48 protein-coding genes and 1 pseudogene (2 of these 49 only partly in view) are annotated in these 57671 nt (G+C 48.6%); 25 read left to right on the top strand and 24 right to left on the bottom strand.

What is annotated here, in order from left to right; all coding sequences use genetic code 11:
- The 6 genes from C2M17_RS13805 to C2M17_RS13830 form a co-directional block, all read left to right on the top strand.
- A protein-coding gene (locus C2M17_RS13805; RefSeq protein ID WP_105201307.1) for a PepSY-associated TM helix domain-containing protein crosses the window boundary here: on the top strand, positions 1–473 show its 3' end. It extends 595 nt beyond the left edge of the window; only the last 473 of its 1068 coding nucleotides appear in the window; the start codon falls outside the window, past its left edge; its stop codon occupies positions 471–473.
- Positions 470–1309 carry a DUF4198 domain-containing protein gene (locus C2M17_RS13810; RefSeq protein WP_233998004.1) on the top strand — a complete coding sequence of 280 codons (840 nt, stop codon included), beginning with the start codon at positions 470–472 and terminating at the stop codon, positions 1307–1309. The genes C2M17_RS13805 and C2M17_RS13810 overlap by 4 nt, the downstream gene beginning before the upstream one ends.
- A 173-nt stretch (positions 1310–1482) precedes the next feature.
- A complete protein-coding gene (locus C2M17_RS13815) occupies positions 1483–1950 on the top strand; it encodes a MarR family winged helix-turn-helix transcriptional regulator (protein ID WP_105201308.1) in 468 nt (155 codons plus the stop codon).
- Entirely contained in the window at positions 1947–3026 is a 1080-nt protein-coding gene (locus C2M17_RS13820) for an HlyD family secretion protein (RefSeq protein ID WP_233998005.1), read from the top strand. The genes C2M17_RS13815 and C2M17_RS13820 overlap by 4 nt, the downstream gene beginning before the upstream one ends.
- Positions 3027–3042: 16 nt before the next feature.
- Entirely contained in the window at positions 3043–4068 is a 1026-nt protein-coding gene (locus C2M17_RS13825; protein WP_105201309.1) for a DUF2955 domain-containing protein, read from the top strand.
- The gene (locus tag C2M17_RS13830; protein ID WP_158684033.1) at positions 4040–4543 is read left to right on the top strand and encodes a hypothetical protein; all 504 of its coding nucleotides are present in this window, start codon (positions 4040–4042) and stop codon (positions 4541–4543) included. The genes C2M17_RS13825 and C2M17_RS13830 overlap by 29 nt, the downstream gene beginning before the upstream one ends.
- 14 nt (positions 4544–4557) lie before the next feature.
- On the opposite strand, the gene arfB is transcribed toward C2M17_RS13830, so the two are convergent.
- Complete coding sequence (gene arfB, locus C2M17_RS13835; RefSeq protein WP_105201311.1) at positions 4558–4971, bottom strand: alternative ribosome rescue aminoacyl-tRNA hydrolase ArfB; 414 nt, start codon at positions 4969–4971, stop codon at positions 4558–4560.
- Between the two features lie 184 nt (positions 4972–5155).
- On the opposite strand from arfB, the gene C2M17_RS13840 reads away from it, so the two are divergent.
- Both C2M17_RS13840 and C2M17_RS13845 read left to right on the top strand, forming a co-directional pair.
- The gene (locus tag C2M17_RS13840; protein ID WP_105201312.1) at positions 5156–5734 is read left to right on the top strand and encodes a short-chain dehydrogenase; all 579 of its coding nucleotides are present in this window, start codon (positions 5156–5158) and stop codon (positions 5732–5734) included.
- 135 nt (positions 5735–5869) lie between these two features.
- Positions 5870–6724 (top strand): DMT family transporter, encoded by an 855-nt coding sequence (locus C2M17_RS13845; RefSeq protein ID WP_105201313.1) that lies wholly within the window; start codon positions 5870–5872, stop codon positions 6722–6724.
- 46 nt (positions 6725–6770) lie between these two features.
- Here C2M17_RS13845 and C2M17_RS13850 read toward each other — a convergent pair whose 3' ends face one another.
- Positions 6771–7223, bottom strand: coding sequence for an HPP family protein (locus tag C2M17_RS13850; protein WP_105201314.1), 453 nt, complete (start codon positions 7221–7223; stop codon positions 6771–6773).
- Positions 7224–7354: 131 nt separating this feature from the next.
- Here C2M17_RS13850 and C2M17_RS13855 point away from each other — a divergent pair, with 131 nt between their 5' ends.
- Positions 7355–7906, top strand: coding sequence for a TetR/AcrR family transcriptional regulator (locus C2M17_RS13855; protein ID WP_105201315.1), 552 nt, complete (start codon positions 7355–7357; stop codon positions 7904–7906).
- Positions 7907–7945: 39 nt separating this feature from the next.
- On the opposite strand, the gene C2M17_RS13860 is transcribed toward C2M17_RS13855, so the two are convergent.
- Positions 7946–8515 (bottom strand): uracil-DNA glycosylase family protein, encoded by a 570-nt coding sequence (locus C2M17_RS13860; RefSeq protein WP_105201316.1) that lies wholly within the window; start codon positions 8513–8515, stop codon positions 7946–7948.
- 444 nt (positions 8516–8959) lie between these two features.
- Entirely contained in the window at positions 8960–9484 is a 525-nt protein-coding gene (locus C2M17_RS13865; RefSeq protein WP_105201317.1) for a lipocalin family protein, read from the bottom strand.
- A gap of 99 nt (positions 9485–9583) precedes the next feature.
- Between C2M17_RS13865 and C2M17_RS13870 the strand changes: the two genes are divergently transcribed.
- A complete protein-coding gene (locus C2M17_RS13870) occupies positions 9584–10114 on the top strand; it encodes a DUF6942 family protein (RefSeq protein WP_105201318.1) in 531 nt (176 codons plus the stop codon).
- Positions 10115–10120: 6 nt separating this feature from the next.
- Here C2M17_RS13870 and C2M17_RS13875 read toward each other — a convergent pair whose 3' ends face one another.
- The 5 genes and pseudogenes from C2M17_RS13875 to C2M17_RS13895 form a co-directional block, all read right to left on the bottom strand.
- Positions 10121–10786 carry a class I SAM-dependent methyltransferase gene (locus C2M17_RS13875; protein WP_105201319.1) on the bottom strand — a complete coding sequence of 222 codons (666 nt, stop codon included), beginning with the start codon at positions 10784–10786 and terminating at the stop codon, positions 10121–10123.
- A 36-nt stretch (positions 10787–10822) separates the two neighbouring features.
- A pseudogene (locus C2M17_RS16220) lies at positions 10823–11290 on the bottom strand (SbcC/MukB-like Walker B domain-containing protein); the annotation flags it as partial.
- Positions 11291–11949: 659 nt separating this feature from the next.
- On the bottom strand, positions 11950–14484 hold the full coding sequence (locus C2M17_RS13885; protein ID WP_105201321.1) for an AAA family ATPase: 2535 nt from the start codon (positions 14482–14484) through the stop codon (positions 11950–11952).
- Positions 14474–15691, bottom strand: coding sequence for an exonuclease SbcCD subunit D C-terminal domain-containing protein (locus C2M17_RS13890; RefSeq protein ID WP_105201322.1), 1218 nt, complete (start codon positions 15689–15691; stop codon positions 14474–14476). The genes C2M17_RS13885 and C2M17_RS13890 overlap by 11 nt, the downstream gene beginning before the upstream one ends.
- 172 nt (positions 15692–15863) lie before the next feature.
- Complete coding sequence (locus C2M17_RS13895; RefSeq protein ID WP_105201323.1) at positions 15864–16103, bottom strand: hypothetical protein; 240 nt, start codon at positions 16101–16103, stop codon at positions 15864–15866.
- Positions 16104–16502: 399 nt separating this feature from the next.
- On the opposite strand from C2M17_RS13895, the gene C2M17_RS13900 reads away from it, so the two are divergent.
- The gene (locus C2M17_RS13900) at positions 16503–17099 is read left to right on the top strand and encodes an HAD family hydrolase (protein ID WP_105201324.1); all 597 of its coding nucleotides are present in this window, start codon (positions 16503–16505) and stop codon (positions 17097–17099) included.
- Between the two features lie 123 nt (positions 17100–17222).
- A complete protein-coding gene (locus tag C2M17_RS13905) occupies positions 17223–17948 on the top strand; it encodes a YebC/PmpR family DNA-binding transcriptional regulator (RefSeq protein ID WP_105201325.1) in 726 nt (241 codons plus the stop codon).
- Positions 17949–18020: 72 nt separating this feature from the next.
- On the opposite strand, the gene C2M17_RS13910 is transcribed toward C2M17_RS13905, so the two are convergent.
- A complete protein-coding gene (locus tag C2M17_RS13910) occupies positions 18021–20195 on the bottom strand; it encodes a malate synthase G (RefSeq protein ID WP_105201326.1) in 2175 nt (724 codons plus the stop codon).
- A 212-nt stretch (positions 20196–20407) separates the two neighbouring features.
- On the opposite strand from C2M17_RS13910, the gene C2M17_RS13915 reads away from it, so the two are divergent.
- Positions 20408–22012: an isocitrate lyase gene (locus C2M17_RS13915; RefSeq protein WP_105201327.1), complete on the top strand. Its 1605-nt coding sequence runs from the start codon at positions 20408–20410 to the stop codon at positions 22010–22012.
- Positions 22013–22316: 304 nt separating this feature from the next.
- Here C2M17_RS13915 and C2M17_RS13920 read toward each other — a convergent pair whose 3' ends face one another.
- From C2M17_RS13920 to C2M17_RS13945, 6 genes are all read right to left on the bottom strand, one after another.
- On the bottom strand, positions 22317–22913 hold the full coding sequence (locus tag C2M17_RS13920; RefSeq protein WP_105201328.1) for a hypothetical protein: 597 nt from the start codon (positions 22911–22913) through the stop codon (positions 22317–22319).
- Between the two features lie 51 nt (positions 22914–22964).
- The gene (locus tag C2M17_RS13925) at positions 22965–24650 is read right to left on the bottom strand and encodes a substrate-binding domain-containing protein (protein ID WP_105201329.1); all 1686 of its coding nucleotides are present in this window, start codon (positions 24648–24650) and stop codon (positions 22965–22967) included.
- A 261-nt stretch (positions 24651–24911) separates the two neighbouring features.
- On the bottom strand, positions 24912–26204 hold the full coding sequence (gene rmuC / locus C2M17_RS13930; RefSeq protein ID WP_442792611.1) for a DNA recombination protein RmuC: 1293 nt from the start codon (positions 26202–26204) through the stop codon (positions 24912–24914).
- A 349-nt stretch (positions 26205–26553) separates the two neighbouring features.
- Positions 26554–29595: a DEAD/DEAH box helicase gene (locus tag C2M17_RS13935; RefSeq protein WP_105201331.1), complete on the bottom strand. Its 3042-nt coding sequence runs from the start codon at positions 29593–29595 to the stop codon at positions 26554–26556.
- Between the two features lie 142 nt (positions 29596–29737).
- A complete protein-coding gene (locus C2M17_RS13940; protein WP_105201332.1) occupies positions 29738–30703 on the bottom strand; it encodes a transcriptional regulator in 966 nt (321 codons plus the stop codon).
- A gap of 9 nt (positions 30704–30712) precedes the next feature.
- Positions 30713–31951, bottom strand: coding sequence for an AAA family ATPase (locus C2M17_RS13945; protein ID WP_105201333.1), 1239 nt, complete (start codon positions 31949–31951; stop codon positions 30713–30715).
- A 786-nt stretch (positions 31952–32737) separates the two neighbouring features.
- Between C2M17_RS13945 and C2M17_RS13950 the strand changes: the two genes are divergently transcribed.
- On the top strand, positions 32738–33952 hold the full coding sequence (locus C2M17_RS13950; protein WP_105201334.1) for a replication protein A: 1215 nt from the start codon (positions 32738–32740) through the stop codon (positions 33950–33952).
- A 79-nt stretch (positions 33953–34031) separates the two neighbouring features.
- On the opposite strand, the gene C2M17_RS13955 is transcribed toward C2M17_RS13950, so the two are convergent.
- Positions 34032–34904, bottom strand: coding sequence for a DNA replication terminus site-binding protein (locus C2M17_RS13955; protein WP_105201335.1), 873 nt, complete (start codon positions 34902–34904; stop codon positions 34032–34034).
- Between the two features lie 196 nt (positions 34905–35100).
- Here C2M17_RS13955 and C2M17_RS13960 point away from each other — a divergent pair, with 196 nt between their 5' ends.
- Both C2M17_RS13960 and C2M17_RS13965 read left to right on the top strand, forming a co-directional pair.
- A complete protein-coding gene (locus C2M17_RS13960; RefSeq protein WP_105201336.1) occupies positions 35101–35562 on the top strand; it encodes a low molecular weight protein-tyrosine-phosphatase in 462 nt (153 codons plus the stop codon).
- A gap of 181 nt (positions 35563–35743) precedes the next feature.
- Positions 35744–37093, top strand: coding sequence for a class II 3-deoxy-7-phosphoheptulonate synthase (locus tag C2M17_RS13965; protein ID WP_105201337.1), 1350 nt, complete (start codon positions 35744–35746; stop codon positions 37091–37093).
- A gap of 51 nt (positions 37094–37144) precedes the next feature.
- Here C2M17_RS13965 and ppsR read toward each other — a convergent pair whose 3' ends face one another.
- Positions 37145–37954, bottom strand: a complete 810-nt coding sequence (gene ppsR, locus C2M17_RS13970) for a posphoenolpyruvate synthetase regulatory kinase/phosphorylase PpsR (RefSeq protein ID WP_105201338.1) — start codon at positions 37952–37954, stop codon at positions 37145–37147.
- A 147-nt stretch (positions 37955–38101) separates the two neighbouring features.
- On the opposite strand from ppsR, the gene ppsA reads away from it, so the two are divergent.
- Entirely contained in the window at positions 38102–40480 is a 2379-nt protein-coding gene (gene ppsA / locus C2M17_RS13975) for a phosphoenolpyruvate synthase (RefSeq protein WP_105201680.1), read from the top strand.
- 42 nt (positions 40481–40522) lie between these two features.
- Here the strand turns inward: ppsA and C2M17_RS13980 are convergent, their stop codons facing one another.
- On the bottom strand, positions 40523–40735 hold the full coding sequence (locus C2M17_RS13980; RefSeq protein ID WP_105201339.1) for a PGPGW domain-containing protein: 213 nt from the start codon (positions 40733–40735) through the stop codon (positions 40523–40525).
- A 357-nt stretch (positions 40736–41092) separates the two neighbouring features.
- On the opposite strand from C2M17_RS13980, the gene ydiJ reads away from it, so the two are divergent.
- Positions 41093–44134: a D-2-hydroxyglutarate dehydrogenase YdiJ gene (ydiJ, locus tag C2M17_RS13985; RefSeq protein WP_105201340.1), complete on the top strand. Its 3042-nt coding sequence runs from the start codon at positions 41093–41095 to the stop codon at positions 44132–44134.
- Here the strand turns inward: ydiJ and C2M17_RS16140 are convergent.
- Genes C2M17_RS16140 through C2M17_RS13995 form a run of 3 tightly spaced genes read right to left on the bottom strand, consistent with a single transcriptional unit; the run spans position 44131 to position 46586 of the window.
- On the bottom strand, positions 44131–44847 hold the full coding sequence (locus C2M17_RS16140; protein ID WP_267894418.1) for a cation:proton antiporter domain-containing protein: 717 nt from the start codon (positions 44845–44847) through the stop codon (positions 44131–44133). The two genes, ydiJ and C2M17_RS16140, sit on opposite strands and share 4 nt — an antisense overlap.
- A complete protein-coding gene (locus tag C2M17_RS16145) occupies positions 44748–45332 on the bottom strand; it encodes a cation:proton antiporter domain-containing protein (protein WP_267894419.1) in 585 nt (194 codons plus the stop codon). The genes C2M17_RS16140 and C2M17_RS16145 overlap by 100 nt, the downstream gene beginning before the upstream one ends.
- Positions 45333–45374: 42 nt before the next feature.
- The gene (locus C2M17_RS13995; protein WP_105201341.1) at positions 45375–46586 is read right to left on the bottom strand and encodes a tyrosine-type recombinase/integrase; all 1212 of its coding nucleotides are present in this window, start codon (positions 46584–46586) and stop codon (positions 45375–45377) included.
- An 86-nt stretch (positions 46587–46672) separates the two neighbouring features.
- On the opposite strand from C2M17_RS13995, the gene C2M17_RS14000 reads away from it, so the two are divergent.
- Positions 46673–47248, top strand: coding sequence for a YSC84-related protein (locus tag C2M17_RS14000; RefSeq protein ID WP_105201342.1), 576 nt, complete (start codon positions 46673–46675; stop codon positions 47246–47248).
- A 568-nt stretch (positions 47249–47816) separates the two neighbouring features.
- Positions 47817–48230 (top strand): hypothetical protein, encoded by a 414-nt coding sequence (locus C2M17_RS14005; RefSeq protein WP_105201343.1) that lies wholly within the window; start codon positions 47817–47819, stop codon positions 48228–48230.
- 351 nt (positions 48231–48581) lie between these two features.
- Here the strand turns inward: C2M17_RS14005 and C2M17_RS14010 are convergent, their stop codons facing one another.
- Entirely contained in the window at positions 48582–49358 is a 777-nt protein-coding gene (locus C2M17_RS14010) for a tetratricopeptide repeat protein (RefSeq protein WP_105201344.1), read from the bottom strand.
- Between the two features lie 333 nt (positions 49359–49691).
- Between C2M17_RS14010 and C2M17_RS14015 the strand changes: the two genes are divergently transcribed.
- The 5 genes from C2M17_RS14015 (at position 49692) to C2M17_RS14035 (ending at position 56721) form a co-directional block, all read left to right on the top strand.
- The gene (locus C2M17_RS14015; protein WP_105201345.1) at positions 49692–49985 is read left to right on the top strand and encodes a hypothetical protein; all 294 of its coding nucleotides are present in this window, start codon (positions 49692–49694) and stop codon (positions 49983–49985) included.
- Positions 49986–50217: 232 nt separating this feature from the next.
- Complete coding sequence (locus tag C2M17_RS14020; protein WP_105201346.1) at positions 50218–52233, top strand: patatin-like phospholipase family protein; 2016 nt, start codon at positions 50218–50220, stop codon at positions 52231–52233.
- Positions 52233–53276 (top strand): SMP-30/gluconolactonase/LRE family protein, encoded by a 1044-nt coding sequence (locus C2M17_RS14025; protein WP_105201347.1) that lies wholly within the window; start codon positions 52233–52235, stop codon positions 53274–53276. The genes C2M17_RS14020 and C2M17_RS14025 overlap by 1 nt, the downstream gene beginning before the upstream one ends.
- A 58-nt stretch (positions 53277–53334) precedes the next feature.
- The gene (locus C2M17_RS14030) at positions 53335–55563 is read left to right on the top strand and encodes a c-type cytochrome (protein ID WP_105201348.1); all 2229 of its coding nucleotides are present in this window, start codon (positions 53335–53337) and stop codon (positions 55561–55563) included.
- A gap of 9 nt (positions 55564–55572) precedes the next feature.
- The gene (locus C2M17_RS14035; RefSeq protein WP_105201349.1) at positions 55573–56721 is read left to right on the top strand and encodes a catalase family protein; all 1149 of its coding nucleotides are present in this window, start codon (positions 55573–55575) and stop codon (positions 56719–56721) included.
- Positions 56722–56723: 2 nt separating this feature from the next.
- On the opposite strand, the gene C2M17_RS14040 is transcribed toward C2M17_RS14035, so the two are convergent.
- Positions 56724–57671: the 3' portion of a GGDEF domain-containing protein gene (locus C2M17_RS14040; protein WP_105201350.1), read on the bottom strand. The gene runs 171 nt beyond the window's last position; 948 of the gene's 1119 nt are visible here — the last part of the coding sequence; its start codon lies beyond the right edge, outside the window; its stop codon occupies positions 56724–56726.

Consider the following 57671-nt stretch of genomic DNA (forward strand, 5'->3'; position numbering starts at 1 on the left):
CGCACGCGGCACAAAGAAGTCAGCTAGAGGTGGAGATCCCCAGACTGACGGTGGCCGAATATCACCCGCCCTATGTCGCCATTTGGCTGGCCGACGAACAAGGCAAGGCGGTGATAAACCTGGCGCATTGGTACGACACCAAAATGGCCGACCGCGAAGGCGAAAAATGGCTTAAAGATTTACGCCTATGGTGGCGTCGCAGCGGTCGCAGCCTAAGCCTACCTGTCGATGGCGTAACCGGCGCCACTCGCCGACCGGGCACGGTAACACTGGATTTAAGCCCTTTTATGACGGACATAAAAGCCCTGCCGAATGGCAATTACAGCCTGAATATTGAAGCGGCGCGTGAACTGGGTGGTCGCGAATTAGTGCAAATACCCATCGCCCTGCCCAGCGGCGAATCGATCACTCTCACCGAGCAAGGAAAGCACGAGCTCGGTACTATTACCCTAACCATGGAGCCCAAGCTGTGAAGCTAGTTAAATTATCATCCCTTATTATCTGCGCCAGCCTAAGTGCCAGCGTTTTATTCGGACACAACGCCCACGCCCACCGCGCCTGGCTAAAACCCAACACCACAGTAGTATCCGGCGATGAGGCCTGGATCACCTTCGATGCGGCCATAGCCAATGGTATTTTCAATCCGGATCACCATGCCTACCCGCTGCAACGCCTGTCCGCAGTAGGGCCAGATGGCAAAGCAGTGGCCCTGCAAAACAGCGCCAAACTGCGCTATCGCAGCGTGTTTGACCTGCACCTGACCAACGCCGGTACCTATCGGATATTCAACGCCAGCCGCTCCCTCATGGCGCGCTGGGTCGATGCTCAAGGACAAGAGCAAAGGTGGCCTGGACGCGGAAAAACGGGCACGGTGGAGCAATTCGCCGAGCAGGTGCCGAAAAACGCCAAGGATTTGCAAGTCAGTGAGGTAGCGCGCCGCATGGAAACCTTTGTCACCTTAGGAGCGCCGAATGCAGTGGCCCTTGAGCCTACGGGGCAAGGTCTGGAACTCAATGCCCTCACCCACCCCAACGATTTATACGTAGGAGAAGCGGCTGACATGCAGTTTCTAATGGATGGTGAAGCCGCACCGGGCACGACCATAACCCTGGTACGTCAGGATGAGCGATATCGCGATCAACAGGTGGCTACCGAACTCAGCACCGACCAAAACGGTAAATTCACCCTGGAGTTTAGCGAGCCGGGCATGTATTGGCTCGAAGCCGAATATGAGGACAATCAAGGCAAGGCACCGGCGACCATGCGCCGCGGCAGCTATGTGGTGGTATTCGAGGTTCTTCCTCTTTAAGCAGCAATAACTGGCTATGTAAACGGGCTTTACAGCGTTCCTGAGAGCCCTTTTTTTATTTTCCTATCAAGAAGCTAGCCTTAGCACATAGATTTAAGCAGTAAACAACATTTACTTAGCATGCTAACTAAATTAAACTAATTAGCACGCTAACTAATTTGGAATTGTTGCTCATGTCCGATACCCCTTTTCATGAAACCCTGGATCTAAGCCTGTGTGGGCAACTGGGTCGCGTTCATCGTATTTGTCGTCAGGCTATTTCGGTGGCGGTAGAGCCCTTGGGTTTTACCCAGCCAAGGTGGACGGCCATGATGTATATGCAGCACCTTGGTGAGGGCTGTACTCAGCATGAGTTAGCGACTAATTTGGGGCTCGAAATGCCAAGCCTGACGCGCACCCTTAAGCAGTTGGAGCAAAGTGAGATTATCGAACGCCGAGTCGATAGTCAGGATAAACGTTGTCGACGCCTGTATTTTACCGAGCAAGGACACCAGCAAATGGTGCTGTTGCGCGCCCGTATTGCCGAGATTAAAACTCAGCTCTATAGGAACCTCAGCGACGAGCAACTCAACGGCCTTGCCCAAGGCCTGATCCAACTTGAAGAAAATGCCCTTAATTTAATACAGGAGGAGCAGTTGTGAGCCAGCCCCGCACCCCAGATCAACAATTTGCCCGATACGTAAAAATCGCCATCGGCTTTTTTATCCTGTGTTTTGGCTATTTTATCGTCGCCGACCTTTATATGCCGATGACTCCCCAAGCGCGGGTGTACCATCAGGTAACCCAGATCACACCCCAAGTAAACGGCGATATTGTGGCGGTGGAAGTAAGTAATAACGAGCCGGTAAAAGCCGGCCAGTTACTGATGCGCATCAATCCCCGACCTTACGAGTTAGCGGTGCAGCAGGCCGAGTTAGCCCTGGCGCAGGTACAATTGCAAAATCAGCAGCTCGATGCCGACATTAGCGCCCTCAACGCCGATTTAAGCGCCGCTAAGGCCAAGCTCAATGAACAGCAACGCTTACACAAGCGAAGTGCCGCTCTACTCGTAAGCAAAGCGATTTCCGAGCAGCAAAGCGATGAAATTACCGCCGGCCTGGCCACCGCCAAGGCCCAGGTCAGTGCCATTAAAGCGAAAATCCAGGCTGCCAAAATCAAGCGTGGCGACCACGGCGACAACAATGTTGCCTTGCAACAGGCCAAAAATGCTCTGGCCCAGGCCCAATTGAACCTAAGCTATACCCAGGTACTAGCGCCCCATGATGGCGTGATCAGCAACCTGCAGGTGACCACAGGCACCTATGCCAAGGCTGGCATGGCCATGACAGGCCTGGTTGCAAACAGCCTGGATCTGGCCGCCGATTTTCGCGAAAAGTCGCTCTACCATGTGCGTGTTGGCAAAACCGCTCTGGTGAGCTTCGACGCCCTGCCCGGTCAGGTTTTTAGCGCCCATGTCAGCGAATTTTCCGCCGGCTCCAGCGATGGTCAGCTTAATGCTAACGGCGCCCTGGCTCAGGTAGAAACGTCAAATCGCTGGGTACGCGACGCACAGCGCCAGCGCATCCATTTGCAACTTGAGCCGCAATCGAGCGCTAAATTAACCTACTTACCAAGCGGCTCCCGCGCTACGGTGCAGATTATTCCCGACGGCGGTATTCGCGCCGCCCTCGCCAAGGTGCAAATTAAATTCGTCAGCCTGATGCACTACATCTATTGATGGAAGAGGTGGAATTATGACGCTGACTGCCAACGATGTTCGACAAATGCTACGTATCGCCAGTGGTGCGACCCTAGGTTTTACCCTAAGTAAGCTATTCAACTGGCCCATGGGCATCTTTTTTACCGTTTACCCCATGCTGCTGCTGGGAATGGTACCTGTGATCAATGCCCATATTGCCTGCCAGTTTGTCGCCAGCGCGCTCTTTTGTGCCTTTGCAGTTCTTATGGTGCAAGGTCTGCTGGGGTTTCACCCTGTGCTCATGTCGCTGGCGGCATTTTTGGTCTTTGCCTTTTTGTTTTACCAGATGAGTCGTGGCGTGAATTTCTTATTCGGCGCGCTCAGCGTGGTGGGGTTGTCGATTCAGTGGCATTTCGCCAGTTATAGCCCTGCGGGCATGGACCTGTATGAGCTTATTTTTAGCAATGTCCTGGCCGTAAGTGTCAGTTTGGGCAGCGCCTATTTGATGCACTGGTTGTTCCCGGACGTAGCGCCACGCACCTTGCCTCAGCGCCCAGCGAAAGACAATGCCAGCGTACGCCATGAAGTGCTTTTGTGTGCCAGCGTCACCACCATGTCTTTTATTACCTTCCAGGTTTTGGACTTACAAGACTCGGTATCGGCTCAGGCCGCCTCTATCCTGATCCTCCTGCCGCTGTGTTGGAAGGCGGCGGGCATGGCGGGCTGGCAGCGCATCATTGGCACCTTGATAGGCTGTAACCTGGCATTAGGGGCGCAAATTCTGCTGTTTAACTACAGCCAGATTCTATTATTTCCGATCTTGGTGCTATGGATCTTAACCTTTGTGTTCAGTCGCTACCATGTGCTTGGCGGTGGGCTGCCGGGTATTGGCTTTGGTGTGATCACCACCTTCGGTATTTTGTTCGGCCAATCTTTGGCACCGGATCAGGATTTAATCTACAGCGCCCTGTATCGCTTTAGCTCGGTCTGCGTGGCCATCGCCGTCAGCCTATGCCTGGTTTATTTAATACATCACTTGCTCAACCGCTTTAGTGCGACGCGCCATCATACTTATTTTTAAGGTTATTTTAGGAATTCGAGGTTACAATTACGCTAAAACAGGGACAACAAGGATGATGATGCACAGGGTCTCTTTAAAACAGGAACAGAAATCTTGGTGGGTATACCCTATTGCTGCAGTGGCCGTATGCGCTTTGATTGGAAGCTTTATCAGTGGGAGTAATCTGCTGTTCGCCCTAGCCATGCTCGCCAACTTCGCGCTAATTTTGCGCCTCAATTTATCTTCACCTCAGATAAATACCACTAACCCTTTGGCAAAAATAAAAGTTGAAGGGCAGCTTCTCAAAGTGGGTAAGGTCGCTTTGCCAATTTATGAAGTGTATAAGGTGGTGATTGAGCGCTGCGATGATAAGGGACTGTTCCAGCTTGCCTACAATGGTGGCGGGCAGTTGCAGCTGGTGTTCGACGGCAGTTATTTGGACGACTTAAAAGCCTATATTCAACAAAACATGCCGCACGTTGAGATTGTGAGTTAAGGCCGCTGAGGGCCTTAGATCTTTGGCAGTTTCCTTAATTCCTTGGTGCGCCCACGCTGCACTTTTTGGTCGACCCGCTTGCGCTGAGTACTGCGGGTAGGCTTGGTAGCATGGCGCTTTTTTTCCACCTTGGTAGCGGCCAAAATGAGCTCCTTTAAGCGCTGCAAGGCTTCTTCGCGGTTTTGCTCCTGGGTGCGGTGACTTTGCGACTTGATCACTATGACGCCGTCCTTGGTGATACGGCTGTCGCGATACGCCAAGAGCCGCTCTTTATAGAAGTCGGGTAGTTTTGAGCGCTTGATATCGAAACGCAAATGAATGGCTGTCGCCACCTTATTGACGTTCTGGCCTCCGGCGCCTTGTGAGCGGATCGCACTGAGTTCGACTTCCCATTCATCTATGGTTACGGAGTTGGAAATTTGTAGCATTACTTGTTCAACTTAGCTGTTCATCTTAGCTTAAAGGCTCTAGCCTATTATCATCGCCTTTAGAGTCTATCATAGAGTCAATGTGACCCAGTCAATGTGACCCAATCAGTGTAATCCAAATAGGCTTCCACTCTAAAATGGTGACGAGCGCGACGCAAATCAAGATTTATTAATGGAGATAACAATGAAAAAGATATTTATCGCACTTACCCTGGCCGCATCAGCGGCATTTAGCTCGGCTCAGGCCTGGGCACTGGAGCTTACCACTGCGGACGTAGAAAAATTTCTTAAAGCCGCTCCTACGGTGACCGATTGGGCGGATTACCAGGGCGGTATTGACGCTGGTGCCCTGCTTGGCGCCCAACAGGAACAACAAGGCGATGCGAGCACAACGAATAATGCCATGATGAACAGCGCCATCACCATGTTAAAAGACAACGGCATGTATCAGGAGTTTGCCACCATGCTAAGCGCTTATGGCTTTACTCCAGAGCAGCTTATCAGCGTGGGCAGTGAGATCAGCAGCGCCTACCTGGCCAATATGAAAGGCAGCCTTTCTGCCGAAAACCAGCAGCGTGTAGACCAGGTAATGGGTGGTCTGCAAAGCCTCTCCGGCAGCAAGAGCAGCGACAGCAATTCGCTCCTAGGCGCCCTGGGCAAGGCCAATGAGGCGAGCAAGGAAGAGATTAGCGATAACAACCTCGCTATTGTCAGCGAATATATGCCACAGCTGCAGCAGCTGTTTAGCGCCTACGTGCAATAGTACCCGCAAAAAAAGGCGTAGGCGCCTGTCTACGCCCTATTTTCAGCACCCTTTTAAACAAAACTCCCTCCCCTCTTCGCAGTCTCCGTCTTCCGCGTCATAATAGCGCCATGACAATGGCAATAATAACTCCTTATGACCTATCTTCTCGCCACCACCTTGCTGTGGGCATTTTCATTTAGCCTGATTGGCGTGTATCTGGCCGGTCAGGTTGATCCCTGGTTTTCCGTGCTGACACGTATCGCCCTGGCGACCTTGGTATTTCTACCCTTTTTACGCCTGCCCCAACTGACACTTGCTATGACGTGCAAGCTGATGGCCATAGGTGCGGTGCAATTAGGCCTGATGTACGCGTTTTACTATCACTCCTTTTTGTACTTAACCGTGCCGGAAGTGCTGCTATTTACTGTAATGACGCCCCTGTATGTCACCTTGCTCAACGATGCCTTGGACGGACGTTTTAACCCAGGCTTTTTTATGGTAGCGCTGCTGGCCATAGTCGGCGCCGTGGCTATTCGCTTCGATGGCATTAATCAGGGCTTTATCCTTGGTTTTGCCATAGTCCAGGCGGCAAACCTGTGTTTTGCCAGCGGTCAGGTGCTGTATAAACGCCTTATGGCTCAAAACCCAGGCCTGGCTCAGCATCAAATATTTGCCTGTTTTTATATTGGCGCTTTGGTGGTGGCCTTAAGCTGTTATGCCCTGTTTGGCGATACCACAGCGCTGCCGCAAACGACGACGCAATGGACGGTTTTGGTTTATCTCGGTTTGGTCGCCTCCGGGCTCGGGTATTTTGCCTGGAATAAGGGCGCGACCCTGGTCAATGTCGGTACCCTAGCGGTGATGAACAATCTGCTTATCCCAGCGGGGATCCTGGTAAATGTATTGATATGGAACCGCGACGCCGATATCTGGCGCCTCACCTTGGGCGGCGGCATCATTATGGCGGCGCTGGTTCTTAACGAAAAGTACTTCAACAAGCAAAGCTGAATTTGGCAAGGGGGTTTACACCCCCTTTTTATTGGTCGCTCACACCCTAATGCTGGGGTAAGGCCTCAAAACGCGCCACTACCCGGCGCTGAATTGAGGCCAGGAGCACGATTAACACGGCGCCGATCAAAACCGGCGACAACAAATACATCCAGCCTTGTTGCGCCAGCATGATCAGCACGGGATTAGCACCGGCAGGAGGATGGGTGGTATCGCTCACCAACATCAAGCTCACCGCCAGTCCCGTCGCTATGGCCATGCTTAGGGGCGTGATAGGCGCATACAAACTAAATACCACGCCAATAAATGCGGTGACAAGATGCCCCAAAATAACATTTTTTGCCCGGGCTAATGGGCTATTAGGCACACCAAATACCAGCACTGTCGTGGCGCCAAAGGGCGCCATCAACCACAGCATTTGCGTGTTTAAACTATCCAAATAGGCCAATACCCCGATTGCTATGGCCGCACCAAAGCCAGCGATAACGTGCTTTATCATTGTATTCACTTCCTTTTCCCTTTAAGTAGACAACTCGTTCTACTTTTTAAGGTAGACAACACGGTCTACCTGTGTCAAGCTATTTTCATTCGGCGCCAGATATCAGCGCCGCAAGCTGTAGGAACTGAATCATGCAAGACAAAAGGCAGGTGCTGATAGACACGGCGTTGACGCTTTTTTATCGCCACGGCATACGCGCCGTCGGCATTAACCAGGTATTAGCGGAATCCGGTGTAGCAAAAAAGACCCTCTATCATCACTTTAATAGTAAGGATGAGCTGATCCTTGCCACCCTAGACGTGCGCCATCACAATTTTATGCACTGGCTTAGCGGCGCCGTTCAAGGCCAGGAGCCAGAGCAGAAAATCGCCGCCCTATTCGACGCCTTAGCGCTATGGTTTAGCGGTGAAGTGCAGGCGTTAGGCGCCTACCGAGGCTGTTTTTTTATTAATAGCCAAGGCGAGTTTGATGCCAGCCATACCGAGATTTTGCGCCATTGCGCAGCGCATAAAGCCGAAGTGGAAGCCTTTATCGCGACGTTGCTTACCCCAGAGTTAGTAATCAAAGCCCCATTAATCGCCCTGCTCGTTGAAGGAGCCATAGTAAAAGCGACCTATGGCGAAGGCGAACGCATCGCTGCCAATGGCAAGCAAGCCGCACTAGGCTTGTTGCAACAAGCCTAGCCCTGGAGCGAATGCTAAAGATCTAGTGATTTAAGGAAACTATTGCGCCAGGACTGTAGCAACGCGGGTTTTCAGCTCCGGTAAGAGCTCTTGTTCAAACCAGGGGTTGCGCTTAAGCCAGATATTATTACGCGGGCTAGGATGGGGAAGCGCCAGCGTATCCGGCCATTGGCTACGCCAGTCCTGTACCGCAGCTGTGACGGTTTTATAGCGTTTTTGCAAATGATAACGCATGGCATACTGGCCTAACACCAAGGTCAGTTGCCGTTGTGGTAAGGCCTCAAGCACCTGCTCACGCCAGGTTGCAGCACATTCAGGACGCGGCGGCAGATCGCCTTGTTTACCTGTGCCTGGATAGCAAAATCCCATGGGCACAATGGCAAACTTGTGCGCATCGTAGAAGTCCTCCTCCGTTACCCCCAACCATTGTCTCAGCCGCACACCACTGGCATCGTCAAAAGGCCGTCCGGCATTGTGGGCATGGATCCCCGGCGCCTGTCCGGCGATCAGTATTTTTGCATCACAGTGAAGCTGCAACACGGGTTTGGGCGGCAAGGGCAGATACGCCTTACACAAGGTGCAGGCGCGTATTTTATCGAGTAAATCCATGCGTAGGCTGATCAAAGGCTTTATTACAGCCTAGCTGATAGCGCGGGACAGCGACAAGCAAAATAGGCTGGCACTACAAGGTATTGTTATTATTGGGATCATAGTTTTACTAACTTGATGACCTAGTTAGTAAAATATTGATCTCAACACAGATCAGATTTTTACCAACTGATCAGGGGCAAAGCCGCTGCTCGGCAGCTAAATAGGTAGCAAAAATGGCTATAAAACCTGTTATACGAGTGGTTGCCGGCGTATAACCCCCTTCGCTTACACGAAAGCGACTGCACCTATTGGATCTCTTTAACCGAATTTATCTAAGCAACTGCCCTTATCCTGCTTATGCCCAGGGTTAAGATCAATATTTTACTAACTCAACAAGCCTCACTTAGTAAAATAATGATCTGTAAACCCCCTTTACAACTTTATACCGATGCCCTCAACTACTTACTGCGCCACCAAAATCAGCTTATCAACAGCGAAGCCTCGCGCAGCTAATTCTCTTTTGAAGTCTTCAACACGGGCCGGATCAACGCTTGGTGTTCTCGCCAAAAGCCAGGCATAGTCTGTGTTATAGCCGCTGATATAAGCGTATTGATATGAATCCTGGTCGAGCTTAAATACCACATACGAGGAGTAGAAGGGACCAAAAAACGATACCTTTAAATGCCCAACATCGCTCGCATCGACAAATTTAGCTTTACCTTGGGCACTGGCCCACTGCCCCGTTTCGGCATTAAAACCCTTGTTTAAGACCTTTACCGAGCCATCGTCATTTATGCTGTATGTAGCCGTCACCTTGGACAAGCCTTCTTCAAAGGAATGCGGCATTCTGGCAATTTCATACCAGGTTCCGCTATAGCGGGAGAGCTCAAATGGAGTCACTGGCGTTACCTGCTCAGGCATGGAAGTACAGGCGCTCAGTAACAGGGTTAGTAAAATAATGATCTTATTAGTTATGGTGATTTTCATTGTTTTTCCTTTGCTTATAAGTCTTAGTAATCACTTTAGATGAGTACGCAGTCAGGGGTATAATTGGATCGCTATTTTACTAACAACAAGGCGAAAATTATGCCGCAGGCTATAGGATTTGGTGCCGCCGATGCTGCCATCCGCGTTTATGTGAAAAATCGCCCTCCCCTTGTCGAGTTTCAACAACTGCATACCGTGTTGCCTTTAGACAAAGAGGCCATAGAGAAGATCAATGCCGAAGCAGGCAACGGCTGGCGTAAGGTGTTTAATGTCTACGCCAAGTGGCTGTTTGCCTTGCACGGTACGCAAGGGAGATTGGGGGAATTTCAAAGCTGGCAACAACTGCGGGATCAATTGCTGCTGCGCCAGCACAGCAATACGGCTTTGTTGTTCAGTACGCCCGAGTTTAATAGCCCTGCCCTGCATGTGATCGCCGGTCGCACCTATGCTCAGGAGCTGGCTGCACAGCCCTCACTTGGTATAAATCTGATCTGGCTGGACAAAGAGTTTGCAGTGGATCAGGCAAACCGGGTTTTGGTCTGCCCTTATTTCGACTATCGTCAGCTTAGCAATGTAAAAATCGATAAGCTCTGCCAGCTGATCCGGGAACTGGTTCCGGGTTACATCTAAATCAGGCTATTGGCAACGTATCGCATAGCCAGTAAAGCCCAAGGCCTTAAAGTAACACTGAGCAGTACCAAAGCCGGTCTGATCCAACAACTCAGCAAGGCGAATACGATCAAGCGGATAAAACTCATGTTCAAAGCTATGCCGGGTGCGCTTTACACCTATATCGGTCAGTCCCAATTGTTGGCAAACGACAAACTGAGCGTCTAGCTCGAAGGGAGTTTGCGGCTTCATTAAATCCGCCAACCACAGCCAGGCACTTGGCTTTAACCTTTGGCGTACGGCGCTCAATAAGTCGGCCTTATCGCCATTGTCGGCGACAAAGTGCAGCACCAGCAAACACAAGGCCGCATCGAAGTTACCTTCGATTTCCGCCACGCTACCACAATGGCACTGCACCCTGTCGCTGATCCCCGCCTGCTCGAAGCTCTTTTGCGCCAGGCTGAGCATATCGGCAGAAATATCCTGGACGACAAAACGCATCTTAGGTTTGGCCTTGGCTAGAGCCAGAATCTCAGAGCCGGTACCGACGCCGACCACAAGCACTTCAGCGTCCTCGCTAAGCGCCGCCTGGCACTGAGCCTGAGTCAACTGCTGTAATAGATCGTAGCCAGGCACCAAGCGATGAATTCGTTGGTCGTAGTGAGTGGCTTCGTCACCTAAAAAACTGGGCATAATGGTTCCTTAATTTGGCTCTTCTTAGCTTATAGCTCATTCACAGCGTATCTGCGAATATCCGCCTGGGCGTTTTACCACCTTGATTTGCGTGGCAACCCGCTCCGTGAGCTCGGCAACGTGGGAGATCACCCCCACCTTGCGCCCCTGCGCCTGCAGGTTGTCGAGCGCATCCATGGCAACGCTCAGGGTCTGAGCATCCAATGTGCCAAAGCCTTCATCAATAAACAAGGACTCTATTTTCACCTTGTTCGAAGATAAGGACGCGAGCCCCAGTGCCAGCGCCAACGATACCAAGAAGGATTCGCCGCCGGAGAGAGTATTAACGCTGCGCTGCTCATCCGCCATATCCTGATCAATTATGGCAATATCCAGGGTATTAGGGATACGGGTAAGGCGATAACGTTTCGACAAGGAGTGCAGATGTTGGTTTGCATAGGCGAGCAAAATAGTCAGAGTCTGGCTTTGTACCAGATTACGCAAACGCTTACCCTGCGCATCACCCAGGGCGCTGTTAAGGGTGGCCCAGGTCTTCAGCTGGGCTTGTAACTGCTGCAGTTGATCGGCCTGATCGGCCAGCTGGGCAAGATTCTGACGGTGATTCTCAAGCTTGGCGGCGATCAGAGTCAGTGTTTGCTGAGTCTGCTCATAGTCATTATCAAGCGCCGCTTTGCGTGCCTCTATATCACTCTGTGCTTGCTCTGGACGCACTTGTTGATGTGCACTATGACGCTGCTGCGTTTGTGTCAATTGCGCTTCAAGGCGCACCTGCTGTTGTTGCAACGTCTGCTGCTGAGCGAGCAGGGCATCAACCTCAACACTATCGCGACTTAGTAAAACTCGGATCTGCTCGCGGCCAATTTCGTCTTCGGGAGCAAAATTGGCGCTGCACCAATGACTAAAGGCCGTTTCCAGTTCGCTTAAGTCCTGCTGTAACTGAGAACAATTTTTTACCAAGTGCTCATATTCATTGCGTTCGCGCTCAAGCCTGCTTTGCGCCTGCTGCAATTCTTGCTGCGCCCCTTGCAGACTAGTCGCGCCTTGTTCGAGGGCCTGTTCAAGCTGAAGCAGTAATTGCTGGGGCTGCAATTGGGGAGCGAGCAGGGCATGACGACGAGTTAGTAAATTCCTGATCTCCTCGCCACTGTGTTGCTCTTGCCGCGTTAATTGCTGCAGTTGAGCGGTGCAGGCCGACAACTTGGTAAAAATCTGATCCACTCCAGTTTAGTATCACTAACATTTTGTTCTAGTTGCGATATTTTAAGCTGTTCCTGATCATACTCTTGCAGCTGCAATTGCAACTGTGGCCAGCAGGAGGCGAGGTACGCTGGCTCATCACGCCACCAAGGCGCCTCGCAAAATACCGCTTTTAATTGCGCAATACTGTCCTGGCTGCGCTCCTGCTCAGCTTCAAGTTCATCACTAAGGCGTTGATACTGTAGCTGTAAGTGCTGGCTTTGCTGCTCACACAGGCGCTGTTGCTGCTGTTGTTGCTCGGCAAGCGTTCGCCCTTGCTGCAACGCAGATCGCAATTTTACTAACTCCTGTTCAAGTGCCGTGGCGCTCTGGTACTTGTCATTCAAGCTTTGCAATTGGTCGCTAAAGTATCGCTCGGCCAACTTATCCAGCCCCGGCTCAGGACAAAAGTGTGCCAACTGCGCACCTAACTGGTCTTGCTCTTGCTGGGCTTGAATAAGGCTTGCGGCTAGAGTGCTAAGCTCTTGCTCAGCTAATCGGGCCGAGGTTTGTAGCTCATGGCAGTGGGTTAAATACTGATCCAAATTATCTTTAGCCAGCTTAAGCTGGGCGGCAAAGTCCGCCAGTAGGGCATCGAAGGGGCTGCTTTCGCCCGCTTCCACTGCAAAAGGATGCTCACAGGAGCCACACACCATGCAGGGTTCGCCGGCATTTAACTGAGTACGTAAAACACTGATCTTTTCACTGGCACGCAACTGCACCTGATTATAGGCCTGCTCAGCATTGGCTACCTCTTGCTGCAAGAGTGGCAGCTGGGTTTGACGCTCGTTCAACTGCTGCTGATACTGCGCCAATAGCCCTTGATTATGCGCTTGTTGCTGGCGCCACTGAGCAATTTTAAGCCCCAAGTCGTGCCAGCGACGATAATGCTGCAGACCCTGTTGCCACCTGCCTATATTTTGCTGCAATGCCCCAGGAGACTGGTGTTTTAGCTCTTGTTCCAGTTGCACAATGCGTTGCTCCTGGCCAAGGTTTTTTTCCTGAGTGCGTGTGAGCGTCTCGGTAAGTTCCGCAATGCGAGTGTTAAGTTTCGTCAGCTCGGATTGATGCCCTTGTAACTGGGTATTTTTTTGTTCCCTGAGCTGTGAATGCAAGGTGATTGGCTGCCATAGATGCTGATAGTGAGAGCGATTTTTTACTAACTCCACAAGCCAGGGTTGAGCGCTCGCCTGCGTCAGTTTTTGTTGTAACTGCGCCTGACATTGCTCGACACTAAGTTGCAACTTGGCACCTTGTCCTTGTAGCTCATGCTGCTCGCGGTTTTGAGCGACTATTTGCTCTTGCTGCTGTGCTAATCCCTGGCGCAATTGCTGTACCTGAGCGTCCAGGGTAATGGCCTGCTGCAGCGCCGGCTTTTGCTCACTCAGGCGAGCCTGAGCCTGACTATAGATGGATACGGCCTGTTGCTGTATCTGCTGCGCCTGCTCGCATTGAGCCTGAGCGTCTGAGCCTTGTAAAGCAACAATTCGCTGCTCATCTTGCTGTAAGCGCTGTCTCAAGCGCTCGGTATTATTTATATTGTCGCTGATTTGTCGACAACGGGCGCTGAGCTCAGCCTGTTTAAAAGCACCTTGGGCTAAGTGTAACCCCTCGGTGGCCTGAGTCAGTTGCGTCTGCAAATTCTGTAGCTCGGCGGTGATACTTTGTTCGTTGGCAAACCACTGCAATTGCATCTGGTAAGCACTACTTTGTTGTTTACGGCTTTGCTGGAGTGCATTCTGTTCTCGCTGCTGTTGCTGCAAAGCGGCAAGTTCCTCGTCGCTGAGCAAATGCACGGCATTCATATTGCTCTGGAACAAGGTTACTTCATTGAGTTTGGCCTTGTAGCCCTCAAAAACCCGCTGACCAACGAGGGAATACTTTTGTGTGCCACTTAAGCGCTCTAACAGCGCCGCGCGCTCGTCGCCTTGTGCCCGTAAAAAGGCGGCAAATTCGTTTTGCGCCAGCATCACGGCGCGGGAAAACTGATCAAAATTAAGGCCGACTAAGCGCTCGATCAGCTTTTTTGTTTCCGACTTGGCATCGCTTACCAGCTGCTCACTGGGCAATTGATAAAGCACATGGGTTGGTGTTTGCAGCCGCCCCTGGGCTTTTTTACGCGCGCGCGTTACCTGCCATAAGGCCCGATATTGCTGCCCGTCTATGGCATTAAAGTCGACCTTAACCCAGCCAACACCCGTACCGCGCCTAAGCAAATGCCGCGGGTCGTTCAGACGCACATTATCGCCATTGAAATCAACCTTCTGGGTGTTCTCATTGCTAAGTCGCGCGGTTTTGTCGTAAAGGGCCAGACACAGGGCATCGAGCAGGGTGCTTTTACCTGCGCCTGTATCGCCGGTAATGGCAAACAAGCCGGTGTCACTCAGGGGGGCCTTGGTAAAGTCGATATCCGCATCCACTAAGGACGCCAGATTATGAATTTGCAGGCGATTAATCTTCATGGCTTAGCTCCTGCTCAACGTCGGCAACCAGCTGGGAAAACAAGGTCTTAATTTCATCATTGAGATCCTGCTCACTCAGCTCGCTGTGCTCCTCAAGGGCAACGGATAGCAGATGAGCCGCATCGAGTCGTTCAAGTTGCGAGAGATCCTGAAATTCCACTTCATCCTGCTTTGATTGCTGCTGCGTTCGTACCCTTTCTATGCCGCAAAACAGCAGGTTTTTCCCCGTAAGGGCTGCATCTATTTGCTCACGAAAATCCGTGCTCAGCTCTTTGCTCGACAGACGCACGCGGATATAACCTGGTTGTGCATTATCATCGGGCAGGGCGCTCAGCTGCTGACACAGCTCTGTAAGCGGCACTACCTCCCCCTCGGGAAGCAGATGCAGCTTTCTGAATGTCGGAATGTAAAGGGGGTTGACACTTTGCAGGGCACCATCTGTGACTTCAACCAGCAGGCATTGATGACGGTAATGACGCTCGCTAAAAGACATAGCGAAAGGCGTGCCACTGTAGCGAATACGTTCCTGACCATTTACCGTCTGCGCCTTATGCAGGTGACCAAGGGCAACATAGCTGGCCTCAGCCGGAAATACATCCGCGCCTATGGCATCTTCACCGCCAATCACCAGAGCGCGTTCTGAGTCTTCACTGACCGCAGCACCACGAGCATGCAAGTGGCCCATGGCAATCACATTGGTTTGGCCATCAAACTCGCTGTTGTCCAGCATACTGCTGTAGGCTTGCTGCACAGCTGTGCTGTAGCTTAGGCTGGCGCTGGGGATATCGCAGGCTCGTAAATAGGGAAGCGCTAAAATCAGGCACTGCTGATCGCCCTTGGTAATGTTAACCGTACTAAGTTCCGGCGCCTGATGCTGATAATGACCTATTACCTGGGTATCGAACTGGGCCAGCAAGGATTCAGCCGTGGTGATCCGTTTGGCGGAATCGTGGTTACCGGCAATCACTACTATTTGCAGCTCAGGACAAGCGGATTTTGCCGCTTCGATAAACTGATAGAACTGCTTTTCGGCGCGACTAGGAGGCGTCGCTGTGTGGTAAATATCGCCGCTGATAAGCAGCACATCGATTGCCTGCTCACGCAGTTGCGTCAATAGCCAGGCTAAGAACGCTTGATGCTCATCAATGCGTTCATGTTCGTAGAAAAGCTGCCCAAGGTGCCAATCAGAGGTATGAAGTAAGCGCATGAAATAAAGTGATTAGACTTATAATGTCCTCACTATATCATGGAAAACTTGTTATCGCGGCGATTGCTTTATACCTATTCTGTTAAGTATGTGATCAGAGATGGCGCTGGATAAACGCCGTGAGCACGATATTTAGCCCGCTAGAATGGTTAGCTATTTAAGTGAATTGGTATTAATGGGTAAATTGCCACCAGGTGATCACCAAAATCGGTATGGCAATGGCCAGAACCAGCATGGGAATACGTATGCTACGTTGGTATTTGCTTTGCAGATGACTTATCGCCGTGCGCTCGTCACAGGCAGCTACCTTATCTATATAAAAGTAGCCATTGTCCAGGTACTGCTTACAATGCTGTTCATCGGCGGGAATAGCAATTAACTCGTTTTTCTTTTTAAGGACATAAAAATCCATAGCACCACCACATACACTTTGCTATGTGCGAATCAAGTGAACATTCCATCGCTTTTTTATATCTCGCCTGGCATTATTTTGCTGGCCGAGGTCCATTTTTATTGTTCACGAATTAAAAAAGTGGGGGATTCTAAAATTAATTAAATACCAATTGCAACCTTTGCAGAAATTATTTTCTTAATTCACTGGCAACCCCCTTTACACTTTTCGTAACTAAATTAGGAACAAGGTAAATAGTTAAAAACTAACCATATGTTTTATATGGTTTTATTATCGGTTACAGGATTTAGAAGGGAAGGGTTGGCAAGGATGAAAACCAAGGTCGCTATATAGAGCCGTTACTGCTACATTGCCTGTATCGGCTAAACATTTACCAGAAGTTAGTATTAGGGGATCTTTATGAGCAAATACCACAATGTGCCATTAAGAGGCGTTATTTTTGATATGGATGGCACCTTATTTAGCTCACAATTAGATTTTGCCCTTATTCGTAAGCAAATAAACTGCGCCCATGGCGAGGATATACTCGAATTTATCACCCGCCTGGACAGCGATGGTCAGCGCCACGCAGAGCAGGTAATACTCGACCATGAACTGGCAGACGCCGAACAAGCCGTGCTGCTACCCCAGGTCGCCCAGTCCCTTGCCAGCCTGCATAAGGCACAGATCCCCATGGCCATAGTCACACGCAACTCGGAGCAGGCCACGGGTATAAAGATGAGCCGAAATCCCATTCCCATAGATCTGGTACTGACCCGGGATGATGCCCCCGCTAAACCCAATCCCAGTGCTTTATTGCATATTGCCGAACGTTGGCAGATGCCGGTGCAGCACCTGCTTTACGTAGGCGACTATAAATACGATATTCAGGCCGCCCATAATGCCAATATGCGCGCTTGCTTGTACGCGCCGCACAGCATTCCCGACTATGCGGCCCAGGCGGATTATGTGATCCGTTGCTTTAGTGAATTACCCGCACTCGTTGAGTTATGTTAAATAACGTAATTTTCTAGGTTTTGCTACTAGCTACTCGCTTTTATAAAAACATGACACTAGCCCAATTTGCCTTGAGTTGTTAAAATCGTGCAAAGCATTAAATTCAAACTTGAGAGATTGAAAATGGGCAGAGCGTTTGAAGTTCGTAAAAACGCCATGGCGAAAACCGCTGCGGCAAAAACAAAAGTAAACTCAAAATACGGTAAAGAAATCTACGTCGTAGCAAAAAACGGCGGTGCTGACCCAGAGACCAACCTTTCTCTTCGTCGCTTGATGGATAAAGCGAAAAAAGATCAGGTACCAGCACACGTAATAGATAAAGCCATTGAAAAAGCCGCTGGCGGCGCTGGCGAAGATTATTCAACAGCTCGTTACGAAGGCTATGGCCCGGGTAACTGCATGGTTATCGTTGACTGTTTAACCGACAACCCGAACCGTACCATCAAGGACGTACGTCTTCCTTTTACCAAAACCGATTCAAAGATTGGCAGCCCGGGCTGTGTAGCACACATGTTCGATCACCTAGCGATCTTTGGTTTTGAAGGCGATGACGACGAAGCCGTGTTAGAAGCGCTGATGATGGCCGATGTAGACGTGACCGACATAGAAGTAGAAGACGGCAAGGTTTCAGTATTTGCGCCGCACACCGAATACTTTAAGGCGAAAACCGCACTTACCGAAGCATTCGATGGCATTAACTTTGAAATCGACGAGATCACCTTTGTGCCACAAACACATATCGAGATCACCGATGAAGACGATATCGCCAACTTTGAGAAGTTTATGAACATGCTTGAAGATTGCGACGACGTGCAAAACATCTATCACAATGCCATTGTGAACAACTAATAGCGTCAAACACGCAAAAAAGAAAAGCCGGATATTAATCCGGCTTTTTTGTGTAAAGGGGGTTTACACTTCTTACGACTCTTCCTTAAACAGGCGACGATAATGATGCAATAGGGGCTCGGTGTAGCCGCTGGGTTGCTCACAGCCTTTAAACACCAGATCCAAGGCTGCCTGGAAGGCAAAGCTGGCATTAAGCGACTGCTCATCAGCGGCCATGGCAATATAGCTGGGGTCGCCGGCATTTTGCTCATCCACCACCTTGGCCATACGGGCCATGGTGTTGTGCACCTGCTCCTTGGAGCACACGCCGTGACGCAACCAGTTGGCAATATGCTGGCTGGAGATCCGCAGGGTCGCTCTGTCTTCCATCAAGCCGACGTTATTAATGTCCGGCACCTTAGAGCAGCCTATGCCTTGCTCGACCCAGCGCACTACATAGCCGAGAATACCCTGAGCATTGTTGTCGAGCTCCAGTTGAATATCCTCCGGGCTCAATTGCTGGCCGTTGTCTATGGGCGGCGTCAACAAGGCCGCCAACGAATCCTCACCGAGTGGCGGCAGGGATTTTTGCACCGCAAATACATCGAGCTTATGATAGTGCAGAGCATGTAAGGTCGCCGCGGTAGGGGAGGGTACCCAGGCGGTATTAGCACCGGATTGCACATGCGCCACCTTTTGCTCCATCATCAGGGCCATTTTATCTGGAATGGGCCACATGCCCTTACCAATTTGCGCCTTACCGCTAAGGCCACATTCTAGGCCTATGCTGACGTTGCGCTTTTCATAAGCGTCAATCCAAGGCTGCTCTTTTATTTTCGCCTTAGGCAAGACGATGCCGCCTTCCATTGCGGTGTGAATTTCATCGCCGGTACGGTCTAGGAAGCCGGTATTGATAAACACCACGCGCTGTTTGGCACTGGCGATACAGGCTTTTAAGTTAACCGAGGTGCGGCGCTCTTCATCCATAATGCCCATTTTGATGCTGTATTGTTCAAGTCCAAGTAGACGCTCTACCTCGCTAAAAAGCCGCTCGGTAAAGGCCACTTCTTCTGGGCCATGCATCTTGGGCTTAACAATGTAGATGCTCTTGGTGCGCGAGTTCGCCAGCTTGCTACGACCGTAATACTCGGGCAGGGCACACAAGCTGGTAAAGATGGCATCCATGATGCCTTCAAACACCTCATTGCCTTCACTATCGAGTATCGCCGGGTTGGTCATCAGATGACCGACATTACGAACAAACATCAGGCTGCGCCCGTGCAGGGTGAGTTGCGAGCCATCGAGCTTGGTAAATTGCTGATCCGGGTTCAATGTACGCTCAAGCTGCTCGCCGCCTTTGTTAAAGCTGCAGCTCAGCTGACCCATCATAAGACCAAACCAATTGCGATACACATTGGTTTTATCTTCACCGTCCACCGCCGCGACCGAATCCTCACAGTCCATAATGGTGGTCAGCGCCGCTTCCATAATAATGTCTTTAATACCCGCCTTATCATCACGACCAATGCGATGATGCGGGTCGATGGCAATAATAAAATGCAGGCCATGATGGCAGAACAGCAAGGCGGAAGGACGCTGTGGCTGGCCCTGGAAACCGAGCAACTGAGCCGGGTTTTGCAAGCTTACCTGCTGAGAATCTCCCAGGGTCACAACCAATTCACCATTGTTGATGGCGTATTCGGTACTTTCGATATGTGAGCCGCTGCTAAGGGGCAGGGCTTGGTCGAGGAATTGACGGGCATAAGCCATCACCTTAAAGCCACGCACCGGGTTATAGCCACCGCCTTGCTCGGCGCCTTCTTCCTCGGCGATCACATCGCTGCCGTATAGGGCATCGTATAAAGAGCCCCAGCGGGCATTGGCGGCATTGAGGGCGAAGCGAGCATTGCTCACCGGCACCACAAGTTGCGGGCCGGCCATGGTGGCAATTTCCGCATCGACGTTGGTGGTTTCTATGCTCACCGACTCAGGGCTATCAACCAGATAACCTATCTCGCGCAAAAACGCCGTATATTCATCAAGATTATGCTCGGTATTGCCCTGATAGTAGGCATCTATCTGCTGCTGCAGCGTCTCACGCTTGGCCAGTAAGGCTCTGTTGATGGGAGTAAGTCGCTTGATAATATCGGCAACACCGGAGAACAAGGTATCACCGTCTATATCGGTCTGGGGCAGTACCTCTTGAGTAATAAACTCATAGAGCGTGGCGTCAATAGACAGGCCGCTGTGCGAGATGCGCTGAGTCATGAGCAATTCCTTTAATCGAACAAGTGTTATTTCACTGTAAACGAAAATATGTGAATGTGAACACAAAACCTATTCACTAAAAATATAGCGGTAATAACAACTATAAATTTAATAAATCTTTGAAAAACGGCCTAGGGTAAAAGTACAAGGCGACCACCTCATACACAGGGTGTTGCACAACATAACCATTACACGTTCAAAGGATACCGACTATGAAACAGTACAACGCACAGATAGACAGCCTGGCTACCCTATGCCAACAAAATGGTCAACGCTGGAACAGCATCAGCCCTGTTTATGCGGCGCGTATGCAGCTGCAAAACCGCTTTAAAACAGGTTTGGACATCGCCAAGTACACCGCCAAAATCATGCGTGAAGACATGGCCGCTTACGATGCCGATTCAAGCCAATATACTCAGTCTTTAGGTTGCTGGCATGGTTTCACGGCGCAGCAAATGATGATGGCGATTAAACGTCACCAAAAGACCACCAAGCGCAGTTATGTGTATCTGAGCGGCTGGATGGTAGCGGCGCTGCGCTCTGAGTTTGGTCCACTTCCAGACCAAAGTATGCATGAGAAAACCTCGGTTCCGGCACTGATTGAAGAGATCTACACCTTCTTAAAACAAGCGGATGCCCGTGAGCTGGATCACCTCTATAAAGCCCTGGATGCGGCGCAGCAAAGCGGTTCGGACACTTCGGCCATCGAAGCGCAAATCGATAATTTTGAAACGCATGTGGTACCTATTATCGCCGATATCGATGCCGGTTTTGGTAACGAAGAAGCCACCTATTTGTTGGCCAAGAAAATGATTGAAGCCGGTGCCTGTGCCATTCAAATCGAAAACCAGGTATCCGATGCCAAGCAATGTGGTCACCAGGCCGGTAAAGTAACCGTACCGCACGAGGACTTCCTAGCGAAAATCAACGCCGTGCGTTATGCCTTCTTAGAGCTTGGCGTGGAAGACGGCATTATCGTGGCCCGTACCGACTCATTGGGTGCCAGCCTGACGCAGAAAATCCCAGTAAGCAAAGAGCCGGGCGACTTGGCCAGCCAGTACATCGACTTCCTTGATGCTCAACCTATCAGTGGTGCAGATGACCTGGAAGACAACGAAATGGCGATTAAACTGAACGGCCAACTATGCAAGCCGGTACGTTTGGACAATGGCCTCTACCAATTCCGCGCCGGCACAGAGAAAGACCGCGTGGTACTAGACTGTGTAACCAGCCTGCAGCATGGCGCCGACCTGCTGTGGATCGAAACCGAAAAGCCAAATGTGCAGCAAATTGCCGAACTGGTAAATCGAGTTCGCGAGCAGGTACCCAATGCCAAGCTGGTGTATAACAACTCGCCGTCATTCAACTGGACATTGAAGTTCCGTGAGCAGGTTTTCGCACAATGGCAGGCTGAAGGCCGCGATCTAAGCGCCTATCCAGATCCAACAGCGGATGCCAAGGTGTTGATGGATGCGAGCCTGGATAGCTCAGAGCTTGCGGTTGCTGCCGACGAACTTGTACGTAACTTCCAGCGCGATGGTGCCCGTGAAGCTGGTATCTTCCACCACCTGATCACCTTGCCGACTTACCATACGGCGGCACTAAGCACAGATATTCTTGCTGAAGGTTACTTCGGTGACTTGGGCATGCTGGCCTATGTACGCGACGTTCAACGTCAGGAAATCCGCCGCGAGCAGGCCTCGGTTAAGCACCAAGACCTGGCAGGTTCTAATATCGGTGATACCCATAAAGAATACTTCTCCGGTGAAAATGCGCTTAAAGCGGGCGGTGAAGCCAATACCATGAATCAGTTCTAACCACTGTGTGTTGCAAGCAAAAGGGCCGAATGGCCCTTTTTTATTGAGATCAGCTTTTAACCAGGTCGAGCAATGCCCAAAGCAAAGGGGCGCTACAGAAGCTGATTGGCCCTGCAAATGAGCATAAAGCAAAATTTTACCAAGTGTCTTGATATAACTTTTAGGAACAAACCAAGATTTTACTAACTGCTCAGGGGATCCCGGAACATTTTTTTACTAACCTGGTTTTTTACTAAAGCAATCCTGGTGGCATTAAAAAAGGCCGTACTAATGACGGCCTTTTGGTCCAGTGCAAGTGTTTAAATTAGGCTTGATGGCGACGCAGAGGCACCACAGAATTATCTTCTTCGGCGGTGCTAGGCTTTGGGTTGTCACCTTGGGCAAGCGCGTTAAGGCGCTCACGCACACTCTGAGCGTCCTGCGATGCGGTTTTTTGTGCCGCTTGGTTTAAACGAGCGCGCACAGAATCAAGCTGTTGCTGATGTGGATCTTGCGGGGCAATATGATCTACCGACACGCCTTCTTGCGCCATCATATCGGCTAAAGAGTCCGAGGGCAGATTAAGCGCCAGCATGGCAATATCCACAGTTTCTTTACAACAGATCTTCTCGGCTAAGCTTAACTGTTCAAGTGTTTGCTTAAGCTTGCTGTAATCCAAAAACAGCTGGCTAAGATGGTTTTGCAAGACCGACTGTGAGGTCAGGTGGTCCGGCTTCGACATAGATGTACTCAGCGAGCCCAGCAAGCCTTCTTCACGCATTTTTTCAATCAGTGCTGCGGAGGGCATGTTAAGGTCGGTAAAAACCTGATCCACATTGCGCTTGACGCGAATAGCTTCAAGCATGCTTAAGCGCGCAAAGGCACGAGTAAGATTATGATGATCCGTTAATATTGCAAACATAAGCCCTCCTGTTGAGAGTCGTCAGTCTAGCAGACGACTGTTAAACTTTTATTACAAAACCCAAACTTCAACTCGGCGGTTGCGCTCACGCCCCTGTACCGTGCTGTTGTTGGCAACCGGCAGAGCTTCACCAAAGCCCTGGGTGTCAAATACGCCAATACCGCGGGCGCTAAGCTCGGTGGCTACCGAACGAGCACGTTGTGTTGACAGTGTTTTATTCTTCACGTCGTCACCGGAATTATCCGAGAAGCCCATTAGTACCACACGCTTTTCCGGGTGCTCTTCTAAGAAGCCAAGCAGACGTTGTAAGTCGCGCTTACCCTTGTTATCAAGCTGGCCGCTGCCGAACTCGAAACGGAAGGTAAGAGACAGACGTTGGCCCTGGCTGGCATATTGCTTATAAACCGCAGGAGCTGTAAGCGGTGCCTGTACCCGCTCAACATGGATGTTCTGTGAAATTAGACCTGTCTCGGCCACAATTTCCTGACCCGGGTATGAGATAGCGTAATGAGCAAAGTTCTTAACGAACATGTTAGCCGTGGTCGGTGTATACAGATACAAACGACGTGACAAGGCATAGTCCTCAGTACCTATGGTAAAGCGGGTAGGGTAGATAGGCGCAGTTTGCTCACCCTCAGAGATGGCTACCGCTTTGTTGTGCACTATGTAGTTAAGGCCGATAAAACCGATACTGTGCTCATCCTGCGACACCAGTTGTGATAGCTCAGAGCTGGACTCAAAACGCTGGGCGTTATTACTTAGTTTAGCGCTGTGCTTTTTCAAAACCAGGTTTTTAAAGGTATCCCAGGTACCAGATTTAGCATCACGGGCATACAAATTAATGGCCGCCGACGCTCCGCCTAGCTCACGCCAGTTAGTGATCTTGCCAGAAAAAACGTCCGCCAGTTGCTGTGTGGTCAAGTGGCTGATAGGGTTGTTTTGGTTCACAATCACCGCCAGACCATCAAGGCCGATAATGTGCTCATTACCCACCTGGCTGAAGTCACCATATTGATCTTTTAGACTGGCCACTTCTTTATCTTTTACCTTGCGCGATGCCATAGCCACATCAGCTTTGGCCGCCTGCACATCGGCAAAGCCGGTGCTTGAGCCGTGCGCATGCAGTTCAATATAGTAAGGTTTATCGGCTAAGCGATAGTGAAGCTCGCGCTCTACCGCCACATCACCTTGTTGCCAAGTGAAATCACTGGCACCTTGCTCTGTTAAATAGCCTTCGATTAACGCCGGCGCCAGTTTTTCACCTATGGTGTTAGAGCCGTGAATACGAAATGCCAATTGTGCTTGCGGCTCTGCCGGCACCTGCGCCGCAGGGGCTGCGGTTACCGTAGCGGTGGTTTGAGTTTGTACAGGTGCTTGCTCTGTGCCTTGCACTGGAGCCTGTGTCACCACAACCTCTGGCTTGCCCGCAAACATGGTGTAACTGGCCACGCCAAGGGCTATTGCTGCTGTGATGGAAGTAAAGATTAGAGCCAGTGGCTTCTTGCTTTCCGCCTTTGGCTCAGCCTGGGTAGCCGCAGCGGCGGGTTGTTTTAGTGCATTAATAACCGCATTAAGTTCACTGTCGCCGAGCAAACCCAGCTCGTTAAGTACCAAATCACGGTAGTTATCATCATTGATAAACTTTTCCGTAGCGATATCAATGCCAAATTTATTTTGCGCCAAGCTTTGTAGTTGTTTTAGCTGTGCGATGAAGTTCTGTTGATGTGCTGATGTCATGTGTTAAGCCCATGTTCAATTTTGGGGCTAAGAATAAAACAGAAAAATGACAGTTTTATGAAACGTAAAGGGGGTTTACGTTTATCTCTTTTTATTGAAAATCAATAAATTACCTAAAATATGTACATTTAAAGGATGGAGCTTACTATCTAAATTGATGAGTTTGCTTTGGGTATCGCCAAATTTGGCGGTGCTTTTTATCCTCCGTCACACACAATGACCTGCCCTGACCAAAACTGGTAGGGCAGACATACAGGTACATTAGTCGCTGTGTGTTAGCTCAAGCTCGGCTTTTTCGCGCAAAGACTCGGGTAACTCCTTTTGCACCGCCACACCCAGCTCCTTAAATTCATTGGCTTGCTTGATCAGGTTGCCCTTACCGCTGTAGAGCTGAGAAAACGCTTTATCATAGGTTTCCCGCGCCTTATCAAGCTGTTTCCCCACGCCTTCCATGGACACTAAGAAGGAATTGAGCTTGCTATAAAAACGCTCAGCGCGTTTAGCCAGTTCCTGAGTGTGCTTGGATTGATCTTCAAAACGCCATAATTGCTTTACTATGTTCAGGCTGGTGAGCAAGGTAGTCGGGGTGGCCACCAGAATATTCTTTTCAATGGCGCGCTGATAAAGGTCGGGCTGAAACTTAAGGGCTTCGACAAAGGCGCTTTCGATGGGCATAAACATGATCACCACCTCAGGCGAATTTAATTGCTCAAGGCGGTGGTAGTCCTTGCTCGCGAGCTCATTAATGCGCTCGTTTACCGCCTGCACATGCTCACCCAAGGCCTGCTGCGCTTCAAGCTCAGTTTGGGCATTCACATAACGGGTGTAGGCGTTAAGGGATGTTTTCGCATCGATAACTATATGGCGCTGTTGCGGCAAATACACCACCACATCTGGACGCAATCGGCCAAGGGGGGAGTCGAAGCTTACCTCACGGCGATAATCCTGATTAAGGCGCAAACCGGCGCTGTCGAGCACGTTCTCCAGCATAAGTTCGCCCCAGTTACCCTGTGTCTTCTTTTGCCCCTGTAGCGCCGTAGAGAGCCTCTGCGCCTGCTCTGTGATCGATTGATTGAGCTTTTGCAGATGTTGCAGCTCGGTTTTCAATGCGGCTCTTTGCTGCAATTCCTGAGCGTGTATATGCTCCATCTTGTCGCGAAAGCCTCTGAGCTCCCCCTGCACCGGCTTAAGCAACTGTTCCATATTTTCCTGGTTAAGGTGCTTAAACTGTTGCGACTTGTCTTCAAAGACCTGATTGGCGAGCAGGGCAAATTCCTTTTTCAGGGTTTCTTTGGAATCTTGCAATAAGCTGAGTTGCTGCGCAAAGTGCGTTTCCTTTTGCTCCAGGGTTGCCTTGAGGGATTCATAGCGACCGTGTAACAAGGTCACTTTTTGCTGCAATTGCTCGCCCTTTTCACGTTCGCTTGCCGCCTGACGGCTTAGCTCAGAGGTACGCACTTCGGCGCCGTGCGCTTGCTGTTGCAGTTCATTGTTATGAGTCAACGCAGCGCGTAAACGCCCTTGAACGCGCAACAATACAAAGGCCAAGGTCATCGAAGATAAAGCCAGCGCAGCAAGGGCGCCAAGCAACACAGGTGAGCTTTGGGAAAACAAGGAAAGCATATTGATCCCGCATTAATTATTGTTATGTATAGAGTGATAATACCAATTTTATCAGGAAAGTAAGTAATCTAGGTCGGTGCTCTGCGCCGACACCTCAACAAAATCATACTTTTATCGGGATAAATCCCGACCTACAACGGCTTTTTGGGAATTTCAGGCAAAAAAAAAGCCAGCTAATCAAGCTGGCCTTAAAATCATAATAATCAGGGAAATCAACATAGGGTGCTTGCATCGCAAGCATAATAGTAGAGTCCCGGTGCGGGAGAAAGTTCAGGAAAATTTAAACTTTTTCTTCTTTTTCTAGATTCAGCATTTCAAGCAGTTGATTATCATCAATTTTTTTATCTGATAATAAACTACCATTGAGGAACTCATCCACCAGGTGGCGTTTCTTCTCGGCCAAGGCCTGTACCTGTTGCTCTACAGAATCCGCCAAGATCAGCTTATAAACGAATACCGAGCGGTCTTGCCCCATGCGATAGGCTCGGTCTGTAGCCTGGTGCTCCACCGCCGGGTTCCACCAGGGGTCGAAGTGGATCACGGTATCCGCCTGAGTCAGGTTTAAACCGCTGCCTCCGGCCTTTAAACTGATCAAAAACACCCGCTTACGTCCTTGTTGGAAGTCATCAACCTGACGCTGGCGGTCTCGGGTTTGCCCGGTCAGTAACGCATAGTCTATGCCCATATCCTGTAACTGCGCGCCAATAAGGCTGAGCATGGAAGTAAACTGGCTGAAAATAATCACATGATGCTCTTGCTCCAGCATCTGGGGTAAATGGGTTTGCAACCATTGCAACTTGGCACTGCCGCCCTGATAACTAGGGTCAACCAGCCCCGGGTGACAGCAAATTTGCCTGAGTTTTAAAAGCGCGTCGAGAAACTGCAACTTGCTTTTGCCAATGCCCTGAGTGGAAACCAGATGACTGAGCTTTTGGTGCAGGGCGCTGTGATAGCCCTGATACACATTGGCTTGATCTTCAAGCATATCGAGCTGTTTAACCAACTCGGTTTTGCTCGGCAGTTCGCTCAGCACATCTGCCTTGGCACGGCGCAGTAAATAGGGGCGCACCGTTTCTTTAAGGGCATTTTTACCCGTCTGTTCAAGGTCTAAAAAGTTCGCCTTAAACTGGTTATCAGAGCCAAGCAGGCTAGGCATGGCAAAATCGAATACGGATTTAAGCTCTAGCAGGTTGTTTTCAAAGGGGGTGCCGCTCAAGGCAAGACGAAATTGTCCCCTTAGTTGCTTAACCTTTTGACTAAGCTGAGACTGAGCGTTTTTAATGGCCTGCGCTTCGTCCAAGACCAGGGTGTGGTATTCAACCCCATGATAAAAGGCAAAGTCGCGTTTAAACAGGGTATAAGTAGTGATGAGCACCTCATACTTGGCCAACTGCTGCAACATGATGGTTCTGTTATTGCCAGCTACCACTTGTACCGACAATTGTGGGCAAAAGCGCTTAATCTCGTTACACCAGTTACCAATCAAACTGGTAGGGCAGAGGATCAGATGTGGTCGACCGGTACGAGGTTTCAGGGTACTGAGATAGGCAATGACCTGCAGGGTTTTACCCAGGCCCATATCATCGGCGAGCACGGCGCCTAGCCCCTGCAAGGAAAGCAGTTGCAGCCAGTTGACTCCGGCTTGCTGATACTCTCGCAATTGTACATTGGGCGCCAGTTTAACCGGCTGCAATGAACTCAAAGTAGGCTTTTGTAATAAGGGTGCCAAAGAGGTTGCAACCGATAACTGCCAGTGAGCTTGCTCGGTTAACTGGGGATACAGGCTGCGCGGAATGGAACAAAGACTTTTCTCTTTAGCGCTGGCAAAACGTTGCAGATAACTGAGCATCAGTTTTGCGGCCTCACTAGTTATGACACATAACTGGCCGTCACATTCTAAATAACAATAATGAGCACTGTAGTTGGCATTATTAGCCAGTTGTTCGGCGCTTAAAATAAAGACCTTTTGCTTGTGGTGCAACTCAAAGCGCACCAGGAAACGATGTCCCTGAAGCTTATCGATAACCAGATGGGGTGTCAGCACAGCGCTGGTTTGCTGGCGCTGACGTGGCAAGGAAATCACCTTTCCTCCCAGGTTCTGAACCTCTTGCTCAAGCTCAAAGAGCCATTGCTGCTCTTGCAAGGTGTCGGCAATAATTACTTGATACTCTTGCTGTAAAGGCCCTTTACATGGCTCAAGACCTAAATTAGCCAGGCTGGCCTGAGTTGGTGCTTGTCCTTCAACGGCAATAAGATAAGGCGCAGATGTGCGCATAAAGCGCAGGGTAAAGCCTAGCTTAGGCTTTTTTTTTTCGCCTTTGCTCAACGAAAGGGCGAGCTCATCGTCAAGACGCTGTGACAAAGCACTAACATCTTCCTCATTCACCTCAGGAAAGCGTGCCAACTGTTTGATCTGCGAGCCAGACAGATGGGTATGCAAGGCCACTATCTGATTCTTGCTGCTATCAAGGTAGTAGGGCGGGGCGGTATTAAATACTCTGTCGGCATCAAAGTCGGCGATATTGCAGGTTAATTTCGCCTTGCCCTCATGGCGTAGCCACTGATATTGCAGCTGCTGCGGCTTACCCAAAAGCAGAGGCTGGCGCTGCTTTTCAAAAAACAGACGGGCGCGGGCAAGTAATTGCACCAAGGCACGGGCGCCCCAGTGCCCATAAAGCAGGGCTTGTCCGGGGAGGTTTTGCGAGCGTATCCAGCTAAACAGACGAAAATCGCCTTCATCAAGCCCTTTTGGGGTAACCTGAGTATGGCTTTGCTGCTCGCTCAGCGCTCGGCCCTGAGACTGCAAACCCGCTTCGGTATTGGGTGCCATCTTGGCCTGAAGTTGAAGTTCGTTCTGATGTGGGTGCAGCTCGACTAACAAAACCTGTTGCTGGCCTTCGGCTGGCTCGCTGTCATGCTGGGCCAAAACACAAAACCAATCGTCTATTTGATATTGGTGAGCAAATTCGCCCTGACTTTGGAGTTTGAGTTGCAATAAGGCGCTGGCCACATGCTTACAGCGCACCTTGGCCTGACAGCTACAGTGGGCTTCTATCTGAGTGTGCTCGCCAAACTGAAGCTGGATATGCTGATCATAGGTGGTACCGTCATCATCGAGCACCTGAGCCTCGATACGGCTGTAGTCCTCGTTGCTTTTTACCCAAAGCACTTGCTCATCACGCAGCATTTGCTGGGCGCGACTGTAAACCCCCTTGCTAAATAGCTGCTTCAGCGCCTGCTCGGACAATGGCAAAGGAGCTGGCTCGGCATTGATCTCGGCAAAGACTGCGAGCAAATCCTCTTTGGTAAACGATGCGGCCATGGTCCAATCCAACTACTGAAATAGGCCAGTATATCGCTTTTCGACATGGTGAAAAAGCCCCAGAGCGTGGAACTCAGGCGAATTGAGGGCATAAAAAAGCCCGGTTCAAAGCCCAGGCTTAAAAACAATAAGGCAAAGTAGCTTAATTAAAACTTTCCAGCATTTTAGCCAGTTGCATAAAGCGCTTCTCTGTCATTATCTTATTGTCGATCCTGATCGTTAGATCACCATTTTTACTGTGCTTTTGGATCCGCACAAAGTCATTGGCGAGTTTAATGTCCTCGTTGCGCTTTGTCCCTTGCGGCGCTTCACACAGGTATTTGGTTACCGCAAGCGCAGCCTTGTCGTCGCTATCGAAGCCGGTTTGTGCAAATTGAGCACGGCAATCGGCAACACGTTCGTTAAAGGCACTGCCGTCTTTATCTTGCGCCTGGATAAGCTTCTTAGCCACTTCACGACCAACATGGTTGGCGGTAGGGTAGAGCGCCAACACATCCTTAGGAAGGCATTCAAAGGCTTTAATGGCATCGGCAATGGCTGTGTGTGAAACACCTTCTAACTGAGCGATTTCGCGATACGAGCCCTTTTTACCCTGCTCCTTCAACTCTTCACGCGTCGATGCATAGGCCTGGCCCAGCTCCCATAAACTAGGGGCTATATATTGATCCGAAGAAACCGCGAGGATCTTCGCATCTTCATCGTTAAAATCGCTAGAGCTTAATACCAGATAATCCGCCGGTGCCAGCATACAAGCCTTACGACGACGCGAGCCGGCCAAAACCAAAAGCTCGCCATTCTGCTCCCAAGCCAGTGCTGGGTGCTGGTTACGGCCATCATCGCGAATGGCAGGAAGAATATCGGCCACCGACTTTTCTGTCAGGAGCGCCTGGACACGGCGGTTCTTGCCGTAGACCTTGGTGCGTTGTTCAATATCCTGATGGGCAATCACCTGGCAAGTGAGGCGAATGGTGCGGTTAGGATCGCTCGGCGCCGGCATACTGATCACATCCCCGGCCTGAGCTTGGGCCAGTAATTGATCTAGGCTGCTACTTTCTACTGCAGTTGCAAACGGGTCTATGCGGGTGTCGTTCTTACGTTTCTTTGCCATGATAATGCCTTACTGTGCTGCCTTAAGTTGTGATTGTGTCGATGCCCAGTTGGAACGAATAAGCATTTCTAATTCATCAACCACGTCTTTCACGTTTTCCTGAGCCTTAACCAAGGACTCTCGGCTAGCCAAACTGTCAGAGGTTTTCTGATCGAAAATGGTGTTGAACGACGAAGAACTTGCGGTAATTGCACTGCTATGGTTTATCGGATAGCTCATTACCTGACGACCGAACGCAGAGCGCACATCTTTAACTATGTCGCGTTGGGAATGGTTGCCTTTAACATAGTTGGTAACTAGGAACTGCATAAAGTCCCAACCATCATGACCTAGGGCGGCCACGGTGTGATAAATCTCACCCAGGCGCTTAAGGTATTTATTGTTCGCATCAAAGTCGACAGCTTCCGGGTGCACCGGGATAAGCATCGCAGTTGAAGCCATTAATGCGTTGTAAAACATAAAGTTAAGTGATGGTGCCGTATCGATCAAAATAATATCGAATTGATCCTGTACCGGCTCAATGACCTTTTCCAATAACTTATGGTAATGGCGCGTTTGCCCATAATCACCACTTTCACGCAGTGCCGTGGCTGTCTCGTGCTCGAAGTAAAAATCATCCATGCCCGATGGTAGGATGCGAATATTAGGGATATGGGTTTTTAAAAATGCATCGCTGACGATCCCTTCCCAGGTTTCGTTTTCGTCAAGCTCGATACAATCACGCATCAGATCACCCACAGTTATGGGATCGGGTTCACCCGGTGGGAAAAAGCTTGATGAGGATCCTTGCGGATCTAAATCGATAATGCCAATGCGGTAGCGTTTAATATTCGTGGTTGCAAGTGCGGCGGCGATGTTAACCATACTGGTCGTTTTACCACATCCACCTTTCAGTGAATTAATAACAATAACCTGAAGTTTATCATCAACTTGACGATGATCGGCATCAATGCCCATCACTTCGGCCATGCGATAGATGTTCGCTAATGTGTAGGCATAATGACCATTGGCACCACGGCGAATTTCAATGTGATCGAAATCACCCTGATCATGACGTCGTTTTAAGGTACGGTTATTACAACCTAATAGATCGGCGGCGGCCTTTTGAGTATAGGTTCGAAGCTCTTTCTCTTCTGCTTTGAGATGGGCTCGATAATGTTGAATACGTCCTTCGAGTGACTTTTCAGCAACATCGGCCGTAGCCTTAAGTAACTGGTAGGTTCTTAGCGCACTTTGTTTTATTGTCATACTTGCATCCCTAAGTTTAAGCCATGAGTATAATGTCCACTTCTTTAGCTGTAAACATATATTTTAGGCGACATTGCATTAAAAACAAGAAAGACATTTTGATTGAAAACTTCCTATAAGGTAATAACTAGATTAGATTCGTTTAAATATATAGGTATATAAAGGCTAAGGCAGGAAATATCCATTCTAACTAATTGTTTTTTAATGATATTAATATTTTTCTTAGATCATCATTTTACTTGGTATAGATCTGATTCCTACCAAGTCATGGATCAACATTATAGTAAGTGAAAATCTTCGCTTTAAGTTATGCACAGCTTACGTACAAGGTTACTCACAAAAACACCGGGTTAGATCATTTTTTTACTAACCATTTGCTCCTAGTTATACACATAATCAGGTAACTAAGGCACTGATATCTAGGTAAAGATCTGATCTTTACCTGCTATAGATCAGATCTCTACCAAGCGCTTGCTCAGTTATACACAAGGCTGGCGTTTACAAGACCAATAATGACCAAAAAAACCGCGATTCTTTAAATGAAAGAACAAAAATACAAAAAATCTGATGCCGCACTTGGTAAAAAGATGATCTATAACCCATGAGTTAATAAAAATCTGATCCCAAAAGTTTCAAACTGAACGTTTAATCGCCTAAGGTTAGTAAAAAAGTGATCCAAACCATGAAACTCGAACTTGGATCAGTTTTTTACTAACATAGATGATTAACTTTTTTCGTATTATGTGTTGATATTACCTTTGGCATCGATAGCAATGGAAAATAACAATGAACCGCAAGGTTAATATCTCGGTAGAAAACTTACCAGACTCTTTGCGAGGCCAGATCAATGGCGTTGAAAGTGCAACGGATAACGAAAATCTGGCATTGTTCACCGACAATAAAGATGTGCGCATTTCAATCGAAAGTTCTGTACATGGATTAAGAGCCTACTCTAATACCTTCAATCATTATGATCTTTGGGGGCGCTTCGTCCGTTCCGGTCATAAAAAATTGCCGCTAGAAGATGCACCGAAGAAAACCATTATTACTCGCCGAATCTCGGAAAAAGTAGATGGCATACTGTATGAGGGGGAAATTAAAATTACCCCAGCGGTGGTCAGTACTCGTCAAGAAGGCGAAGAAGTTGAATGCCTGGTATGGCCATCTGACAGAGAAGAAAAAGTTGAGCGCGCCTTAATTCGATTGGCGTCCAAAGGCAAGATAGTCAAAATCAACTTTAAATCGGGTATCCAGTACGCGGTTATCTTTTCGATGAATGAATTGGCCCAGGAGCTCAAGGCCGTAGGTCAGTCGATGCCGTACCCGCAAATTAAAGAATCGTTGGAAGCCCTGCAAGGTTCCAAGTTGTCCTTTAAGTACACGGCGACCGATACCAAGAATTCCAATATTGACGATTCATTTTATGAGTCGAATATGAACTTCTTATCCTCATTACATTTCAGTGGTAAGAAAGGGCAGGGCGGCAATGTAAAATGTGTGGCCTGTTTAAACGCTTTTGTTCACAACATGATAGATAACCTGGAATATAAAGGTTATTACTTTAACCGCGCGCAAGAACTGAAACGCGGATTATCGCGCTGGATGATGTTGCGCCTGTATCACTTATGGCGCTACGCAGCGCCGGGCAAGACCTACCACTTCCGTCTGCTGTCTATTATGGAAAAATATGGCTCAATCTATGCCGATGACAAGATCACCGACAATAAATTAAAAGCCCTGCGCCGTGATATGACAACAACCATGAAAGACCTAATCGACAAGGGTGCCATTTCCGATTACAGCATTTCCAATGTGAAAGAGGAATCAACCGGGAAAATTATCGATTATGTTTACGAAATGCATCCGTCCGATGAGTTTTGCGAAGAAATTCTTACTTTGAATAAGCAAAACAAACGTATCGAAATACAAGGTGGCAAACGCATTGTCGAAAATGCAGAGATCATAGATGAAGAAAGGCTTGAAGAAATAGTCGAAAAGTAATCCTTGTCTGCTCTAATAGAAAAGCCCACATTTGTGGGCTTTTTAACATAACGAATACGGGTGAATTTGATGTGAGTACTTACTCACTTTTTGCTAAGTACAGTCGCTCAACCAGGTATTCATAGTCACGTTTTCGCGGATCTTCCTTAGGTTGGTAATCTTTGAGTTCCCCAAGTTTAATCTCCGGATTGTCGTCAAACACGATAAAGGGCAAAGCACCGCTAACATGATAACGGCGGTTATCGGCGAAGCGCACATTTACTTCGGGCGTGACCCTTATAGGCCGACGAATACGTAACTTTTCGTTTTCAGCTAAACTCGCAACCTTACGTTTTTCTTGCTCAACTAAGATTTGCCACTGCTGTTGATCTATCATGCGTGGATTAGAATAAGCACTGCTTCGCTCTAACATAGTAAGTGCTAACTTACGGGTAAGAGATTTGGTGGAATGTTTTTGCATCCAGGTAAAACGCACCGAGTAGGGAGAGTGAGCTTCAAAATGGATATGGCGATAAAATGCCAGTGTCATTAATCCGGGCACGGCACTGTGAACCGCATCGAAGCGGGCGTCATTATTATCTAAGGTCAGCACCTTTTGCTTAAACTCAGTTTTAAGCTCGTTGATTTTTAACAGATAAGGCTCAAAAGTAGCGAAAGAAGCTCGCGGTAATAAGACGATACCCGGATGACGTTTAGCTAATTTCCCGCTGAGTTCACCGTCTTTGTGAAAATCTAAAAAGCTGTTTTTAATTTGTGTCAGCGCCGTATCACCTCGATGGCCTTGCACAGAAATTGCGGCTAAAGGGTTTCGCTCTTGCTCAGGTGTTGGCAAGGGCAATTGAAAATAGCTCGCCTGGCGATACTGGGTCTGTGCCAATAACTGAGTAAAATCCTGCAAATACTCCTGCGTCAGGTCGTAAATGCTGCGAAGCTGTAGTTTTACACTGCTCATAGTAATAAAGAACACATCATACAATATCTTGCTAGTTTAGCTCGTTACTTACCTGTTTAACAAGATATAGAAACATATAAAAATGCTGAGGTTATTTAGAGTTTGATTGCAGTATGATGTGTTCATTAATGTTGCTTTACTCTTACCCAACTGGCACTAAAGTTAAGTGAGTTCATAAAAGCAGGATGAAAAACCTATGAAGATCATGTTCGTCTGTTTAGGCAATATTTGCCGCTCGCCAACCGCTCATGCAATTGCCATAAAGCGAGCAGTGGAGCAGGGCTTAACTTATATCGAATTCAGCAGCTCTGGGACTTCTGGCTATCATGTTGGTGAGCATCCGGACGAGCGGGCAATTTCACATGGAGCGCGACATGGATATGATCTATCACGACTAACCGCACAAAGACTTAGCCAAGATGATTTCTATGAACAAGATTTAATTCTCACCATGGATGAACAAAATTACCGGGATGTGCTGGCCATGCAACCCGTCGATGCAACAGCAATGATCAAGCGTCTGCTCGATTACCATCCCGACCCTGAATTAACCCAGGTTCCTGACCCATATTATGGTGGCCATGCAGGTTTCGACACTGTAATCGCCATGTGCGAAACGGCCATTGATTCCCTGTTTAATGAATTGGACAAGAGATAAGGTATTGCTGAGGTCGCCTGTTTGTCACAATAAGTATGATGTGTTCAACCTACATAAAAGTCTACCGCGACAAAAGTAGGATACTTTATTTCCTCCATCGGCCCCTTTTACCCTTGCGCTAGCGCCCGCCATTCGGTACTTTCGTGAGTGAGGTACAATTAGGAATGAGGAAAATTGTAAAGTGAAACCTTGGAGTCCAAATAGCTGGAGGGATTTCCCCATAGTCCAGCAACCCACATACCCGGATCAAAGTGTCTTAGCCAATGTTGAAAGTGAGCTAAACAGTGCACCGCCTTTGGTGTTTGCCGAAGAAACACGTAGCCTGTTTAAGCAACTTGAGGATGTGTGCGAAGGCCGCGCCTTTTTATTGCAAGGTGGCGATTGTGCCGAGTCATTTGCTGACTTTAGCGCCGCTAATATCCGCGATACCTTTAAAACCCTGCTGCAAATGGCGGTGGTACTAACCTATGGTGGTAAATGCCCGGTAGTAAAAATCGCACGTATGGCGGGGCAGTTTGCCAAGCCGCGTTCCAGTGATTTCGAAACCTTCGACGGCGTCAGCCTGCCTTCGTATCGCGGCGACATTATCAATAGCTCTGAATTTACCGAGCAGGCGCGCGTGCCCGATCCGCAAAGGTTAATGAAGGCCTATCACCATAGTGCGTCAACGCTTAACCTATTGCGTGCCTTTGCCCAAGGTGGTCTTGCCGACTTACATCAGGTAAACCGCTGGAATATGAGCTTCGTTGCCGCCAACCCCTTAAAAGATAAATATCAAGAGGTTGCCGATCGCATTCAGGACGCGCTCGAATTTATGGAAGTCTGTGGCATTAACTCCACCAATGCGCCATCGTTAACGGAAACCTCTTTATATACCTCTCATGAAGCACTCTTGTTGGGTTATGAGCAGGCGCTGACACGCCGTGATCACCTATCTGGCGACTGGTACGATTGCTCGGCGCACTTTGTGTGGATTGGCGAACGTACGCGTCAGCTTGATCACGCCCATATCGAGTTCTTCCGCGGCATTAAAAACCCCATAGGTGTTAAGGTTGGCCCAGGCATGAGCCCGGACGAGCTGATTGAACTGATTGATGCGGTAAACCCGGACAATATTCCAGGGCGCTTAACCCTTATCACCCGCATGGGTGCCGATGTGCTGCCACAGAAACTTCCAGCACTGGTACGCCGCGTACAGCAAGAAGGGCGAAAAGTGATTTGGAGCTCAGATCCCATGCACGGCAATACCGAAAAAGCCAGCTCGGGTTATAAAACTCGCAGCTTCGATAATATCCTACGTGAGATCAGTCAGTTTTTCGCCGTACATAAGGCCGAAGGCTCACACGCCGGCGGTGTACATTTAGAAATGACCGGCCAGCACGTGACCGAATGCACAGGAGGCGCTTATGGTCTTTCCGATGAGGATTTGGCCCAGCGTTACCGCACCCAGTGCGACCCACGCCTGAATGCCGATCAGGTACTGGAGCTCGGCTTCCTGGTTGCAGACTTACTAAAAGACGCCCGCAAATAAGACGAGTAAAAAAAAAAGCGCCCTTGGGCGCTTTTTTTTATTCGATAGTTTTTAATATTTCCTGCGCTGCAGTCCGGTCTCAGCCATAATCTTGGCTGACATCTCCTCCACCGAATGATGCGTGGAATTGTAGTGGGGGATACGAAAACGCTTATACAGCATTTCCACTTCACGGATTTCGATACGACACTGGCGCAAAGATGCATATCTTGAATTGGCCATGCGCTCATTACGTATAGCGGCAAGGCGTTCGGGTGAAATGGTTAAACCAAACAATTTGTTTTTGTATGGCTGTAAAGATTTTGGCAACTCGCCTGAGTCCAGATCATCCGGCGTTAAAGGATAGTTGGCCGCCTTAATGCCGTATTGCAGGGCCAAATATAAACTGGTTGGTGTTTTACCGCTGCGGCTCACTCCCACCAGGATGACATCCGCCTGCTGGTAGTCCTTGATATTGGCGCCATCGTCGTTGGCCAGGGCATAGTTTACCGCTGCGATACGGAAGTCGTAACTTTGCTCGTGAATACTGTGAGTACGATGCACCTTAGGCACGGGTTCAACGCCCAATTCGTTTTGCAATTGACTGCTGAAGGTGCTGATAAAGTCATAGCACACGGCATTGCTCGCAAGGATGATTTCGCTGAGCTCTGGATTCACAAAAGTGAAGAAAACAATCGGTTTTTCATTGCTTTTGGCCGCTGCCTGCTCAATTTGCGCCTTAACTTCTAAGGCTTTTTCTCTGGTTTCAACAAAGGGAATTGTGGTGTGTTCAAATTCCATTGGAAAGAGGGACAAAGTCGCATTACCAAAGACCTCAGCGGTAATTGCGGTGCCGTCAGAAATATAAAATGCGTTGCGCATAAGCGTCCTTTTTTTATGTAATAACCTGATAAACCGTAAGGCTACGGTTTACGCATCAGTGTTTGCCAGTGTAGAATGTTAGCGCCTCATTTAAAAGGTCATTGTTTTGATGACCAAACTTACAATATGTTTTTTGGAGAAAGTTCCGTGCAAGAATACGTTCTCTGGTATCAAGAGCTTGGTATGCAAGATGTGCCGAGAGTTGGAGGCAAAAACGCCTCTCTCGGTGAAATGATTTCAAACCTAGCCAACGCCGGTGTCCAAGTACCGGGTGGTTTTGCAACGACATCATACGCATTTAACGAGTTTCTTGAGCAATCTGGATTGAATGCTCGCATCTACGACGTGTTAGACAAACTAGACGTTGAAGATGTCAATGAATTGGCCAAAGTTGGTGCCGAAATCCGTCAGTGGATCATCGACACGCCATTCCAAGCTTCATTGGACCAGGCTATCCGCGAGGCCTACGGCCAACTACACGCTGACCCAGCACATGACGTATCCTTTGCAGTACGTTCCTCTGCCACCGCCGAAGACATGCCAGACGCATCATTCGCCGGACAACAAGAAACCTTCTTAAACGTGCGCGGCATCGATGCCGTAATGGTTGCTATCAAACACGTTTTTGCCTCTCTATTTAATGACCGCGCCATCTCTTACCGCGTACACCAGGGTTACGACCATAAAGGTGTAGCACTATCTGCCGGTATCCAGCGCATGGTTCGCTCTGACATGGCCTCTTCAGGCGTAATGTTCAGCATCGACACCGAGTCAGGTTTCGAAGACGTAGTATTTGTAACATCAAGCTTCGGTCTTGGTGAAATGGTTGTGCAAGGCGCGGTAAACCCGGATGAATTCTATGTTCACAAAGGTACTCTAGCCAAAGGTAAACCAGCCGTTGTTCGTCGTAACATTGGTTCTAAAGCCATTCAAATGGTTTACTCACAAGACCAGGAACACGGCAAGCAGGTTGAAATTGTTGACGTAGCTCCTGAGCAAGCCAATAGCTTCTCTATCACAGATGAAGAAGTAATGGACCTTGCCAAGCAAGCGGTTATCATCGAAAAGCATTACGGTCGTCCAATGGACATCGAGTGGGCAAAAGACGGTAACGACGGCAAGCTTTACATAGTACAGGCTCGTCCAGAAACAGTACGTTCAAACGAAGATGCGAACGTGATGGAGCGTTTCCAGCTTAAGCAAACGTCAAGCGTTGTAGCCGAAGGCCGTGCTATCGGTCACAAAATCGGTTCTGGCGTGGTACGTGTACTTAACTCTATCGACGAGATGGACAAGGTACAACACGGCGATATCCTGGTAACCGACATGACCGACCCTGATTGGGAACCTATCATGAAGCGCGCCGCTGCAATCGTTACCAACCGTGGCGGTCGTACTTGTCACGCGGCCATCATCGCCCGTGAGCTAGGTATTCCTGCGGTAGTAGGTTGTGGTAACGCCACCGACCTTATCAAAGCGGATCAGGAAGTGACTGTTTCCTGTGCCGAAGGTGACACAGGTTTCATCTATGAAGGTCAGCTTGAGTATGAAGTACTGACTTCACGTGTTGATGAAATGCCTGCTCTACCACTTAAGATCATGATGAACGTGGGTAACCCAGATCGTGCATTCGATTTCGCCCGTTTACCTCACGCCGGTGTTGGTCTGGCTCGTCTTGAGTTCATCATCAACCGTATGATCGGTGTTCACCCTAAAGCGCTTCTTAACTTTGATGCTCAATCTCCTGAACTTCAGGCAGAAATTAAAGAGATCATCGCCGGTTACGAGTCGCCGCGTGAATTCTACATCGCCAAACTGGTTGAAGGTATCGCCACGCTAGGTTGTGCGTTCGCTCCAGAGCGTGTGATCGTCCGTATGTCTGACTTCAAATCGAATGAATATGCCAACCTGGTTGGCGGTCAGCAATACGAGCCGGAAGAAGAAAACCCAATGATTGGTTTCCGTGGTGCTTCTCGTTATATCAGTGAAGACTTCCGCGAGTGTTTCGCCCTTGAGTGTGAAGCCATCAAGCGTGTTCGCAATGACATGGACTTGACCAATGTTGAAATCATGATCCCGTTCGTACGTACCCTTGAAGAAGGTAAAAAGGTTATTGAGCTTCTTGAAGAGCAAGGCCTTAAGCGTGGCGAAAACGGTTTGAAAGTGATCATGATGTGTGAGCTGCCTTCAAACGCGCTACTTGCCGATGAATTCCTTGAGTACTTCGATGGTTTCTCAATCGGTTCAAACGATTTAACTCAGCTTACGCTTGGTCTTGACCGTGACTCGGGTCTTATCGCTCACCTGTTCGACGAGCGTAACCCAGCGATCAAGAAGCTATTGTCTATGGCTATTAAAACAGCCAAGGCAAAAGGCAAGTACGTAGGTATCTGTGGTCAAGGTCCTTCGGATCACGAAGACTTTGCTGCCTGGTTAGTACAAGAAGGTATCGATTCTGTGTCATTGAACCCAGATACGGTATTGGAAACCTGGCTATACCTGGCTGAAAAGCTTAAATCGAACTAAGTTCGGTAACTGAGTAAGAAAAAGGGCGAAATCTTCGCCCTTTTATTTTTTCGCCAATTTGCTGTCGAGCAATCGACACCCTCGCGTTAGGGTAGTTTGGCAAACCCGCACATATTTACGGGCAAGGGGGTAGTGCACGGCCAGTAGGGTCAGCCCGATTAAAAAGAAGATCACCGAGGGCCCGGGGACCACGGCAAATATCAATCCCAGTAAAAAACACAGTGCCGCTGCAGCATTCATTAACCACTTTTTCATACATCACCTAAATAATACCAATTCACTTAAATAGCTAATCATTCTAGCGGGCTAAATATCGTGCTAACTCCGTTGGAATTTATCTATGTACGCCTACACGGATGTAGGCGGTAGAGCGGCGCAGGAGCCAAAGCCGAGAATTACTACATACGAAAAATTCCGTCTTGTTACCACATCATTTATCCAGCGCTATCTCTGATCACATACTCAACAGAATTGGTATGGTTACTCATTAACTGACCATAGCGCATTGCCGGCTACAAAGTGATTTCAAATTGTAACAATCTGTATATTCTTCAATTTCTAAGCGGGCTCAGCATGCTATAATAGCGCCGTTCGTTCCTGAGGTTTAAGGCCATGATAGCAAAGTTAAGTGTTGAGCAAGTCAGTTCTGAGCTGGTATTACATTACCTAAAAACAATCAAAGCTGAAGGCTTTAGTGGCGATGTCGATGCCAGCTATGGCACGCGACTGTTAGCGGCCACCGACAACAGTGTGTATCAAACTATTCCTCAGGGCCTGGTATTTCCAAAAACCGATAAAGACGTGCAACTGGCACTGAACATAGCTTCACGTGACCCTTTTCTGTCTTTAACCTTTGGCCCACGCGGTGGCGGTACTGGCACCAATGGCCAATCGTTGACACCGGGTATTGTTATCGATCTTTCCCGCTATATGCGCGAAATTCTGGAAATTAACGAGCAAGAAGGTTGGGTGCGGGTTCAAGCCGGGGTGATCAAAGACCAGCTGAACGACTTTTTGCGCCCCTATGGCTACTTTTTTGCACCTGACTTATCCACCAGTAACCGCGCCACAGTTGGCGGAATGATCAATACCGATGCCTCAGGTCAGGGCAGTCTGGTTTATGGTAAAACATCCGATCACACCCTGGCACTAAAGGCGTTTCTTGCCGATGGCAGCGAGCTCAATACCCAAGGTGTGAGTGTCGAAAAAGCCAAAATAATTGCCGAGCAAGACACCGCTGTTGGCAAGGTTTACAAAACTGTATTGGATGTGGCCAGCAGTAAGCGCGATTTAATTTTAGAAAAATTCCCACGACTGAATCGCTTTTTAACCGGTTATGACTTAGAGCATGTCTTTAATGAGACCATGACCGAGTTTGATATTGGCCGCGTACTGACCGGCTCCGAAGGCTCCTTGGCCATAGTGACAGAAGCCAAGCTTAATATTACGCCCATCGCCAAATTTAAAACCCTGATCAATATTAAGTACGACAGTTTCGACTCTGCCCTGCGCAATTCACCATTTTTGGTGGCAGCCGAGGCGACCTCGGTAGAAACCGTTGATAGCAAGGTATTAAACCTGGCCCGCGAAGACATAGTGTGGCACTCAGTATCGGACTTAATTACGGATGTACCCGGGCAAGAAATGCAAGGCTTAAACATGGTTGAGTTTAATGCCGAGCAAGAAGGGGATATGAAGGACAAGATTGACGCCCTGTGTGCCAAGCTTGATAACCTCATTGCCAATAAAGAAGCCGGGGTGATTGGCTATCAGCTCACCAATAATGTGGCCGATATTCAAAAAATCTATGCAATGCGCAAAAAATCCGTTGGCTTGCTTGGTAATACCAAGGGTGCGAAAAAACCCATAGCTTTTGCCGAAGACACGGCAGTACCGCCGGAAAATCTTGCCGACTTTATCAGTGAATTCCGTGAGTTACTTGATGGTCACCAACTTGACTATGGCATGTTCGGCCATGTCGACGCCGGTGTATTACATGTGCGCCCGGCCCTGGATATGTGCGATCCGGAGCAGGAAAAAACCCTGCGCCAGATTTCCGACCAAGTGGTGGCATTGACCGCCAAGTATGGTGGCCTGATGTGGGGTGAACACGGTAAGGGTTATCGCAGTGAGTACGGCCCGGCGTTTTTCGGCGACGAGCTGTTTCAAGAATTGCGCCGCATTAAATCGGCCTTCGATCCAAACAATAAGCTCAACCCAGGCAAGATCTGTACACCACTTGAAAGTAATGACAGCTTGGTCAGCGTTGATGATAAAAAGCGCGGCTGGTTCGACCGTCAAATTGATGTCCAGGTACGGGATAGTTTTGCCAACAGCATGAACTGTAATGGTAACGGCCTGTGCTTTAACTATGATGTCAGCTCGCCCATGTGTCCTTCATACAAGGCCACCGGCGACCGCCGTTACTCGCCAAAAGGGCGCGCCGGATTAATGCGCGAATGGCTGCGACTGCAGGCGGAGCAGGGCGTTGACCTGCTTGAAGAAGAAAAGGTGATCAGCAAAAAAGATGGCCCAACCTGGTGGGAGCGCTTCCTCAATACTCAGAATAAGCGCAAGGGTCAGTATGACTTTTCGCACGAAGTGAAAGAGTCCATGGATGAGTGTTTGGCCTGTAAAGCCTGCACCACGGCCTGCCCGATTAAGGTGGATGTGCCGACATTCCGTGCCCGCTTTTTGAATTTTTACTACAGCCAATACAACCGCCCGTTAAAAGATTATCTGGTTGCCGGCATAGAACAGACGGCACCATTGCTGGCTAAGTTCTCGGCCATTACCAATCCAGTGGTTAAATCATCCCCTGTACAATGGGCCATTAAAAAGACTCTGGGTTATGTGGATACGCCGACCCCGAGTCATCCAAACCTGGCTACGCGCACCGCGACTTTAGAGAAATACGACCTTAATAAACTTGAGGGGTTAAGCGAAGAGCAGCGCCGAGATTATATGCTTATCGTGCAAGATCCCTTCACCAGTTTTTATGAAGCCGAACTGGTTGAGAGCTTTGCCAAGGTGGTCCAGGCGCTTGGCAAAAAGCCGATCATCTTACCCTTCAAACCCAATGGCAAGCCACAACATGTCAAAGGCTTCTTAGATAAATTTGCCCGCACCGCTAAAACCAGTGCTGCCTTTTTAGAAAAGGTCAGTGAGTTGGACATTCCCATGGTGGGCCTCGATGCCTCATTGGTTTTGTGTTATCGCGATGAATACAACACGGTTTTGGGTGAGCAAAGAGGGGACTTCAATGTCTTGCTGGCCCATGAATGGCTTGGCGAGCAGACCTTTAAACAACAAGTTTTTGAGCCGCAAGCAAGCTATGTATTGCTGAGCCACTGCAGTGAAACCACCGCCTTACCGCACAGCGCCAAGGTGTGGCAAAGTATTTTCTCGGCCTTGGGATTACAACTTGAACCCCAGGCCACCGGCTGTTGTGGTATGGCCGGCACCTATGGCCACGAGCTGCAAAACCAGGAAAACAGCAGGGCCTTGTATGATCTTAGTTGGAAGGCCAAGGTAGAAAGCACAGAGCCTGCTCAGTTGTTGGCCACGGGTTTTTCATGCCGCAGCCAGGTGAAACGTTTTGCCCAATATAAACCGCAGCATCCCATCGAAGTACTGGCCAAGGTGTTGCACTAGCTTCGTTTCGCTACGCCATTTTTTCTGAAAGAATTAGCGATGGGGCGAGTGGTAATACCGTGAATAAAGACGCTGGTCAATATGGTCAGCGTCGCCAACTCACTGAGTAAACCGTCGGCGGAGTCCAACACCATCAAGGTAAAGACGATGGATGCCAAGCCCCGCGGACCAAACCAAGCCAAGGTGAATTTCTCTTTAAAATTTAACCCGTTAAATACAATTAAACTAAATAGAACGGGGATAACCCGCACCAGGGTTGCGGCTATCAGGGCAAAGGCCAACTTGCTCCAGCTTAGATCCATGCTCTGCAACTGCGAATAACTGTAGGCGCCGAACAAACACCAAATTAAATACGAAAAGAACTCGGCAATGTGCTCGCTTTCCTCGATCAACTGCATATCCTTACTCGGCCGATACAAATAGTCAAACAGCAAACCGGCAACAAAGGCGGCTACAAATCCGCTGCCGCCCAAGGCTTCAGCCACACTGTAATTGACAATCGCCAATGACAAAATTAAAAATGGACTGGAGGCCTTTTCAAAAAAATGGCGTCTGGCGCTGTATCGTATTAAGTAAGTTGCTGACCAGGAGATAAACGTTGCAACCACAAGCGCTATCCCGACTTCACAAACATAAACTCCAGCATCTTCATTGGCGGTTGCCAACTGCCCAGTTGCCAGGACAAGAACAGAAATAGAAAAATCGGCACGCACAGGCCATCGTTCAATCCGCTTTCAACATTAATGGCTTCCCGGAGTTTTAACGGCACCGCTTTGGCTTCTAAGATCCCTTTACTTAAGGCGGCATCGGTTGGCGTTAAAATAATTGCCAATAACGCCAAGGCCAATACACTCATCTCTGGAAAAAGCAGGTATCCGGTTAGCACGGTGGCGCAGAAGGTAAGTGGCAGGGCAACAAACAAAAGCAGCACGGGATATTTATAGGCGCGTTTTAAAATGGCCAGTCGGGTTTTCGCCGCATCTGAAAATAACACTACAGCCAAGGTCAACTCCACCAAAGGTAAGAGTTGTTCTAAGGGTTGGCCGATTTTAAATTCCGCCAAAAAGATTGCCGCGACCACCATGCCGGTCAGCACAAAGTACATGGGACCGGTGAGTTCGGCCCGCGCCAACTGACGAAATGAAATGGAGTAGATAAAAAATGCCAGCGCCAACAAGATTGCGATGTAATATTCCATGGCTTATCCTCACAGTTCGCTTTAAGCATGCTTAAAGCGAGCTTAAAGCTTACGTTTAACGCCTGACTTAGCTCGTTCTTTTATATTAGTCTGAATATAAATTTGATCTGTGGTTGCTAACTTAGCATGACCCAAATCTTCAGATAAATGTTTTAATGGCCGGGTTTGCGCATCATGGGTAGCACCGGTATGGCGCAGCCAGTGCGCGGTTGCCGCCATGAGTTTTTCAGCCTCTTCGGTAAAACCATCGTGATGAAGTGCGGCGGTGGCCAAATCAAAACTTTGCTGTACCAAACGACGAATTTGTCTAACCGTCATACCGCCTTTGCCGCGCAATTTATGAATGAGCGGGTAGGGCTCATCGACCCGGGGCAGCGCACTGAGGCCTCGATATAAACGGTAGCGTTTTAAGTAGGCAGTAAAACTTTCACTTAGTGTCACGTCCCGTAACTTATTGCCCTTGCCCATGACCCGCAAAAACCAAAAGCCATCGGCGTCTTGCCAAAAGTGCGACATAACCGGTGACCAGTTGGGGCGCTCCGATAATTCAGAGATGCGTAAGTACAAACCCTTTAAACAGGCCAGGGCAAAAAGATTGCGCTCAAGTTGCGGGTCTTGTTCGCAACGTTCTTCGGTCACCCGCAATACATATTCCCATTGCAGATCGCTTAGCGTATCTGGTTGATTTATTTGGGATTGAACAACCAGGTAAGGGCAGTTCTTTTTAACCACAGGAACAAAATTTGTGAAGGAGCGTTCCTCTAAAATCGCAAATTTATAAAACACATTCAACGCCGTGAAGGTTGAATTGAGAGTTTGCTGGCTCGGCTTGGTTTCCTTGGCCATAAAAGGGCGCCATTTGGGATTTGCGATACGCTGACCCAGTTTTTGTTTAAAGCGCCACTGCACCGAGTCCGAGCACCAGTCATCACTGGGTTCAACAACAAAATCTATGTAGTGCTCAATATCTTCTCGCTTTAGCGCCAGCACAGAGGCCCCCTTGATCAGCCAGGACCAAAGGGCAAAACGTTCTATTTCATTGCGAAAACGGGTAAAGGTGGCATCGGATTTACGGCCATAAACATACAAATATTGGTAAATAAATGATAAATCTTTCGAAATTTCAGCAAGGTTTAAGCTTTGTTGGTCTATAAATAAAGCTAGTTCGGGATATTCGCTGTTCAAGGTGCCATCTTCAAGATGGGCGATTTGATAGCGCAATTGCTTGAACGTATCAACTAAAGGGGTAAGCATAAGATAAATAACTAAAAAATTTATGGTCTTAGCTTATCACAAAGTCCGATACTGTCTAGTATTGGATATTAAAGAAGGGGTACTCCATGAAAATTAGAGCTTCATTTGTTCACATCATGCTATTAGCGGTTGCCGTGCTTACCTTAAACGGCTGTGCCACCTCCAGCAATGCCAGTCCGCAAGCAAAAAGAGAGATGGTACAAAGTATGCGCAGCGAAACATTGAAAACCTTGTATGTGCGCAAACCCGATGTGCAAAACCAAATTGCCACCAGTGCCGGTTATGCGGTATTCGATAATGCCAACGTCAATGTTCTGTTTGCCAGTTTCGGCGGCGGCTATGGTGTGGTAAAAAATAACCGCACCGGAAAATGGACCTATATGAACATGGGCGAGGCGGGTTTAGGCTTAGGCCTGGGTGTTAAAGATTTTAATGTGGTGATGGTGTTTCACACCGAAGCGGCATTAAACCGATTTATTGATCATGGTTGGGCGTTTGGCGGTAATGCCGATGCCGCGGCCAAACATAAAGACAATGGTGGTGCGGTTACCGCCGAAGCCATTGTTGATGATGTGACAGTTTATTCTCTCACCGAAACCGGTTTAGCCTTGCAAGCAGTGTTAAAAGGGACTAAATTCTGGGTAGATAATGAGCTAAACTAACATTTTTAAAGTCTTATGGTTGGAAAGTGGTCTATTTTAGATTAAATAGGCCGCTTTTTTTTGTGTTATCCTTTTCCATTCAGCGCCTTAGCGCTTCCCGTTCAGATACTTTACCCGCATTCTATAGAATCACATAACATTTAACATAATCTAATTTATGGGTCATTTTGATTAAACTGAAGCTTCTTCTTGTTGTGCTCATGGTCACTCAGGTTGAGACTTTTGGGCTTAGTGAGATTCTTCCTTTTAGAATTAGCCTTACCTCTATCTAAACCCAAATGAAGGGAAATTTATCCGTCCTAATTATCTTATCTCTCACAGAATTAAGGATGCATTTAGTACCTGCTTTAATGTTGGTTTATCAAGTTGCCGGACGAAAATTTACATAGATAAGCAACCAGAGGATATTTATTGCAATCCTATCCGTGTAGATTCTTGCTCATCAGCCACAGGCTGATAATTGATTACAAGACGAGCAATTAGTTTATGAAGACCTTTTAACCGCTAACTAGCTGGTAGTATTATTCTTTTTTGTTTATTCTTACCTAACTTAACAAGGGGATTAAACATGGAACGTGAACCTGTAAATTACAATAAGCTCTATCTAGTCGTCTTTTTAGCCGTTTTATCGGTTAGCCTTTTGCTCTTGGCTATTTTTGCATATGTAAAACATGAGACTCAAAAACAGGAACTCAAACAACTTGAGCAATTGTTTTCTACTCCTACTTACCAATCAACTTCTCTAACATTTGAGCAGCAAGTTCAGAAGCGCATGGAAGAACTAAAGCCTGAGTTCGATCACAGGCAAAAAATAAAAATCGTCTTTGAAGATACACTTAACTCTGTCGAGTCTAATCCAGACATAAACGGCCTTAGTGCCAATGGCAGTAGTATGTGCAAAACGTATTATGATTTATACGAAAAGGAACCTACTAAACAAAATATGGAAATAGCCAGGCAGGTTTGTGCGAATTTCAAATAATCGCTATGGCGCCTGCACCATGTAGGCCGCACCGCAGTACTGATATTTAATTAATAGTTGTTTGGCCGTAACCCGCGAAGAATGAGCGACGGCCAATTCAAACTAAAGAACCGGCTCCTTGTGCAGCATGCTCCCCTGACCTTTATCCTTGCAACACTCTCTATTAGCAGGCTTTCCAATCGACCCTGGTATTAGATTCGATAAAGATTAGCGGCCTATTCCGACAACTTTCCCAAGTGGCTTTTCCCCTGAGGTTGGGCTGGTAAAAAAGCTTAGAGTGAGACCAGACTAGAGTGATTCAAAAGCTGAGAGACTAAATTCAAACGCTCTTACACCTTGTTCTCATTTCAACTAATTTAAGAATTTTTTCACGAACTCTTCTGCGAATGGATGGCCATTTTCTGCTGCTCTTTTCATATAAAAATCTCGTAAAAATTCATCATACAAAGGCGAGTCAGGGTACCCATAAATACCAACAAATAAGTAGTAAATATCCCTTTTAACTTCCTTTGTATATTTTCCTGACTTGAACTTTTCTTTCAAATAAAAAACAGCATCATTAATCAGCTTATGATTTTCTTCGACAATAGATATATCCAACATTACATGCCCCCAAAAAACTGTGGCCATGTAATCCCCCTGGTCAGATGCGACCCTCAAAGAACTACTAAGGAAATCGACGTTTTTATATTTACCTTTTTTATATGCATGGTATAAATTTATGGAAGAGTCTATGACTCCGCCCTTAAACGACTCTTCCAATAAGCTTACTCCTTTCCGTGCATTATTAATTTCTTCGTGGGTTATGAGTATAGTACCCAATAAATGCTTTGCGTCTAGATTCCCCTTTTCTACTGGCAATGAAAGAAGGCTAATAGCTTTATCAATATCAACTTCCACACCATAAGAGCCTGTATAATATATAAAAGCCAATATATAACTTGCGGTATGGTTACCTTCTTCTAATTTATGATATAAGGTCTTTATAGTGTTTTCTTTATCTAGAGCCTGCTGATTGTCAATATCCTCCATAATTAAATCAAGAGGCAGGGAACTTTGACTTTCATAGAAACTGTATGATTTAACGCTGAAAAATAAAAATAAAGCGCAAAATGAAATATACTTCATTTACTTATCCTTTTGTTTATAGAAGTATTTTTTAATATAAACCTAGCCTATTCCTAAGTCGGAAGAAACGAAAACTTTCATATAGATTGCCGCCTAAAGCATTTAATATGCTTATTTGTGAAGCTAAGCCAAGCAAACCTTCAGAGCAGTAAAGGCCACATAAACGCGCTATTAAATAAAAATCTCACTAAATCATAAAGTAATGGAAAAACACTTACCTCACAAGCACCCGGCCTGCTCTACAGGTTCAACAGACTTCCTGTGATGGTCTATTCTTTTATTCGTACACGCGCAGTACGTACAGATACTTCCCCCATCATAAGGATCAATTCAATGAAGATAATGTCTTACACCATGGTATCAGCAGTACTTTTAGCGTCGTCGTTTGCTGTCGCTGCGGAGGCAAAAAATCCGCAACAGGCATGCTGGGGACAGGCAACCAAGGTCTTTGCACAAACCGGGGCTATGGGCGAGCACAGCAGTGAGCAACCCACCCCGAGAATGGGCTTACGTAATTTAGCGCGGTTATTATATGAAGCCGGAATTATCGATGATGACACCATGGAGGCACTAGGCCAATTCGTCGCCGATGAACTGGGTCTTTCCATCGACGCTTGTATGGACTAGCTAGGTTACATTGTTCTGCAGCTCAAGCGATAGAAGAGTCCTTAACCGCTCACATACGGCCGAATCATAAGTAAATAGCCACCAGCCTTCTGAGTTCTGGTGGCTAAATTGCAAGGCAGGCCTTCCCTACTCCAGCCCTTTCCCCGCTACTAATAACAATAAACACAGGTATCGTTTGAGTTAATTGTGGAAACATAGATAATACAACCAAAATAATAACAACAACTTAACAATGAGTTCCTTCCAAGAAACATTTAATCAGGATATTGAAAATCAGGAGCAGCAATGGCTGAGCGATCGACGAGCCGCCTGCAACCTAGGCTGTGACGGCGACAAAGATACCAAGGCACTGGCGTTTTCCGGCGGCGGCATCCGCTCGGCGACCTTCAACCTCGGGGTGTTGCAGGCGTTGGCGAAAAACGACCAACTCACGCAGTTCGATTACCTGTCTTCTGTTAGCGGCGGCAGTTACATTGCCACCTCCTATACCTGGTTTAAATCCCGTTTCCCCGGTCAGTTCCCCTTTAGCACCAATCGCCATAATAAGCGCGCAACCGACATTCTTGGTTGGCTCAGAGCGCACAGCAGTTTTTTAACGCCCGGGTTTGGCGTCGATAAAAGTTCTCTATTAACGGCCATCTTAACCGGGACCCTGATCAATATGTTGATCATGGTGCCCGTGCTCTTGCTGTTGCTTTTTCTATTAAGTTATGAATTTTCTACGGATATCTGGGCCATAGCCATCCACGCTCCCTTTAATGGCTTTTCCTTGTTACGGGGCGCCGGCTTTATAACACTCATTGCCAGCTTTGGGTTGATGTTATTGACCGCCATCAGCACGGGCTTCGAGTCTGCGCGGGCGAACCACCGCACAGAAACGCTCAGATATTACTTAAGTAACCTCTTTCCCTTGGGTTTGGCCATGTTAGCCTTTGGTTATATACCTATTTTCCATAAATTTTTTGAGCGTTTTGCCGAGTGGCTGGTGCACACCAGCTTTAGTATTTCTTTACTGGGTATGCTGATCACCCGGTATGCGGCACACAGAAATGGCAGCGCCGATATTAAATATTCGCTGACCAGCATATTGATAGACTTGGGCCTGCTGCTGACCTGCTTTGGTTTTGTGATGATCAGTTATCACTTTGCAGTGCAGTGGGAATTGCTACCCACCCTATTTTATCCCTTGCTGATTTTATCTGTGTTCCTGGTATTGGGCTGTAATATAAACGCCGTGTCTATGCACGGCTACTACAGAGACAGATTAAGAGACGCCTTTATGCCCTGTCATTTATCCAAACGCGATACTAATGACGAGCAGTGCGAACAAACGCTCAGCTATGATAAGCAGCTATTACTTGGCGAGCTTAAAGCCACAGACGCGCCCTTTCCCATCATTAATTGCAACATTGAATTGCTGGGCTCAACCAATGCTAAATATAAGAACCGCGGTGGCGACTGCTTTACCCTGACGCCCTTATATTCGGGCTCCGACAGCACGGGATATAGGGCGACCAAGGATTACATGGGCGGTAAGTTAGACCTGGCCAGCGCCTGTGCTATTTCCGGCGCAGCCATCGCCACCAATACGCCCATGACCCGTTCTAAGCAGCTGAACTTTATCATGTCACTGCTGAATCTGCGTTTGGGCTGCTGGCTGAAAAACCCGAATAAACCCACCAAACCGGCAAACTTTTACAATAAACCCTGGTGGTACATGTATATGTTCAAGGATATGTTCGGCCAGGGTTTGAATGAACACCAGTCCTACATTCATCTCTCCGATGGCGGCCACTTTGAAAACCTGGCCTGCTACGAATTAATACGCCGTAAATGCAAGCTGATAGTGTGTTGCGATGCCGGTGCCGATCCCAACTACCAATTCCAGGATCTGGCCAGACTCATTAAGCTGGCTCGGGTTGATTTTGGTGCCAAGCTAGCCATCGATGTCAGTGCCATTAATCAAAAAGCGGCCACATCTAATATTGCCTGGACCGAAGGCAAAATTTCCTACGACGATGGCAGCTATGGCCGCTTTATCTATGTGAAGGCCAGCATGATCCAACATGTGAATGAAGAGCTGAAAAGTTATAAACGCATAAACCCTGATTTCCCACATCAGAGCACCAGTAATCAATTTTTTGATGAAATGCAGTTTGAAGCCTACCGGGAGTTGGGCTTCGAACTTACCCATCAAATGCTTAAGTCGGTTGATTTAGCGACCACGGCCACCAGCGGAGAGCAATAATGTCGAGTTTTTTGTGTTCCAACTTTGAAATCGTTTGTGATCAACTCGGCTATCCGGAAGGTCCTGTCTATATGCAAGACGGTAGCGTGCTGCTGGTTGAAATCAAAAACCAGCAACTAACCCGGGTTTCGCCCCAGGGCGATAAAACCCTAGTTGCTAAAATAGCCGGTGGCCCAAACGGTGCCGCCATCGGCCCGGATGGCCAGGTCTATGTGTGTAACAGTGGTGGTTTTGAATGGCTGCCGGTCCCTCTGCCGAAACAAACCTTGTTTATCGGCACAGGAAAGTCACCCGAATATAAAGGTGGCAGCATAGATAAGGTCAATTTAGCGACGTCCAAGGTAGAGACCTTATATACAAGTTGCCATACCGGCCGGCGGTTAAATATGACCAAGATGCAGTGGCAGGACCAGCCCCTTATCCCTGAGTTTGCGCTGCGCGGGCCGGACGATCTGGTTTTTGATAGCAAAGGCGGCCTGTGGTTTACCGATTGGGGCAAAGACGATGGCCGTGCCCGCGATATCACGGGCATTTACTATGCCGCAGCCGACGGCACCAGCATCAAGCAAATGGTCTTTCCGCTCAATGCACCAAACGGCATCGGCCTGTCGCCCGATGGCAAGCGCCTGTACACGGTGGAGACCTATACACGACGACTGCTCTACTGGGAGCTGTCGGCCCCCGGTGAAATTGCCCCAAACCCCAACTCGCTCGATGGCACTTACCTGCTCACAGGCTTTGAAGGCCAGGCTATTTATGACTCCATGGCGGTCGATGAGCTGGGTAACCTGTATCTGGCCACCATGTTACCGCAAGGCAATAACCCCTTTAGCAATGGCGGTATTACCGTCGTATCTCCTGAAGGAGAGGTACTGGAATATATCGAGATCAATCTGGGCGAGGGTTTGTATGCGCCCTTGCCCTCGAATATCTGCTTTGGTGGCGAAGACAATAAAACCGCTTATATCACCTTGGGTGCCAGCGGCATGCTGGTAAAAGCACAAATGAAAAATGCCGGCTTAACATTGGCGTTTAACGGCTAGTTCGGGAATAACTCGGTGGAGAGGCTCCCCCCTCTTCCTCTTAACCTTGGTTAATACAATGACATTCATAAAAATAACAAAACGTATCCTGGTCTATGTGACGGGTGTAATCGTACTGGCTGGCCTTGGTGTATTTGCCTTGGTGCATTATCCCGCCTCGCAAATCCCGGACTATGTGCCGACAGAAGAAACCCGCTATCTGGATCAGGGCTGGGGGCTCGAGGCACATTCGCCCGAGCGTCAAACCTACTATTACACACCACAGGGCACCGGCTTAAAGGGCATGGAATATGACTGGCTGGCGCACCTGGAAATGCCCTGGGGGGAGACGCGATTTGCCGAGCCAGGACATTTAAAGGCCTACGGCTTTATCGTCGATGACACCCCAAGTCCTGAAAACCCCTATCAATACCCCTTGGGCTTTACCAAGCACTTCGACCAGGCATCGGCCAGCGAACTGCTGGATTTAAGCTGCGCTGCCTGTCATAACGGTCAGCTCAACTACAAAAAAGACGGCAAACATTATGCACTGCGCATCGATGGCGGCCAGGCCATGCATGCCTTTACCACCATGAAACTGGGTCACTTTGTGCCAACCCTGGTGGCATCTATGACCAGTACCTATCTCAACCCACTTAAATTTGATCGCTTTGCTACCCAGGTACTGGGCGAGCAATATAACGACCACAACAAGGCCGTCCTCAGGAAAAAATTCGGCAAGGTGTTAATGCGCTTTTTAACCCAGGGCTTTAACGATACCAGTAAAGGCCTGTATCCGGTGACCGAGGGCTTTGGCCGCACCGATGCCCTGGCCCGTATCGGCAATACCGTTTTTGGCGATAATCTGTCGGCAGAGAATTATCATAAGGCCACCGGCCCGGTTAACTACCCGCCGCTTTGGAATATCTGGAAATTTAACTGGGTGCAATATGGCGCCTCGGTAAAACAGCCCATGGCGCGCAACATGGGTGAATCGCTTGGAGTCGGCGCGCACATTGCATTGATCGACAGCTATGGTAATCCATTACCTCCTGAGCAGCGTTTTGATTCCTCGGTGTTGCCCGAGCAAATCTTCACCATAGAAACCACCTTGCAAAAACTCTCGCCACCGCAGTGGCCGGAAGATATTTTTGGCCCGGTCGATAGAGTCAAAGCGGCCGAGGGACAACAGCTGTTTCAGCGCCATTGCGCCGGCTGTCATGGTCCACACCCTGCCAGCGACTTGGTGAAACAAATCGAAACGCCGTTAAAAGGCAAAGACCAACCACTGTGGATAATGAGCGAGCTGGCCGTCAATGAGGTCGGCACAGACCCCAACGCCGCCTACAACTTTCTAAACTACCGCTTTGATCTCAGTAAAACAGGCTTGAGTAACAGCGAAATAGCGCAAAAAGTCCGAGAAATGAATATCAGGCAGTTACAACGACTGGCCAAGGTGCTTCTTAACTCGCCGCGCCTAGAGCAGTTTTTGCAACAACCTCAGCCAAACGCCGAGGCGTTAACCTTAACTACCAACTGGATAAGCGACCATCCGCAGCAATACCAGGACATAGAGCAGCGCTTTAACAACTGGCAAAACAAATATGCCAAGTTAGCGGATTTGGACCAGCTCATTGCTGAGCAAGGCGATAATGATGTTCAGCAAGACATCAAAACCGCCCTAATTCAGCAGCAACTGCGCTCCTTGGACGATGCGTTAGCCAAGCTCAGTGTAGAGACGCTCAGTCTGGGTGAAGCACTCAACATTACCGGCATCTATTTAAGAGAGAAGTACTATCAAGACAAAAACTTCTCGCCAGAAAAGCAAGCCTGTATGGACGGCTTTGGCGCCTTGGATTTACCGCAACAAAAAATGATCTACAAGGCCAGACCCTTAGAAGGCATTTGGGCCACACCGCCGTTTTTACATAATGGTTCTGTCCCCAATATCTACCAGCTGCTCTCGCCAGTCTCCGAGCGCGACAGCCAGTTTTGGGTTGGGCAAAGGGAATATGACCCGGTGCATCTGGGTTATGTGACCGAAAAAGAAGCGGGTCATGCCTTCTTGTTTGATACCCAAAAAGACGGCAATAAAAATATCGGCCATGAATTCAGGGATGGCTACATTCCCTACCAACCGGGTAATCCGCCCCAATATGGTGTCATCGGCCCGGCATTAGCGCCCAAGGAGCGCCTGGCCATTATCGAGTATTTAAAAATACATAAAGACTCGCCTGAGCCCGCGCACGCTAACGTGAATGCGAACGCTTCGGGATTGAGCCCATCGACTCAATGCGAAGGCCTGTAGAGGAACAAGATGAAAAAACTGATAGTCTTTTGCCTAACCGGCGTCATTGCGTTGGTCGCGGTGTTATTTGTCATTAACCAGGACAAAAAGCAAAGCAGCCTGGGGATTGTTATTCCAGCCGATGAGCAAACCCATATCGCCGATATTATTTCATCGGCGGTGCAAATGGTGGATCGCAGCCAGGCAGCCACGGCGCCTGCCCCATACCGCAGGGATGTCCATGCCAAGGCCCATGGCTGTGTTAAGGCTACTTTTAGCGTACCGGCGCTCAGTGACTCGCGCTTAAAGCACGGGATATTTGCCAAGCCGGATCAATATCAGGCCTGGGTTCGTTTTTCCAGCGGCGATACCCGACCCCAAGCGGATGGCGTCAAAGATGCCAGGGGCATGGCCATTAAAGTCATGGGCGTTGACGGTAAAAAGCTGCTGCCGCTGGAGCAGGATGCACAAACCCAGGACTTTGTGATGATCAACAGCGATGTGTTTTTTATTAAGGACGTCGCCGAATATGCCAAGTTTATGCAATACCAGGCACAAGGCAGCAAGTTTGGTTACTTTTTCAATGACTTTAACTGGAACATCTTTAAGTGGCACCTGAGGTCGCTCTACCTCGGCGCTAAAACCCTCAAGACGGCGCCAGACAGCCTGCTAACCGAGCAATATCACAGTCTCTCGGCCTATCGTCTGGGCCAAGAGCAGTTTATGAAATACAGCGCCAAGGCCTGTACGAGCAACACCGCCATCGCCGTAAACCGTGATAAGCCCAACTTTTTACGCCAGGAACTGAGCGAGAACCTTGGTCAAACCGGCGCCTGTTTCGACTTTATGGTGCAACTGCAAAATACGGATAAGTACATGCCGGTGGAAGACACAAGGGTAAAATGGCAAAGCGAGGACTCACCCTTTATCAAGGTCGCCCGGGTTGAGATACCCGAGCAGCACTTTGATACCCAGGAGCAAAATCAGTTTTGTGAAAACCTGTCTTTTACCCCTTGGCATGCCGTAAAGGCGCTGGAGCCTGTGGGCGGGATCAACCGCTTACGCAAAGCTGTGTACAACGGCGTCTCCCGTTATCGCCATGATAAAAACGGCCAGGAGATGTTCGAGCCAAAGGGCTGGTGCCTGAAGCTCGACGGCAGTGAGTGCGAAGCCGAGTAATGCTAGCTAAACGCTAGAGCGGCTTCTTCGTCCTGGCTATGGTTTATGACCTTATTGCGTCCCGTTTCTTTGGCGCGATACAGGGCGTTATCGGCACAGGTAAGCAAGCCCATCAGACAAGGTGTGTCGGGTGTTTTTTCCGCGGCGCCGATACTCACGGTAAAGGTCAGCGCCGCCTCGCCGGGAAGCTCGATTTGAATCGTGCTAATGGCGTGGCGCAGGTTTTCAGCCACCGCCAGGGCACTGGCAATATCGGTTTCGGGCAGCACCACCACAAACTCTTCGCCGCCATAACGCGCCAGTGAATCGCTGGCCCTTAGGTTGGCCTTGAGAGTTGCGGCCACTTGCTTTAATGCCTCGTCGCCGACCAGGTGACCGTGCACGTCATTGATCTTTTTGAAGTAATCGATATCCAGCAGCAGTAATGACATGGGGTGCTGATAACGCTTGGCATTTTCAAACAGCTCTTCGCCTATCGACATAAACATGCGACGGTTGTTGATCCCCGTCAGCGCATCGGTGGCAGCGAGGGCCTTTAGCTCTTTTTGGTAGAGATCTATGTTGTGGCTGAGTAAAGCCATGATGAAATAGGTTTCTATCATGGTCACGTAAATAACCGAATAAAATAACTGGCGTTCAGATTGGCCATCGAGCGAGATAATGGGTGTGGTGCCCCCTGCCTCGGAGCATAAATAAAAGAGGATGCCGCCGGCTAAACTAAAGACAAATTTTTCAACTCGATCATTTTCGTTAAAGAGCAGAAAAACCCCAGGGGTGATAATGAGATAATAAAAATGAAATCCAGCACCGACGCCAAAGGTATGCACACTAAAGAGGTAAACGTGTGCCATCAGTACGGTAAAAAACCATACCTTGGCCCCTCGGTAGAAGCGTTTATGGGAGAACAACAAACCCACGCCATAACAGGCAACAAAGACCAAGTTAATAGC

This window comes from Pseudoalteromonas sp. T1lg10, from assembly GCF_002964545.1.
Classification (GTDB): Bacteria; Pseudomonadota; Gammaproteobacteria; order Enterobacterales; family Alteromonadaceae; genus Pseudoalteromonas.

Coding starts and splice junctions, on each gene's coding strand:
- C2M17_RS13815 (WP_105201308.1), top strand. CDS start 1,483: ATGTCCGATACCCCTTTTCATGAAACCCTGGATCTAAGCCTGTGTGGG.
- C2M17_RS13825 (WP_105201309.1), top strand. CDS start 3,043: ATGACGCTGACTGCCAACGATGTTCGACAAATGCTACGTATCGCCAGT.
- arfB (WP_105201311.1), bottom strand. CDS start 4,971: ATGCTACAAATTTCCAACTCCGTAACCATAGATGAATGGGAAGTCGAA.
- C2M17_RS13840 (WP_105201312.1), top strand. CDS start 5,156: ATGAAAAAGATATTTATCGCACTTACCCTGGCCGCATCAGCGGCATTT.
- C2M17_RS13845 (WP_105201313.1), top strand. CDS start 5,870: ATGACCTATCTTCTCGCCACCACCTTGCTGTGGGCATTTTCATTTAGC.
- C2M17_RS13850 (WP_105201314.1), bottom strand. CDS start 7,223: ATGATAAAGCACGTTATCGCTGGCTTTGGTGCGGCCATAGCAATCGGG.
- C2M17_RS13855 (WP_105201315.1), top strand. CDS start 7,355: ATGCAAGACAAAAGGCAGGTGCTGATAGACACGGCGTTGACGCTTTTT.
- C2M17_RS13860 (WP_105201316.1), bottom strand. CDS start 8,515: ATGGATTTACTCGATAAAATACGCGCCTGCACCTTGTGTAAGGCGTAT.
- C2M17_RS13865 (WP_105201317.1), bottom strand. CDS start 9,484: ATGAAAATCACCATAACTAATAAGATCATTATTTTACTAACCCTGTTA.
- C2M17_RS13870 (WP_105201318.1), top strand. CDS start 9,584: ATGCCGCAGGCTATAGGATTTGGTGCCGCCGATGCTGCCATCCGCGTT.
- C2M17_RS13875 (WP_105201319.1), bottom strand. CDS start 10,786: ATGCCCAGTTTTTTAGGTGACGAAGCCACTCACTACGACCAACGAATT.
- C2M17_RS13885 (WP_105201321.1), bottom strand. CDS start 14,484: ATGAAGATTAATCGCCTGCAAATTCATAATCTGGCGTCCTTAGTGGAT.
- C2M17_RS13890 (WP_105201322.1), bottom strand. CDS start 15,691: ATGCGCTTACTTCATACCTCTGATTGGCACCTTGGGCAGCTTTTCTAC.
- C2M17_RS13895 (WP_105201323.1), bottom strand. CDS start 16,103: ATGGATTTTTATGTCCTTAAAAAGAAAAACGAGTTAATTGCTATTCCC.
- C2M17_RS13900 (WP_105201324.1), top strand. CDS start 16,503: ATGAGCAAATACCACAATGTGCCATTAAGAGGCGTTATTTTTGATATG.
- C2M17_RS13905 (WP_105201325.1), top strand. CDS start 17,223: ATGGGCAGAGCGTTTGAAGTTCGTAAAAACGCCATGGCGAAAACCGCT.
- C2M17_RS13910 (WP_105201326.1), bottom strand. CDS start 20,195: ATGACTCAGCGCATCTCGCACAGCGGCCTGTCTATTGACGCCACGCTC.
- C2M17_RS13915 (WP_105201327.1), top strand. CDS start 20,408: ATGAAACAGTACAACGCACAGATAGACAGCCTGGCTACCCTATGCCAA.
- C2M17_RS13920 (WP_105201328.1), bottom strand. CDS start 22,913: ATGTTTGCAATATTAACGGATCATCATAATCTTACTCGTGCCTTTGCG.
- C2M17_RS13925 (WP_105201329.1), bottom strand. CDS start 24,650: ATGACATCAGCACATCAACAGAACTTCATCGCACAGCTAAAACAACTA.
- rmuC (WP_442792611.1), bottom strand. CDS start 26,204: ATGACCTTGGCCTTTGTATTGTTGCGCGTTCAAGGGCGTTTACGCGCT.
- C2M17_RS13935 (WP_105201331.1), bottom strand. CDS start 29,595: ATGGCCGCATCGTTTACCAAAGAGGATTTGCTCGCAGTCTTTGCCGAG.
- C2M17_RS13940 (WP_105201332.1), bottom strand. CDS start 30,703: ATGGCAAAGAAACGTAAGAACGACACCCGCATAGACCCGTTTGCAACT.
- C2M17_RS13945 (WP_105201333.1), bottom strand. CDS start 31,951: ATGACAATAAAACAAAGTGCGCTAAGAACCTACCAGTTACTTAAGGCT.
- C2M17_RS13950 (WP_105201334.1), top strand. CDS start 32,738: ATGAACCGCAAGGTTAATATCTCGGTAGAAAACTTACCAGACTCTTTG.
- C2M17_RS13955 (WP_105201335.1), bottom strand. CDS start 34,904: ATGAGCAGTGTAAAACTACAGCTTCGCAGCATTTACGACCTGACGCAG.
- C2M17_RS13960 (WP_105201336.1), top strand. CDS start 35,101: ATGAAGATCATGTTCGTCTGTTTAGGCAATATTTGCCGCTCGCCAACC.
- ppsR (WP_105201338.1), bottom strand. CDS start 37,954: ATGCGCAACGCATTTTATATTTCTGACGGCACCGCAATTACCGCTGAG.
- C2M17_RS13980 (WP_105201339.1), bottom strand. CDS start 40,735: ATGAAAAAGTGGTTAATGAATGCTGCAGCGGCACTGTGTTTTTTACTG.
- ydiJ (WP_105201340.1), top strand. CDS start 41,093: ATGATAGCAAAGTTAAGTGTTGAGCAAGTCAGTTCTGAGCTGGTATTA.
- C2M17_RS16145 (WP_267894419.1), bottom strand. CDS start 45,332: ATGGAATATTACATCGCAATCTTGTTGGCGCTGGCATTTTTTATCTAC.
- C2M17_RS13995 (WP_105201341.1), bottom strand. CDS start 46,586: ATGCTTACCCCTTTAGTTGATACGTTCAAGCAATTGCGCTATCAAATC.
- C2M17_RS14000 (WP_105201342.1), top strand. CDS start 46,673: ATGAAAATTAGAGCTTCATTTGTTCACATCATGCTATTAGCGGTTGCC.
- C2M17_RS14005 (WP_105201343.1), top strand. CDS start 47,817: ATGGAACGTGAACCTGTAAATTACAATAAGCTCTATCTAGTCGTCTTT.
- C2M17_RS14010 (WP_105201344.1), bottom strand. CDS start 49,358: ATGAAGTATATTTCATTTTGCGCTTTATTTTTATTTTTCAGCGTTAAA.
- C2M17_RS14015 (WP_105201345.1), top strand. CDS start 49,692: ATGAAGATAATGTCTTACACCATGGTATCAGCAGTACTTTTAGCGTCG.
- C2M17_RS14020 (WP_105201346.1), top strand. CDS start 50,218: ATGAGTTCCTTCCAAGAAACATTTAATCAGGATATTGAAAATCAGGAG.
- C2M17_RS14025 (WP_105201347.1), top strand. CDS start 52,233: ATGTCGAGTTTTTTGTGTTCCAACTTTGAAATCGTTTGTGATCAACTC.
- C2M17_RS14030 (WP_105201348.1), top strand. CDS start 53,335: ATGACATTCATAAAAATAACAAAACGTATCCTGGTCTATGTGACGGGT.
- C2M17_RS14035 (WP_105201349.1), top strand. CDS start 55,573: ATGAAAAAACTGATAGTCTTTTGCCTAACCGGCGTCATTGCGTTGGTC.